Origin of the sequence: Marinimicrobium alkaliphilum (assembly GCF_003259155.1) — a bacterium.
GTDB classification, from domain to species: Bacteria; Pseudomonadota; Gammaproteobacteria; order Pseudomonadales; family Cellvibrionaceae; genus Marinimicrobium_A; species Marinimicrobium_A alkaliphilum.
The window spans coordinates 1-57671 of sequence record NZ_QGMQ01000002.1; the positions used below are offsets into that span (position 1 = coordinate 1).

Here is a 57671-nt window from a genome sequence, read left to right on the forward strand (position 1 = left end):
CAAAGTGGTACAGGTCTAGTCGGCTGCATTGGTTTGTTAAATGCTTACTCTACCGTATGAAATTGAACCAATCTACCATCCAGATTTATTCTTAGGTGATAGTGGTCCCCATTGTAAGGAACGGCCATTTTCCCATGCCTTGTAAAATCGCTAGTTGGACTTGATGCTAGGTATATTCCGATTTCGGACTCTACTTGATGAAGCACTTTTTCAATTAGATTTTTAAGATCATTCGCTTTATACGAAAATGGTGTTTTTTGTTTAAAGTCTCCGATTTGATAATCTTTCAAGTGTCGAAGCGCAATATGTATATAGGAATCAATATCCCAATATACTTGATTTTTACCATGCAAAAGAATTGATGGCGAAAAGGCTTCGGAAGCCTCAAATATACCCTCAAGGACTGACTTGTCTTTATCTCCAAGATGCTCTGATATTCCAGCACGACTCAACTCTTTCAGCACCTTGTTGAGTCTCTCCATAGACAAAATACTTTTGACCTCGGAATAGCTTTTTTTGTCAACTTCACTTATCGAGTTACGTCTCTCTTTGACTTTATAGAGGCTTAACCAGATATTTAGGTTAGTTATTAGATCTTCTTCAGTAAATCCGAATTCTTCAAGAACTCTAGAATCAATGCTTCCATTATTGAAGGCCAAGGTTATGCCAATCAGCTGTTCTTTTTCATAATGAGCAAGCTCAACGCCTGAGTTATGTTTCGAGACCAGATGATTTTGATTTAGAACATCAACGTCAATGCCACCACAATCCACTTCAATCTCAATTATGTCAGGAACTTTCTTTTCGCCTGTCTCATAAGTTTCCGAATCCTTCCTGTATGGTAAGAAAGATATAGACTCAATATCTTCGATGTTAATCCCTTGGTATTTCAAATCACCTTTCTTTGCTTCACTGAGCTCTCCCTCAGGGCTATCGATGCGGATCTTTTTCCTAAGAATCTCTTGCTTCGTATGAAAAGACTCCTCTAGAGAATTTAGTGCTTTTCTATCATAGAAAATGACACCTAAAACCGATCCACCAAATTCATGATATGACTGACTTCCTTCCCGTAGTTCGAAAGTCGTCATAAATTGACGTTTCCCGACCATTTCATAAAGATCTTGATAGTGAAATTTCGTACCAGAGACTTCCACACTGGGTAGACCAAGGTCTCTATAGTCGATGATCTTATAATCATTTCTCATGACGAATTTGGGCATTTAACGCCGCTCAGCACGCGCGGGTACGAAATGGAGGCGAAGCCGCAATGTAGTAGCCGTCGCCGTGACTGGCCTGGTTAAGTGTCACTGAACTCTCCGTAGCGCAAAAAATACAAGTTCTCTCCCGTGCCTTGCCGCCACGGAAGAGATCCATTCCGTTCGATCTTCTCTTGAAGCTGGAGGAGGGGTTCGCAGTCGGCAAGCACCTCTGTCAGAACCACGCTCGCACACTCCAAGTGATCATCAGTGGCGTCGTCAGTAAACACCGCATGAAAATGAAGAACACCATCTTCTATTCTGGCGTAAACGAAACGGAGAGTCGGTGGAACTTCTCCTATCAAGGCCTGCTGTATGCTCTTTGCTAGATCCATGCCTACGTGACCACTTAACATTATATTCAACGTCAAAGTGACGTGCTTAAGTACGTCACTTTGACGTATATCCCCAGCCCCGGCTAAAAAAGTCTTTTTATTTCAAATGTTTATCAGGGTTGACGTGTTTAAACGCGTCGGCCATATCGTTCATTGTTGACTTTTGCACGAGGCATCGCAATACCGTATGTACAACCATGGCTCCAGGGAGTTGATTCTATGGCGTCCCCGTTTTTGGATAGCGTAAGAAACGTCATTCGGAGTAAGTATTACAGTATTAAAACAGAACAAACCTATCTCTATTGGATCGTCGCCTATATTCGCTTTCACGGCAACAAACACCCGGACGAGTTGGGTGAGGCGGACATCCGAAACTATCTGACGCATCTGGCAGTGGCGGCTAATGTGGCCGCCAGTACACAGAAGACGGCTCTGAACGCCTTGGTCTTTCTCTATCGGCAGGTGCTCAACCGGGAACTGGGCGATTTCAGCGACTTCTATCGCGCGCGTGCACCGAAATAGTTGCCGACGGTGTTGGTCCGCGAGGGTAAGGGCAAGAAGTCCCGCATCGTTACTTTGTCTCCAGACCTTGTCTCACTGCTGGCGAAGCAGATTGATCTGGTGCGTAGCCTGTTTGAACGAGATTGCTCGGATCGTCAATGGGACGGGGTTTATTTGCCTTATGCGCTAAAGAGTCCTGCAGGCACGCTACCGCCCATAACGCAGCAAGTCGTCAGCGGCATCGGGGGCTGCGTCGGGGCAGGTTTATTGTGGTCTTACTATAACGGCGGGGAAGAGGATTGCAAGCGGGGGGAGGGGGGTGCCACCGGCGCTATTGGCCGGTGGCAGTCTTACAGGTTTTTAGGTAAGTAAGTACTTAGTCTTCATGTAGCTCGCTAAAGTACTCGCTCAGGACGCTTTCATCCACTACGGGCCAGCCATCTTGCCACTGCATTTCAGCAATTTTCAGCTTCTGGCGACCATTGTCGGCGGCTTCATAGGCGTGGAAGACCAGGTAGTCGACGCCGTCAAAGGTGTAGGCGCTGTTGTGGCCTACGCCGTAGTATTCGTCGTTGGGGCCAAGCACCAGAGTGCCGCCTTCCTGGTTCATGTCGACGCCGTCGCGGTCCAGGTAGGGGCCGCGGATATCCTGAGAGCGGCCCACTTTCATGCGGTAGGTGCTGTCTTCGCCGCGGCAGCACAGGCCGATGGAGATGAACAGGTAGTAGTAGTCACCCTTCTGGTAAATAAACGGGCCTTCGATTTCCGCCGGGCCGGCCTGGGCGTCGTCGATCAGAATGGAGCGTTCACGCTTGGCGATGGTGTGCCATTCCTGCGGTTCAGCCAGGTCGATCATATTGTCGTCCAGCTTCACCAGCTTCATGCCGCCCCAAAAGGAGCCAAAGGTCATCCACGGGGTGCCGTCTTCTTCAAAAGCCACGGCCGGGTCGATGGCGTTCCACATATCCCGATAGGGCACGGATTGCACCACAATGCCCTGATCAACCCATTCGTAGTCCGGGTGGTTGGGGTCGAGGGTGGTGTTGGTGGTCACGCCGATGCCGGAGGTGTTGCGGCCAAAGGCGGAGACTGAGTAATACAGGTACCAGGTGCCGTCGCGCTCGACAATGTCCGGCGCCCACAGGTGACCGTTAAATTCCGGGGCCACATCCCGCGCCCAATCCGGTTCGCCCGGGAATACCCGCCCGCCGCGACGCCAATTCTCCAGATCTTCTGACATGTAAAAGGTGATGCCGGGGCCGGTGCTGTACAAGTAGAAGGTGTCACCTTCTTTTGCCATGACCGGGTCGTGGGGGCTGACCTGGTTGTCTGCCTGGGCGCTGCAGGCGCTCATCAGGCTACCCAGGCCAAAAAACGCCAGTACTTTTATTAAAGACTTCATGTGTCGCTCCTACATCATATCGGGGTCGGGAGTGTTCTTTACAAAGGTTATTTCAGGGCATATTGTAATACAATATCACATTTCGTAAAATGCTTTTTTAATGTGCAAACCCTGATAACGACAACAGACACAAGAAGGTACCGACTATGAAACCTGCACTTTCCTCTATTCGCCAATGCGCCGGTGTGGCAGCGGCCGCATTGGGCCTGACGCTGGCGGCCTGCAGCGCGCCGGAGCCGGATGACGCCATCGTCGCGGGCGATCCGTCTACATTGCCGGCGTACAACGTCCCCCTGGTGGAGCACGGTGCTGATCCCTGGATCCACCGCACCGAAGACGGCCATTATTACTTCATCTCGACCGCCCCGGAATTTGACCGCATTGAGTTGATGGAGTCCGACACCCTCAATGGCTTTACGGATGCGGAGCCCAAGGTCATATGGGCGCGCCCGGATGAAGGCCCGATGGGCGGTCATGTCTGGGCGCCGGAGCTTCATCATATCGATGGCGTCTGGTATGTGCACGTGGCGCTGGGCGATGCGGATGCCCCGTTCCGTATCCGTATGCACGTGCTCTCCAACGATAACGCCGATCCGATGACTGATAACTGGGTTGAGGAGGGGCAGATTGAAACCCCCTGGGACGACTTTGCCCTGGATGCCACGACGTTTGTGCATAACGGTACCCAGTATCTGGTGTGGGCGCAGCGCGACCCCGACGGTCGGTACAACTCGGCTCTGTATATGGCAGAGATGCCGACCCCGACCACGATCAGCGATGACGTGATGCTGCTCACCGAGCCGGAATTTGACTGGGAGCATGTGGGCTACCACGTCAACGAGGGCGCGGCGGTGATCAAGCGCCACGGCCGCATCTTCATCACCTATTCTGCCAGCGCCACCGACCACAACTACGCCATGGGCCTGGTGTGGGCCAGTGACGATGCCGACCTGATGGATCCGGCGTCCTGGAAGAAATCCCCTGAACCGGTGTTCTACTCCAATGAATCGCTTGAGCGCTTTGGCCCAGGCCACAACGGCTTCACCCTGGCCGAGGATGGACAAACCGATCTGCTGGTGTACCATGCTCGCAGTTACAGGGAGTTGCAGGGCAGCCCGTTGACTGACCCCAACCGCAACGCCCGGGTGCGGGTGCTGGAGTGGGATGAGCACGGCTTCCCGGTGTTCCATCAGGACCGCGACGACAACTACCACCGCGACTCGAATTACATTCCCCTGCCGGGGCCCCAGACTCAACCGGATACGGACTCGAAAATGAATACCAAGCCTTTTGTGAGCAAAGCGCCTTTTGGCGAGCTGCCCGATGGCCGTGAGGTGACCCAGTTTACCCTCAATAACGGCAACGGCATGGAAGTGAAGCTGATCAACTACGGCGGCATTATCACCCACCTGTACGCCCCGGATCGCGACGGCAATATCGCCGACGTGGTGTTGGGTTACGACGATCTGCAATCCTATGTAGACGATAACCCCTATTTTGGTGCTCTGATTGGCCGCTTTGGCAATCGCATTGCCGGTGGCCGTTTTGAGCTGGATGGCGAGGTGTATCAGCTGGCCACTAACGATGGCGACAACCATTTGCACGGTGGTGAAGAGGGCTTTGACAAGAAGCTGTGGGATGCCAAGCTGGTCTCTGATGAGCGCGGTGTGGGCGTCGAGCTGTTTCTGCTGAGCGAAGACGGTGACCAGGGCTACCCAGGTAACCTGGAAGTGACGGCCACTTATATCCTGACGCCGGACAATGAGGTGCTAACCGAATTCCGCGCCGAGACCGATAAGGCCACCCCGGTCAACCTGACTCAGCATTCCTATTTCAACCTGGCGGGTGAGGGCGACGTGCTCGGGCATCTGCTGCAGATCAATGCCGACCACTACCTGCCGGTGGAAAACCTGATTCCCACCGGGGAGCTGGCGCCGGTGGCCGGCACGCCGTTTGATTTCACCAGTGCCAAGCCGATTGGCCAGGATATTCGCGCCGAGCATCCGCAACTGGAGCGCGTGGGTGGCGGTTTTGACCACAACTACGTGCTTGCCCGTGACGATCAGGACGGCATGTTTCTGGCGGCCCGGGCGCTGGAGCCCAACTCCGGTCGCGTACTCGAGGTGCTGACCGATGAGCCGGGCATTCAGTTCTACTCCGGTAACTTCCTCGATGGCGGTCAGCAGGGCAAGGGCCAGAGCTACGAGCTGTACAACGGCTTCTGCCTGGAGCCCCAGCACTTCCCGGATGCGCCTAATCAGGAGCACTTCCAGTCCACGATTCTGCGCCCGGGCGAGGTGTATGAAATGCGCATGAGCTTCCGCTTCAGCGTGGAGTAAATGCCGCTGGCTGTCGATCTCGGCAGCAGTCAAAAAACCCGGCAGAGTGCGTCTCTGTCGGGTTTTTTTGTGGCCACAACTATTACTTTTTGGTCTGTAAAGTTGTGTTTATAGGCGTATAAGAAATATAACTTCGCTGGACGCCCCGACCAACTGCCAGTAAACTCCTTCTAATAAATTATTATATTACAATATGAGTTTTGGCATGGCCTCCCGGGCCGTGTCGCTCGGACCACATAATTAACGTACTGATAACGAGGGTAATTATGAAAAAGACCAAAACAACCTTGGCCTCGCTGCGCGCGGGGCTGATCGGTTTGGCGGCGGCGGTGGCACTGACTACCGGTTGTGCCACCACCGGGCAGCCCGAGCAGGCAGCGGATGGCGCCGCCGCGGAGAGCACGGTCGAGCGCGGCGTGTTCACCAACCCCCTGTTTCCCAACGGTGCGGATCCCTGGCTGGAGTATTGGGACGGTAACTACTACCTGACCACCACCACCTGGACCTCTGAACTGGTCATGCGCAAATCGCCGACCCTGGCGGGCCTGGCTACGGCGACGCCGGTCAATGTCTGGTCCGATGACCACCCGGACCGCAACGCCAACTTCTGGGCCTTTGAGTTCCATCGCGTCGATGGCCCCAATGGCGTGCGCTGGTATGTGATGTACACCGCCGGGCGCGACGGTACCCTCGACTATCAGCATCTGAACGTGCTTGAAAGTGTGGGCGACGACCCGATGGGTCCCTACAAATACAAAGCCCCGATCATGCCCGATGTCTGGAACATCGATGGCACTTACCTCAAGCATAACGACCGCTTGTACCTGCTCTACTCCCAGTGGCAGGGCGACGAGCAACGCAACATCATCGTTGAGATGGACACCCCTTGGTCCATTAAAGAAGACTCGCCTCACACGGTTGTCACCAAGCCCGAGCTGGACTGGGAAATGAGTGGCCGCAAGGTGACCGAAGCGGCGCAGATCCTTCAGCGCGATGGTCGTACCTTCATGATTTACTCCGCCAGCTACTGCAACACGCCGGACTACAAGCTGGGCATGATGGAGCTGGTCGGTGACGATCCGCTGCTGGCCGAGAGCTGGAAGAAATTCCCCGAGCCGGTGTTTGAGCGCGGCAACGGTGTTTATGGCCCTGGTCACAACGGCTTCTTCCCGTCGCCGGACGGCACGGAAGACTGGCTGATTTACCACGGTAACTCCTCGGTTGAGCACGGTTGCAGCGCCACCCGCTCACTGCGCGCCCAGCGCTTTACCTGGAACGACGACGGCACCCCCGACTTTGGTGAGCCGCTGGCTGAAGGTGTCGAAGTTGACCCGCCCTCAGGCGAAGATGGCCCGCTGGTTACCCGTATCCAGGGTCAGTTCTTCCACCTGGTGAATGCCAGCAGTGGTCTGTGCATGGACATTGCTTCCAACCCGGAGCAGAGCCACGCGATTCAGAACGAGTGCCGTGCCACCAACGGCCAGTGGGTGATCGATCCGGTCAGTGACGGTTACTTCCGTCTGGCCAATGTTCACGACAGCCAGTTCCTGGAGATTGCCAACTGCAGCAGCGCCAACAATGCTCCGGCCCGTCAGGCGGCCTGGCGTAACAATGAATGTCAGGAGTGGAGTTTTGAGCCCGGTCAGGACGGTCATGTGGAAATCGTGAACCGTGCGTCCGGCAAGCCGCTGGCCATCTCCGGCTGTTCCTCGGCGCGTAACCAGCGTGTGTTGCAGCAGGACGGCGAGAGCTTCTGTAAAGACTGGACGCTGCAACCGGTGGGCGATGTGGCCATCATGAGCGAGCAGAGCGGTCGTGCGGTGACTGTGGCCGATTGTTCTACGGAGGACGGCGCCAACGTCCGTCAGGATGCCTGGGAATACGAGGCCTGTCAGACCTGGCAATTCAGCGCGACTGACAGCGGCTACTTCCACCTGAACCCGAGCCATGCCACCGACAAGTGCCTGGCCGTGGACAGCGAATCACCGGTACCGGGTGCCAACCTGGTGAGCACTGACTGTGACAACATCACCAGCCAGTGGAGCCTGGATATTCGTGAGGGCGGCGGTTCGGTGCTGACCAACCGCTACACCAATCAGGTGATGGATCTGGCCCACTGCGGTGTTGCCGACAAAACCAACCTGGCGCAAGGTCCGGACCTGGATACTCGCTGCCAGCGGTTCCACCTGCGCTCGTCCAACTAAGGGCGAGACCGGGCAGGGCGGCCAGTAAGCGACCCTGCGCAATGCGAAAAGCGGGCACCCTGGGTGCCCGCTTTTTTTTGGCAGTAACACACGCAATAACAATAAGTGAGTGACATGTGATGAAGAGTCAATATTGGTTAGCGCTGGCCTGGGTCAGCGTGTTGATAGGCTGCGGCAGCAGTGCTGACGGTCCGGCAACGGGCAATGATCAAGACCCCAGTGATGCGAGTACCAGCAGTGCGTCCAGTGCACCGCCCGCGAGCGCGTCCAACTTACCTTTTGAGGTCACGGCGGAACCGGTTGAAGGCGGCTTTTTCAATCCGCTTTACAGCAACGGTGCCGATCCCTGGCTGGAATACTTTGATGGCAATTATTATCTGACGACCACGACGTGGGGCTCACAGATTGTCATGCGCCGCTCGCCCACCCTGGCGGGACTGGCGGATGCCCGGCCGATTTACATCTGGTCCGACACCACACCGGACCGCGGATTTAATTTCTGGGCGTTTGAGTTTCACCGTCTGCAGGGCCCCGACGGGTATCGTTGGTATCTGATTTACTCCGCCGGTGTTCAAAATGATCTCGACGGTCAGAAACTGCGCGTGCTCGAAAGCGTCGGTGACGATCCCATGGGACCGTATGTGTATAAGGGCACGCCCATGCCGGACACCTGGAACATCGATGGCAGTTATCTGACCTACAACGATGATTTGTATTTGCTGTGGAGTGAATGGATTGGCCCCAATCAGACGGTACGTATTGCGCGCATGGAAAACCCCTGGACGATCACCGGCCCCAGGGTCACCATTTCCACGCCGACCTACACCTGGGAGCGCCAGGGTGATGCCCCGGTGAATGAAGGCCCGGTAATTATCGAGCGCGATGGCCGCACTTTCATGGCGTTTTCTGCCAGCCATTGTCACGGCCCGGAGTATAAACTGGGGGTAATGGAGTTGGTGGGTGACAATCCCGTAGATGCCAGCGCCTGGCACAAGTTTGACGAACCTTTCTTTGAACAGGCCAACGGTGTTTACGGGCCGGCCCATAACGGTTTTTTCACATCCCCGGACGGTACCGAGGACTGGATCGTTTACCACGGCCATCCTAACCCGGCGGGCGGTTGCGACGCCGGCCGGGCGGTGCGTGCGCAGCCCATTGGCTGGACCGATGAGGGACTGCCCTTTTTGGGGGAGCCCACGGGTACCGATATGGCCGTGCCACCGCCGTCGGGAGAGTTTGGCCCCACGACCGGGCGCATTCAGGGCCCGGTGTTTCAGATCGTCAACCACGGATTGGATCAATGCTTGAGCCTCGATGGTGAGGGCCAGGTGGCGCTGGGGGATTGTGCGAGCACACAGAGCGAGTGGGTGCTGGACGCTACCAATGATGGATACTATCGCCTGGGCCACGCTGCCACCGGCACCTTTCTCGGTGGCCCCGATTGCAGCGAGACGTCAGTCGCACTTGGCCCCTGGGTTAATCAGACTTGCCAGCGCTGGCAGTTGTCCCATCAGCGCCTGGCCTGGTATCACCTGATTGATCAGCACACCGGAGAGCCGCTGGTGTTGGGAGGGTGTGACGCTTCGTCGGACGGTGCTTGTCGGGAGTGGCGCGTGCAGCCGGCGCAGTCGGTTGCCCTGCTCAGTGCCAACAGTGCCAAGGCCGTCCAGGCGCAGGAGTGCAGTACGTCTGCTGGCGCCAACATCGAGCAGTGGCAGTGGACCGGCGAAGCCTGCCAGCGTTGGACTTTTTCCCATACCGACAACGGCTATCTGCACCTGAGTGCGGGGCATGCCGATGTGTGTCTGGCCGTCGCCGGTGCCAGTGGTGAGCTGGGAGCCAACAGTCTGCAGGCCGCCTGTACCGGCGAGCACAGCCAGTGGTGGCTGGACCCGCTGGCTGATGGCAGCTTTCGCCTACTGCCTCGTCACGCCCCCGACCGGGTATTGGACCTGGAAAACTGCCGGCTGGAAAACGGCACCAACATCGGTCAGTGGGAATGGCTCGATAACGATTGCCAGCGCTTTGTGTTGCGCGATCCTGGTGATTAACTCCGGAGCGGTAACCCTTTTGTTTCATTGACTTTAGTGGGCCGCTAGCCTACATTGCGCGCCAGATACAGGTGCCTGCTAACCCGACCTTTGGGTGGAGCAGGGTAAACGGGAAGACTGGAAATCCAGCGCTGCCCCCGCAACGGTGATCAAGGTGCTTTGCACCTTGTCAGCCCGATACCGGCCTGTATCGCGAACCTTGATGGAGCGGAGGGCTACCATCCGGCAATTCTTCTCGACCGTGCTGTTTCTGCGGACGCGTCGCTTTGCTTTTTCCTCCCTCGATCATCCCGTTTTCAAAGTATTGAAGGGTTGATTGTCGTGTTTAAAAAAACGTTACTTGCCACTGCTGTTCTGGCGACCAGTGCCTCTGTCGCCGCCCAAACCCCAAGCACCGAATCCCGTTTTGATCCGCTCACGCCTGAGCTGGAAACTTTTGTTGTTGTCGCCTCACGCACGGAAACACCCCAGCGCCAGCTCGGCTCGTCGGTGTCCGTACTGGATCAGGCGGACATTAAAGCCCTCGGTTATCCCGCGTTGGCCGATGTGCTGCGCACCTTGCCGTCGGTGGCGGTCACCAACAGCGGCGGTATGGGTAAAGCCAGCTCCCTGCGTGTGCGCGGCGAAGCCGGTTACCGCACCCTGGTACGGGTCGACGGCGTGGATGTGTCCGACCCCACCGGCACCCAGGCCGGCACCCAGATTCAGCACCTGCTCGCTGCCAATGTCGGCCGGGTGGAGTTGTTGCGTGGGCCGCAGGGCATGATGTACGGCGCCGATGCCGGCGGCGTGCTGGATATTACTACCGACAGCGTGCGCGACGGTGTGCGCGGCGGGCTCGATGCCGAGGCCGGGCGCTATAGCACGCAGGCCTTGTCCGGTTTCGTCGGCGCCGGTGATGCCCGTGGCGATGTGTTTGTCTCCGCCGCCCGTGTAAATTCGGATGGCTTTAACGCCCGCCTTTCAGACGAGAGCGGTGAAGCCGATGGTTACGAAAATACCACCGTACACGCGCGCGGCAGCCTCAATGTGAACGACGCCTGGCGTGCGCAACTGGTGGTGCGTGATACCGACGCTGAAAATGAATACGACAATTGCGGCTGGCCCGATACCACCAACGATTGCATCGGATTTTTCTCCCAGCGCAACGCCCGCGCCAGCGTCAGTCACGACCACGCGCAAGGCCAGAATACTTTGGCTTATTCACAAACCGATGTGGAGCGTACCGACTACGCCGCCGGCGTGGTGGACTATGACACCGAGGGCAAAATTGCCAAGTGGGAGTTGAACGGCAATGTACATTTCTCCCCCAGCGTCGCCTGGGTTTACGGCGTCGAGCAGCGCACCGACGAAGTGCTCGCGCATTCGCGCGATCAGTGGGGCGCCTACCTGGAATACCAGGGCGAGTATCAGAGCCGGTTGTTTGTCACCGCCGGTGTGCGCTACGACGACAACGATGACTTTGGGGATAACACCAGCTACCGGCTCAGCGCCGCCTACCTGATCGCCCAGCCGGGCGAGGGCACGGTCAAACTGAGATCCAGTGTCGGTACCGGCTTTCGCGCTCCGAGCCTGTTCGAAATAGATTACAACCGTCAGCAATTGGCGGCGGATCCCGAGTTGGCGCTGGCCGAACTGGGGCCGGAGGAAAGCCTGGGCGTTGAGTTGGGAATCGAGTACTTCACCGCTGCCGGTCTCAGACTGGAGGCTGTCGCCTTTGAGCAGCGTATCGAGGACGAGATCTACTTTGTCACCCTGGACTTTGATACCTTTGCCGGAGGCTACCGTCAGGGAGATCAGGAGAGCCGTTCGCGCGGTGTCGAGCTGATTGCCCAGGTACCGCTCACCGAAACCCTGTCGCTCAACACCAACTACACCTGGGTGGACACCGAGGCCGACGACGGCAACCCCCGCGCCCGTCAACCCGAGCACCTGGTCAACATCGGCTTGCGCTACACGCCGGTGCCGCGTCTGGGACTGTCCCTGAACTGGCGTCGGGCGCAGGCTCGCTATGAGCGGGGCAACCGCCTGGACGACTATCAGGTGCTGGACGCCAGCGCCCGCTATCAGCTCCAGGATCGCCTGGTGGTGTATGTGCGCGGGGAGAATATTCTGGACGAAGACTATATCGAAGTGCCCGGCTTCAACACCGCCGGAGCCGCAGCCTACGCCGGCGTCGAGCTGCGCTTTTAATCAACGGGGGACACGCTCATGAGCGAGACCGGAAACGAAGATCCCAAGGCCGCCCGCCACAAGGCGGCCATGGAAAAGCAAAAGGCCAAGGTCGATGCCCGCATCGCCGAGGCCGATACCGAACGCGGCATAGCCCTGCTGCTCACCGGCAAAGGCAAGGGCAAATCCAGCTCCGCCTTTGGCATGGTGATGCGCGCCCTGGCTTACGGCCAGAAAGTGGGCGTGATTCAGTTCATCAAAGGCGAGCAATTGTCCGGCGAAGAAATCTACGTGCGCGAACGCTGCCCGGAGGTAACGCTGTACCAGATGGGCACCGGCTTCACCTGGAACACCCAGGACCGCAGCGGCGATATCGCCGCCGCCGAGCGCACCTGGGAACAAGCCACGGCGCTGCTGACAGACGCCGACTACGACCTGGTGGTGCTGGACGAGCTGACCTATATGCTCGCCTACGACTACCTGGACGAGCAGCGGGTACTGGACGCCCTCGTCAACCGCCCGCCGCACCAGAGCGTGGTGGTGACCGGGCGCGGGGGTGGTAGCGCCCTGCAGGCGATCATGGACACCGTGTCCGAGGTCAAGGACGTCAAACACGCCTTTCGCGCCGGCATCAAGGCGCGCAAGGGCGTCGACTACTAGGCGCCGCTCGCCATGGCCACAGTAATGATTCAGGGCACCAGCTCCGACGCCGGCAAAAGCACGCTGGTGGCGGGGCTCGGCCGGCTGCTGGCCCGTCAGGGCCTGTCAGTGGCGCCCTTCAAACCCCAGAATATGGCCCTCAACAGTGCCGTGACCGAAAACGGTGGCGAGATCGGCCGCTCTCAGGCGCTTCAGGCTCAGGCCTGCCAATTGCCGCCGCATACGGATATGAACCCGGTATTGCTCAAGCCCAACAGCGACACCGGCGCCCAGGTGGTCATCAACGGCCACGCCCTGTCGGACATGGACGCTGTTCGCTATCACGACTACAAGCCCAAAGCGCTGGCGGCGGTACTGGCTGCTCATCAGCGTCTGGCCCAGCGTCACCGACTGATTCTGGTCGAGGGGGCGGGCAGCCCGGCGGAGATCAATCTGCGCGCCGGGGATATCGCCAATATGGGGTTTGCCGAGGCGGCGGATTGCCCGGTGGTACTGGTGGCGGATATCGACAAGGGCGGGGTGTTTGCGCAACTGGTGGGTACCCTGGCGTTGCTGTCCGAGTCCGAGCAGGCCCGGGTGGCGGGCTTTGTGATCAACTGTTTTCGCGGCGACCTGGCACTGCTGCAACCGGGGCTGGACTGGCTGGAGCACAAAACCGGCAAGCCAGTGCTGGGAGTGGTGCCTTACCTGCATGGCCTCTACCTGGATGCGGAGGACGCCCTGACCCCCAGCGCCCGGCGCGCGTCGGCGCGCCTGCGTATCGCCGTGCCGGTGTTCTCGCGCATCAGCAACCATACCGATTTTGACGCCCTGCGCCTGAACCCGGCGGTGGAACTGCTCTGGGTGGGGCCGGGCGACGCCTTGCCCGCCTGCGACTGGGTGATCCTGCCGGGCAGCAAAAATGTCCGTCGCGACCTGACCTTACTGCGCGAGCAGGGCTGGGATCGCGACCTGCAGCGCCACCTGCGTTACGGTGGCAAAGTCATGGGCATCTGCGGTGGCTACCAGATGCTGGGTCGGTGCATCAGTGACCCGGACGGGATTGAGGGCGAGCCGGGTAGCACCGAGGGCCTGGGCCTGCTCGATATCGAAACCCGGCTGCGCCCGGGCAAGGATCTTTACCGGGTGCTGGGCGAACTGAATTTGCCCGGCCAGCCCCCGGCGGGGGTGCGCGGCTACGAGATCCACTGTGGCAAGACCTGGGGCGACGGGCTCGAAAGCGAACCCCTGTACCTGTTCCGCCGCGGCGGTGACGGTGCCCTGAGCCCCGATGGCCAGGTGCTGGGCACCTATGTCCACGGCATTTTTGACCACCCTGAAGCCCAGCAGGCACTGCTGCACTGGGCCGGGCTGGATGACAGCCCGGCCATCGATATCGATGAGGTGCGCGAGCAGGCGCTGGAGCGTCTGGCGGATACCCTGGCCCAGAGTCTGGACCCGGCGTGGCTGGCGCAGCTGGCGGCCCTGGCCCGGGAAGACATGGTCGAGGCGGCCCTGTGATCGGGGTAGCCCGTCAGCGTCGGCGCTACATGCGCCACTGCGCTCTGGCCCTGACCCTGGCGCTGGGTGCCAGCTTTGTCGGGGCGCTGCTGTTTGGCTCGGTGCGCCTGCCGCCGGGGGATGTCCTGCGGGCCCTGGTCGGGATTGAGCTGCCCGGCTACCGGGGTGAAATTATCGCCGCCATCCGTCTGCCCCGGGCACTGCTGGCGGCCTGCGTGGGCGCCATACTCGCCATCTGCGGTGCCTTCCTGCAGGGGCTGTTTCGCAATCCGCTGGCGGATCCCTCATTGATTGGCGTCACCGCCGGGGCCTCGGTCGGCGCCAGTGTCATGATTGTTCTGGGTGCCAGTGTGGGCACGGCTCTGGGTGGCCTGGGCGGCATCTCGCTGGTGTCCCTGGGGGCTTTTGTCGGCGGTCTGATCACCGTCTGGCTGGTGTACCGGGTGGCCACCGGGGTCAATGGTACCTCGGTGGCCACCATGCTGTTGATGGGCATCGCGGTGTCGGCGCTGTCGGCCAGTGCCACCGGGTTACTGGAATACTTCGCCGACAATGAAATGCTGCGCCGCATGAGTCTCTGGCGCATGGGCGGGCTGGACGGTGCCAGTTATCCCCGGGTGTGGCTCGCCGGCTGCTTGCTGGTCGTGCTATTACTGGCAGTGCCGGCCCTGGGGCGGGCGCTCAATACCCTGTTGCTGGGTGAATCCCAGGCGCGCCACCTGGGCATCGATGTAGAGCGCCTGAAAACCCGCCTGATTGTTCTGGTGGCCGCCGGTGTGGGCACGGCCGTGGCCCTGTCGGGCAGTATCGCCTTTGTCGGGCTGGTGGTGCCGCACATGATCCGCCTCTGGGTGGGGCCCGATCACCGTCGCCTGTTGCCGCTTTCGGCGTTGGGCGGAGCGGTACTGCTGTTGCTGGCGGACACCTTCGCGCGCACCGCATTGGCGCCCGCGGAATTGCCCGTGGGGCTGGTCACCGCGCTCCTGGGAGCCCCCTTCTTCATCCACCTGCTGCGCCGTCGGCGCGACGTCAGTTGATCGGGGGCGCTATGACATTGCTGAACGGCGACAAGCTGACCCTGTGCATCGACGACCGCCCCCTGGTGCGGGCCGTGTCCCTGGCGGTTCGCCCGGGCGAGGTACTGGCCATTATCGGCCCCAACGGCGCCGGCAAAACCACGCTCTTGCGGGCCCTCAGCGGTGACCTGACACCGACTGAGGGGCAGGTGACTTTCAACGGCCGGGCGCTGGCGGACTGGCCCGCGCGCGAGCGCGCTCTGGCTCTGGCGGTGCTCACCCAGGCCAACAGCCTGACCTTCGGTTTTACCGTGGCCGAGGTGGTCAGCCTGGGGCGCACCCCCCACAGCACCGGCGCGGTCGTGGATCACCGGGTCTGCCGCGCGGCCATGAAGGCTCTGGATGTGTTACACCTGGCCGAGCGCGCCTACCCCTCGCTGTCCGGCGGCGAACAGCAGCGGGTGCAACTGGCCCGGGTGATGGCCCAGATCTGGCGCCCGGACGGCGAAGCCGACCGGCTGTTGCTGTTGGACGAGCCGGTCACCTCCCTGGACCTGGGGCACCAGCGCCAGTTGATGCAGGCGGTGCGGGACTTTGCCGACAGCGGCGTGGGGGTAGTGATGGTGGTACACGACATCAGTCTGGCTGCGGCCTACAGTGACCATCTGTTGGCGCTCAAGGATGGCGCCGGTGTGGCCTACGGTCGCCCGGAGCAGGTGGTTACCGAGGCGCAGATCAGCGACCTGTTCGACAGCCCGGTGCGGGTGATTGCCCACCCGGACACCGGTAAGCCGGTAGTACTGGCCAATTGAGGAGACAACTGGAGTCATGCGACAACTGATTTTGGGCGGTGCCCGCAGCGGCAAAAGCCGTCTGGCGGAAACCCGGGCCGAAGCCTGGGCGGCGCACAGGCGTGCGCCGTTGGTCTATGTCGCCACGGCCAGCGCCGGTGACACTGAAATGACCCGGCGCATTGCCCATCACCGCGCGCGCCGGGGCGATGCCTGGCAATTGCTGGAAGAACCCGAGGACCTGGCGGGGGTGATTGAGCGCTACCGCGAACACAACGCCTGCGTGCTGGTGGATTGCCTCACTCTGTGGCTGAGCAACTGCCTGCATGCGGGCAACTGGGACCACCAGCGCGAACGCCTGCTCAACGCCGTGGCCGGACTGGAACAACGGGATTCTCCTCTGGGGCTGATTCTGGTCAGTAACGAAGTGGGCTCCGGCATCGTGCCCCTGGGGCAACTGTCCCGGGACTTTGTCGACGCCAGTGGCTGGCTGCATCAGGCGCTCGCGCCCTTCTGTGAGCAGGTGAGCCTGGTCGTCGCGGGCTTGCCCCTGGAACTTAAACACGGGGAGAAAGCCAGGTGAAAAGCCCGACACTGCATTGGCTCAATGACGTCATCTCGCATCCCTGTCCCCCGTCGCGTTCGGCGGCCGCCGCGCGTCAGGCCCAGTTGACCAAACCGCCGGGCTCGCTCGGGCGTCTGGAGACTCTGGTGGCAGACTTTGCCGGCTGGCAGGGCCGACCGAAACCGGCGCTTGAGCAGGTCCGGGTGTGTGTTTTTGCCGCCGACCATGGTGTGGCGGCTCAGGGCGTGTCCGCTTTTCCTCAGGCGGTGACCACCCAGATGGTGGCCAACTTCTGCGCCGGGGGAGCGGCTGTGAGCGTGCTCGGGCGCCTGTGTCAGGCAGATTTTCGGGTGGTGGATATGGGCTGCCTCAGCGAGCCCGACGCGCACCCGCTATTGATCGATCGGCGCCAGGGGCCGGGTACGGCGGACTTTACCCGTGCCCCCGCGATGACCTCCGAGCAACTGGTTAGGGCTATAGCTGCCGGACGGGAGCAGGTGGTCAGTGGCGACTTCGACCTGTTTATCGGGGGCGAGATGGGTATCGGCAACACCACGGCTGCCTCGGCCATACAAGCCGCGCTCTTGGGCGTCAAACCCGAGCGGGTGGCGGGCCCGGGCACGGGGGTGGATGTTCGCACCATTGAGCACAAACAGCGGATTGTGGCTCAGGCCCTGTCGCGTCATCGGGCCGATATTCGCTCACCGCTGGGGGTGCTGCGCTGCCTGGGCGGTTTTGAAATTGCGGCGTTAGTGGGCGCTTACATTGGCGCTGCCCAACGCGGGGTGCCGGTGCTGGTGGATGGCTATATCAGTACCGCCGCTGCCCTGACGGCCTGCCGGATCAATCCCGGGGTGCGCGCCTGGTTGCTGTTCGGGCACCAGTCGGCCGAGCCGGGTCACCGCCTGATGCTACGCTATATGGAGGCGGAGCCGCTGCTTTCCCTGGGGATGCGTCTGGGGGAGGGCAGTGGTGCGGCCCTGGCGGTACCGCTGATCCAGAGCGCCCTGGCCCTGCACCGGGAGATGGCCACCTTTGCCGAGGCGGGGGTGAGCGATGCCTGAGACCCGCGTCGACCTGCTTCGCCACGGTCAGTGTCAGGGGGGTGAGATTTTTCGCGGCGCTCTGGATGTGGCGCTCACCGATGAGGGGTGGGCCGCCATGGACGCCCAAGTCGCCACGCACGCCCCGGCACCCTGGGAGCGGATTGTCAGTTCGCCTTTGCGGCGGTGCGAGCGCTTTGCCCGGGCGGCCGCCGAGCGCCTGATGCTGCCCCTGAGTCTGGAGCCGGGTCTGCGCGAAATGCACTTTGGCCAGTGGGAGGGACGCGAGTATACCCACCTGTGGAACACGGATCCGCAACTGGCGCGCTGGGGCGAAGATCCGGAGCGTTACACACCGCCGGGGGGCGAGCCCCTGGCGGATTTCGCCGAGCGCGTGAATAAAGCGCTGACCGCGCTGGTGACCCGGCACCCGGGGGAGCATCTGCTGCTGGTTACTCACGGCGGGGTGATTCGTTTGCTGCTCGCTCAAGCACACGAGCAGCCCCGGCGGAGCCTGCGTCAATTTCATGTGCCTTACGCTCATTTCTCGTCACTGGTGTGGACCGATGGCCGGTTGCGCCCTTGGGAGGACGAGGCCCCGTGAGCAGCCGCCCCCCGATCCGACACATGCAGGCACCCCTGTTGGCCCTGGGGCTGTTGACCCGCCTGCCGGTTCAGCGCTGGCTGACCGCGTCACCGGATGCCGCGTCCCAGGGATGGGCGGTGGCCTATTACCCGGCCATCGGGGCCCTGTTGGGCCTGCTGCTCTGGGTGAGTCAGTGGTTACTCACGGATTGGCTGGTGCTCGATCCGCGCCTGGTGGCGGTGCTGCTGCTGGGGCTCTGGGTCGCCCTGACCGGGGCCCTGCATCTGGATGGGCTGGCCGATGTCGTGGATGGGTATTTTGCCGGTCACAAAAGCCCGGACCCGGCCCAGCGCCGGGAGCGGATTCTGGCGGTGATGCGCGAGCCCGGTGTGGGCGCCCTGGCGGTGGTGGCTCTGGTGTTGCTGTTGCTGGCCAAGTGGGTGGCGCTGACCCTGTTGCTGGAGGCGGGCGCCTTGTCTCTGGCCAGTTGGCTATTGCTCCTGGCGCTGCCTCGGGCGCTGCCCCTGGCCTATATGCTCAGCACGAATTACGCCCGTGCCCAGGGCATGGCCAGCCAACTGAAAGCCCATCTGCCGGTGCGAGCCGTGTTGGCGGCGCTGGTGATCTGCGTGCTGGCGACGCTGGGGTTGTGGCCGCTCAAATTGGCGTTGTTGTTGATGGTCATGCTCGCCTTGTTGACCTGGGCCTGGCGCACCCTGTGGCAGCGTCAGATCGGTGGCTTTACCGGCGACTGCCTCGGGGCTCTGGTCGAGCTGGCGGAGTTGTGGCTGCTCCTGCTGTTGGCCGCCACCCTGGGGGCACACTGATGCTGCTGCTCGGGCTGCCGTCGGCCCTCTGGGTGATCGCCGTGCTGGCCGCGGCCTGCCTGTTGGACCGGGTTCTGGGCGAGCCTCGGCGTTGGCACCCATTGGTGGGTTTTGGTCGTCTGGCCGACAGCCTGGCGGCACGTCTCAATACGCGGGACGCGCGCCCCGGCGCGGGGCGTCGGCGTGGTTTGTGGGCTCTGTTTCTGGCGCTGGTGCCGTTCACGGCCCTGGGGTTCTGGCTGCAAAGCGTGCTCTGGACCAGCGGCGGTTGGGGTCGGCTGTTCTGGGCGTTACTGGCCATCGTCGTGCTCTACTGGAGTCTGGGCTGGCGCAGTCTGGTGATGCACCTGGGTGCCATTCAGGCGGCTTTTGCCGGAGAGGATATTGACCGTGCCCGAGACGCCGTCGGCCGGATTGTCAGCCGCGACTGCCGTTCCGCGGACTGGCCCGCGTTGCGCCGGGCGGCCATCGAGTCGGGGCTGGAAAACGCCAGCGATGCGGTGGTGGGGCCGCTGTTCTGGTTCGCTTTGCTGGGTATCCCCGGGGCGCTGCTGTACCGGCTGAGTAATACCCTGGATGCCCTTTGGGGCTACCGCAGTCCGCGCTGGCGCTATTTTGGCTGGGCCGCTGCACGCTGGGATGATGCGCTCAATCTGGTGCCCGCACGACTGACGGCGCTGACTTTCGCCCTCGCGGCCGGAAGTGGGCGGGCCACGGTCCGGGCGCTCAAGGCCTGGCGCACCCAGGCGCGCGTTTGCGCGAGCCCCAATGGCGGCCCGGTGATGTGCGCCGGGGCCGGTGCCCTGAATGTGCGTTTGGGCGGCCCGGCACGCTATCACGGGGAACTGAAAGACAAGCCCTGGTTTGGCGGTACACGTGAGCCGGGCCCGGCGGATCTGGTGCGCGCTATCCGCCTGATCAACCGCAGTCTGGCGCTGGTGCTGTCCATCATTATGGCGGCTCTGCTGCTGGCGTGGAGGCTGGGGTGAAGCGCTCGGGAGAGCCCCCGGCCCATGGCGGTGATCTCGCCTGGGCCAGCCGTACCTTCGGCGTCCCTTTGGACTCATGGCAGGATCTGTCCACGGGTATCAGCCCCTGGTCCTATCCGGCACCGCCGGTACCGGCTCCTATTTGGCAGCGTCTGCCTGAGGGCGACCAGCGTCTGCGCGCGGCGGCATCGGCCTACTATGGGGTGGCCGAGCCGTGGCTGAACGCGCTGCCCGGCAGTCAGTATGCCATCGCGCGCCTGCCCCGGTGGCTGCCCGCCGCCCGGGTGGCGCTGCCGGTTCTGGGCTACAGCGAGCACCGCCGGGCCTGGAGCGCCGCCGGACATCAGGTGGTGGACTACCGCGACGCCGGGCAACTGCTGGCGCTGGTACAGGCCCGGGCGGTGGAGCACCTGGTGGTGATCAACCCGAACAACCCCAGCGCCGAGCGACTGGAGCGCGCCTTTATCGCCCGGCTCCACGACGCCCACGACCGGCGCGGACTGCTGCTGGTGGACGAGGCCTTTGCCGACCTCTACCCGGAAAGCTCGGCCCTGCCGCTGATCGACACCTGCCCGGATCTGTGGGTACTGCGCTCGCTGGGCAAATTTTTCGGCTTGGCCGGGCTGCGCCTGGGCTTTCTCGCGGGGCGGGACGGTCACTGGCCCCTGAGGGAACCATTGGCAACGGAGCTGGCGCCCTGGGGCGTCAGCCACCCGGCCCAGTGGCTGGGCGCGCAGGCTTTGACGGACCGCTCCTGGCAGGCGCAACAGCACCAGCGACTTACGGCGGCAGGGGCGGCTCTGGCGCAGCAGTGGCAGGATTACTTCGCGCAGCCGCCGGGTTTGGGCCGCATCGCGGTTCACAATGCCGGCCTGTTTGTCACCCTGCGTGGACCCCGTGCGCCTCTGTGCGACCTCTATCAACACTTGGGCCGGGCGGGACTCTTGCTGCGCTGGGGTCACGAAGCGCCGAGAGGGGAGGCCTGGTTGCGGGCGGGCCTGCCACCCGACGGAGGCCGGCGATTGGCCGAGGCGCTGGAAAAGCCATCTGCCCGTCACAGGTGACAATGCAAGTGACGGGCTTCGAGTCTGGGGGCGGGGTCCGGGTATACCTTTCCGGGACACGCCGTAAACCCATCCCTGGGGGCTCGGCTGCCGCCGGCCCCTGCGCGCTCCCGGCGCTTCGGGACACTTCCCACTTCCCTGTGGGTCGTCCAGGCGGCAGACGGTCCCGGAAAGGTATACCCGGACCCCGCTTGTGCCAGTCGAAGGGCGTGAAGCCCGAAACGTGAGTGACCCAATGACAGTGGAGAAAAGTATGTGTGATGGTTTTCGGATTTTGCTGCTGATCGGGGTATTGGTCAGTTGGCCGGTGGCGGCCGGTGAGGGGCCGATTGAGGTCACCGACGAGTTGGGGCGCAGCGTGACCCTGAGCCGGCCGGCCCAGCGCATCGTGGCCCTGGCGCCCCACATTGTGGAGAACGTCTACAGTGCCGGTGCCGGCGATCGGTTGGTGGGGGCGGTGAGCTACAGCAACTATCCCCCCGAGGCCGAGCAGCTGCCCCGGGTGGGCAGCTACAAGGCCGCCAGCGTCGAGCAGATTCTGGCGCTGCAACCGGACCTGGTGATGATGTGGGAGTCCGGCAGCAGTCGGGATACCCTGCGCCAGCTGGAGCGCATGGGGATTGCGGTCTATGTGGGTGAACCCAATGAACTGGAGGATGTGGCCGAGGCCATTCGCCATATTGGCGTACTGGCGGGCACCGAGACGGTCGCCGAGCAGTCGGCCGAGCGATACCTTGAGCGGTTGGCGCAATTGCGGGCCACCTATAGCGAGGCCGAAAGCGTGAGCGTGTTTTATCAGGTCTGGAACCAGCCTCTGCAAACCCTGAGCGGTCAGCACCTGATCAGCGATGTCATTCGCCTGTGTGGCGGCCGTAACATCTATGCCGATGCGGCCAGCATTGCGCCCGTGGTGAATATGGAATCCCTGCTGGATCGCAACCCGGCGGTCATCGTTGCCAGCGGCATGGGTGAAGAGCGCCCCCAGTGGCTGGATGAGTGGCGCGACTGGCCGGGCTTGACCGCCGTGCGCCACGACAACCTGTTTTTTGTGCCGCCGGATCTGATTCAGCGGCACACCGCCCGGATTCTCGACGGTGCGGCGCTGTTCTGTGAGCACATCGACACCGCTCGCCAGCGTCTTGCGGCGGCGCCATAGGCTCAACGGCCCGGCCCATCGGGCGCTGCCCCAGATATTTCCCCGGGAGTAAAAAAACGGGAAAGGCACTTGCGCTCTGATTAAATTGTATTATAATAGTATTCAGGTTGAGGCGATGTGGCTCCCAAGCCTGTCTCTGCATTGTCTCAATCGCTGGCTACTCTCTCGCCAGTTGATGGTGTTTTTGTTCTCACCTCCTTAATGTGTGGTTGATGCATTGAGGTCTCTCACTTGGCCCCGCCTCTTTAGGCGGGGTTTTTTTATGCCCCGATTTTTTACGGTGTTTTCGTTTGGGTGTGTCCCGGCATCGCCGGTGCGGGATTACCCTGTGCGTTCAGCCGATTGGGTGCCTCATTGTCGGATTACGCCCTGCGGGCTAATCCGACCTACTGGGCCCGGTGTGCCATTGTCGGTTTGGGATCATTTTTGTCGGATTACGCTCTGCGGGCTAACCCGACCTATCGGTGGCAGCGTGCCATTGTCGGCTTGGGATCATTTTGTCGGATTACGCCCTGTGGGCTAATCCGACCTACTGGGTCTGGTGTGCCATCGTTGGTATGGGATCGTTTTGTCGGATTACGCCCGGTGTGCCATTGTTCGAGTAGGTCGGATTAGCGCAGCGTAATCCGACACCTGAGGCACAGGACTCTCTAAAGTGCGCCTCTTCAGGCACAAAAAAGGCCCACCTCCCGGTGAGCCTTCTGCGCTTTACCGATCAGGCCGGTCTCCCGGCCCTCACTTAAAAGAAGCGGATATAAATAAAGATCGTAATACCGATAATGATCGCGGTGTGGATGTAATCCCACTTGTCGATGCCCGCTTTGATCTCGGCGCGCTGCTCTTTGCTGATCGAACCGTACGTCAGGCCGGCGATCTGCTCCTTGCTTGCGGGGCGAGTGAAGAAGCTGACACCGATGACCAGCATCACGATGACAATAAACAAGGCCGAGCAGTAGTACAGCCAGTTCATGTCCACCAGCGCATACCAGATGCTGCCTTCGGTCAAACCGTCCTGGAAGACGGTGAGCACCAGGCGCAACATGCCCAGGACAAAACCGGCGACCAGCCCGACAAAACCGGCGGTGGGGGTGATGCGGCTGGAGAATACACCCAGCAGGAACACGGCGGCGATACCCGGGGCGATCAGCGACTGCACCAGCTGCAGGTATTCATACAGAACATCCGCAATCATCTGCATCACCGGAATCCACAGGATACCCAGGGCAACAACAGCCACGGTGGCGTAGCGGCCGATTTTTACCAGGTGCTCCTCGCTCGATTGCGGCTTGTACTTCTTATAGAAGTCGATGGTGAACAGGGTCGCTGAAGAGTTAAAGAGCGATGCCAGCGAGCTCATCAATGCTGCGATCAGGCCGCCAATGACAATCCCCTTGACCCCGGATGGAAGCAGTTCATTCACCAGCGTGGCGAAGGCCTGGTCTGCACTTTCCAGGTTGATGGCGCCTTGGGTATGCAGGGCGTAGGCGATCATGCCCGGGAACAGGAAGATGAACACCGGCAGCAACTTCAGGTAACCGGCAAAGATGGTACCGCGCCGGGCTGCCTGGATACCTTTGGCAGACAACACCCGCTGGACGATGTACTGATCCGTACACCAGTACCAGAAACCGATGATAATGGAGCCAAAGACCACGCCCAGCCAGGGGAACTCAGGGTCATCCATCGGTCGCATCAGGCTCATACGGTCGGCGTTGATGCGCTCGAGTTCAGCCATGCCGCCGACTTTGTCCAGCCCGACAAACAGAATGACGAGCGAGCCGATAATCAGAATCGGGGTCTGAATAACGGAGGTCACCAGAATCGCTTTCATGCCGCCGGCCACGGTATACAGGCCGGTGATCAGCACCAGTGACATGGCCGCAATCCAGAAGAAGTCAATGCCGTAAATGGATTCGATCCCGAGCACGGTTTTCAGGACCACGCCCCCGGCGTATACGGTCACCGACACTTTGGTGAGCACGTAGCTGATTAACGAGATGACTGAAAGGAAGGTACGTGATTTGCTGGAGTAACGGCGCTCGAGGAACTCCGGCATGGTGTAGACCTTGGCCCCCCAGTAGAAGGGCGCGAAGACCCAGCCGAGAATAATGATAATCCAGGACTGCAGCTCCCAGTGGGCCATGGCCATGCCCGATTGGGCACCAGCGCCGGATAGCCCGACCAGGTGTTCGGAACCGATATTGGAAGCGAAGATGGATGCCCCGATGACCAGCCAGCCGGCGTTACGGCCCGCAAGGAAGTAGTCGGTGGTATCCTTTTCTTTGGAATAGAAGGCCCAGACGACCACCCCAAGGAGTACGATAAAAAAGATCGAGAGCACTGCCCAGTCAAGAGCACTGAATGGAATCATATTATTGGACCACCCTGGTTATGGCTATTGTAGCGACGATTGAATCGGACGCCGGCCGCGGGTGAGCAGGCTGGCGCATGGTATTAAAGTAATATTATATCACTATAAAGTTGAGGTCGAGAATCCGGTAAAAGAAATATTTCCAGGCGCCATGATTACGCAATCTTATGGTCTCTTGAACTATTATAGTATTAACGGTTTGTGGCGCATTTATTATCGCTATATGAAGCGGGTAACTGCCTGTTTTTAGGATAGAAAAGCCCCTTCTGACAGCTGTTGACGGGGCATCAGTCCATGTTGGGAGAGAGTATTTGTGGGATTATAGGGGGTAAAAAAAGTGTTTGACAATACAATTGTCGTACAATAATATTAAATTGCTTCCTAGCAAAAATAATCAAATGGCCCCGCTAGCTGAAGTCGTACTAATAAAACTAAAGCAGTGGGGTGTAATGCGTAAAATCCCGAGGGGAGTTCCACTACTATGTTCAAGCGTACACTTTTAAGCAGCAGTGTTGCCGCCGTGGTCGCGCTGGCCGCACAACCCACCTTTGCCCAAGACGAGGCAATTCTCGAAGAAGTGATCGTGACGGGTATCCGGGGTAGTCTTAACCGGGCGATCGATATCAAGCGCGACTCAATGTCAGTCGTAGACTCTATCGTGGCCGAAGATATCGGCAAGCTGCCCGACAACAACGTGGTCGAGTCCTTGCAGCGTGTTGCCGGTGTTCAAGTCACCGATCGCGGCACCGGTGAAGTCAACGCCGTACTCATTCGTGGTTTGCCCGATGTCAGTACCACAGTCAATGGTCGCACCATGTTTACCGGCACTGGTCGCGCGTTGGCGCTGGCGGATATCCCTTCGACCCTGGTATCGCGTATTGATGTGAGCAAAAGCCGCTCTGCGGACCAGTATGAGAACGGTATTGCCGGTACTATTGACGTGCGCACCTTCCGTCCTTTCGATTTTGATGGTTCCCGCGTATCTCTGGCGGGACGCGCCATTCACCAGGAGCGTGCGGAAACCACCGATCCCGTTCTCAGCGCACTGTTCAGCAACCGCTGGGAAACCAACGCGGGTGAGTTTGGTGCTCTCCTTAATGTCTCCACTGCCAAGACCCGCTACCGCGATCAGACCATGAATGCCGGGGCGGCGATGCCGTTCTTTACCGAAAATCCTGCATCGGGTTTTGCTCCCCTGGAAATCATCCGCCCTGATACTGGCGGTGGGACTGTTTGGGAGCCGGGCCTCGATCGCGGCCTGCCCACGGCACCGGGCTCAACCCTGGTCGTGGCCGGCGAGGAAGTGCCCTACTACTTGGCTCGCGATGCACTTATCATCAATGACTTTACCGGTGAGCGTGAGCGCCACGGGGCTAATCTCTCTCTCCAGTTTGCACCTAACGATCGCACTGAGTACACCTTTGAGGCCTTCTACAACGGTTTCCGTAACGAGAGCTTCAACAATATGTACTTCTCGTTTGTTGACTGGTGGGGCAGCCTCGGCGGATTGGTCGACGATCGCGATGAGTTTGACAGTATTAGCGATACCTTCAACCTGTATCCGGGCACCAACATTATCCGCGATCGTACCATTCGTGACGGGTTCAACTTTACCAGTGGTGACTATAGCCGCGGGAAGACCGACAGCTACCTGTTTGCATTGGGCGGTAAGTGGGAGCTTACTGATAACCTGAATATCGAATCTGAGATCGTTTACCAGCAGAGTGATTTCGAAACCCAGTTCTTCGCCATGCGTGGGGAGTCCGTGCGGCCAGAAATTCGGGCAAACTTCGATGGTCGGCCAGGTATCGAATTCTTTGAGTACGATGGTACGCCCAAGGATCTCACTGATCCGAGCGAGTACGCGATGGGCCCGATCTGGAATAACGCGGGTGAAGACTCCGGTGAGGCGATGACCTTTACCGTTGATGGTGAGTACTGGACCGATATCGAGTTCCTGCCTCGCGTTGCCTTTGGTTTCCGTTGGGATGATCGTAATACCGCGACCAGACTTCGCGAACAGGCCTCAAACCGCGGTTGTGAAGCGGCCGTCAATGACCCGGATCGGGAGACCAGTGCCGATATCGCTCTGTGTGACTTTGCGTCCTACGACGACGGTCTGCACCATATCAACAGCGACTTCATGAAAGGTCGGGCAACGGCACCGCGCAGCTGGGTTGTGGCCAGCGGGCCCTACCTGCGGGATAACCGGGACTCGTTCCTGAATCTTTACGATATGCCTACAGATGTGGCTATGCGTCAGACCTTTGAGGTCGATGAGCGCAACGCAGCCCTTTACGCGACGGCGGACTTTGAAACGCATGTGGCCGGTCGTCTGCTGGATGGTCAGGTTGGCTTGCGCTATGTCGATGTTGAGACCGACAACGTCTTTTTCGATCAGGCGGGCAATCCTACGACTGAATCCACCACCACCAACAGCGAAATGTTGCCCAGCTTGATGTTGCGTTATCACATCAACGATGAGTGGTTGTTGCGTGCAGCTTACAGCGAAACCTTGCGCATGCCCGGGTTTAACGACCTGAACCCCAATATCACTTACAACGATGATTTGAGTAATGTTGGCTACGGTACGGCAAACAGTGGTAACGCCAATCTGGCGCCGACGACGTCTCAGAACCTGGACTTGTCACTCGAGTGGTACTTTGGCGATGCCAGCTACGCTTACCTGACGTTGTTCCAGCGCAGTGTTGATGGTTTGGTGATTCCTTTCCGCGAGCGGATTCAGCCGGATGCGGATGACATCCCTGACGGTTTCCTGGTCGATACCTTTGTCTGGTCTCGTCCGGATAACGCCTCCGATGGTACGCTGCAAGGGGTTGAGTTGGGCTTCACTTACTTCCCGGAAAACCTGCCCGAGCAGCTGGACGGTCTGGGTGTAATCACCAGTGCGACCTTCCTGGATTCCGAGCAGACCATTCCGGTGTTTGATGAAACCGGCCAGCCCGATGGTGAAATGCAGGTACCCTTCTTTGGTGTATCCGATTTCTCCTACAGTATAACGGCGGCCTACGAGCGTCCGACGTTCGATGTGCGTCTGTCTTACGTCTGGCGTGATACCGCGCTCAACCGCAACGAAGCGGCGCTGTTTGCCAATCCGCTGCGTATCTATCGCCAGCCGGAAGAGAGCCTGGACTTCCAGTTCAGCTACAACGTCACTGACGAGTTGACCGTGACCTTTGACGCCACAAACCTGACTGAGCAGTTCACTCAGGAGCGTTACGGCGACAGCGCGTACTTCTCCCACGTGAACACCTTGTTCAGCCGCACCTTCGCTCTGGGCGCCCGTTACAGCTTCTAAGTAACGAACGACCAAGCGATTCGATCAAGGGGTGGCCTCTATGGGCCACCCCTTTTTTAATAACGATAAATTGATGGAGCATTTCTTATGCAACGGGCAGCTTTATCTTTTGCGCTCCTGGCGCTACTGGGCCTGCAGGGCTGTGGTAGCAGCAGTGGCGATCGCGACACACCCGATCCCCAGCCACCGGTAGATGATACGCCGCCACCCACGTTTCCCGCGCCAACACTCGGTGTGGATGTTGAGTGGTTGCAAGATGCGGAAACCGGCTTTAACGACCTGGGTGTGCACGACCCCTCAGTGGAAATTGGTGAGGACGGCGCTTTTTATGTGGTGGGCTCACACCTGGACACCGCGCGCTCTGAGGACCTGATTCACTGGGAGCGGGTCACCCTGATGACCTGGGACGAGTACGAAGTCATTGCCGCCGATGGTATCGATTGGAGCGGTGGTCACGTGGGTTCCTGGGCGTCGGACTTTGCCTTATTGAATGATGGCAACTACTACTTTTACTATAACCATTGCGCCCGCCCGGCAGACGGCGAATGTTTGGAGCCGCGCTCCTATCTCGGGGTGGCCAAATCCGAGTCGGGCATTCTCGGGCCCTATCAGGATCTGGGGCTGTTTTTGCGCTCCGGGCACTACGCTGATGAGAACGTTCCCGAGTACAGCGTCATCGATGAGCCCTACAACGGCTTTACTCATCCGAATGTCATTGATCCGCACACCTTCTATGACAATGACGGCAAACTCTGGATGGTCTACGGCTCCTACGCCGGCGGCATCTATATTCTCGAAATGGATGAAACCACCGGCATGGCCAATCCTGGGCAGGGCTACGGCACGCACCTGACGGGCGGCGACTTCAGTGCGATCGAGGGCACTTACATGCTCTACAGTCCGCATACCGAGTACTATTACCTGTTCATGTCTTTTGGCGGGTACGAGTCGCAGGACGGATACAACATGCGTATCGCGCGCTCGCGTCAGCCGGATGGCCCCTTTGAGGATTACAGTGGCCAGGATATTCAGCCGGCGCGCGGCGGCTGGGGAGCCATCGAACCCTACGGTGTCAAGATCATGGGCGGCTTCGAGTTTACCAGTGACCCGGGCGACCCTTACCCGAGCCGTGGCTATCTTGCCCCCGGACACAACTCGGCTTACTTCGACGAAGAGACAGAACAGTACTACCTGATTACCCACACCCGTTTCCCCAATCGGGGCCAGGCGCACTCAATCCGTGTGCACGAAATGTTCGTCACCGAAGATGGCTGGTTGGCGGCTTCGCCCCACCGGTATGTGCCCATCGAGGGTGACAATATCGTGGACGGTGAAAAGCTGCCCGGGGATTATCAGCTCATCGGTCATGACAAAGACATCAATCGCGAGGCCAAGCTTGCCGAGTATGCCACGTTGCACGCCGATGGCAGTATCACGGGCGAACGTGAAGGCAGCTACAGTCTTGAGGTGGACGAACGGAACCGGGTCACGCTCACGCTGGCAGGGCGCACCTATGAAGGTGTGGCCCGCTGGCAGTGGGATAACCGTCTGAGGGAGCTGGTGCCAGTGGTCACGGCGTTCGGACCTGACGGCGATGCACTCTGGTTGTCGCGCCTGCCCGACCGCAGTCATGCCGATGTGGTGGCAGCTATCGAAGAAGGCCTGGAGCTGCCGGACACCTTCAAAGGTACCGCACTTTCCCTGCCTACGCGGGGCACGCGCGGGGCGCAGGTCGTCTGGACATCGGACAATCCGTCGGTCATCAACCCTGACGGTTCCGTGACCCGACCCAATGTGGGCCAGGGTGATGAGACCGTGCGTCTGACGGCGACCATCACTCTGGGTGACGTCGAGCTGGTCCGCGATTTTGAAGTGACGGTGCAGGCGCGGGTACCCTATAACCTGACAGCGCACTACACCTTTGACGGCGACCTCGCCGATGTGCTGACGCAATGGCCAGACGCGCAGACGACCGGCGACCGTATTTTTAACAGCGGGCAGGGCAGCGCCAGCTTCACCGACGGTGAGCAGGGCGAGGCGCTGGTGTTCGATGGCAGTGAGGGCGTGCGTTTGCCCGATGGCCTGATCGACAGTTACGAATACACGGTGTCGCTCTGGGTCAGGCCGACGGCGATCACCCCGTTTACGGCGCTGTTCTTTGGCACAGTGGACGAGCAGAACGAAACAGGCACGCCGGTTTCCGAGCGCTGGGTCAGCCTGTTGCCGCGCAGCTGGGACGACAACACCATGGTCTGGAGCAATAACTCAGGCGCCTGGTTTGACGGCAGCGCCGAGGAGCAGATTCCGGTCGACACCTGGACCCATCTGGCCTTTGCGGTGGAGCGTGGCCGGGTGACTTTGTACATTGACGGCGAATCGGCATTCGAAGGCGCAGGGGTGGCCGACTTCTTTACGGAATCCGTCGGCCAGTTTGCGCTCGGCGTCAACTATTGGGACACGCCTTTTGAGGGCGTGGTCGATGAGTTGAAAGTCTATGAAGCGGCGTTGACGGGTGGAGAGATTGTCGCGCTGGATGTCGAACGCTGGCCGGAGGAAGCGCTGCTCGATTCTGCTCATGAGCTTCTGACGCTCAGTGGCTTGGCCGCGGTTCAGGAGGATTTTCACCTGCCCGTTACCGGCCCCTATGCCTCGGCGATCTCGTGGGTCAGTTCCGATCCGACTGTGATTGCGGTTGAAGGCGATCGTGCGCAGGTGACCCGTCCGGGCGCAACCGCTGCGGATGCCGACGTGACGCTGACAGCGACCATTACACTGGGTGGCGAGCAGCGCAGCAAAACTTTTGAGGCGCGGGTGCTGTCACTGGCACCGCCGGAGCCCGTGGCCAGTTTCCGTTTTGACGGCAATCTGGACGACAGCACCGGCAATTTCAATGCGGGCCAGGTGACCGGTAATCGCATCGATAACAGTGGTGGCACTCTCGGTTTTGCCGAGGGGCGGAGTGGCCAGGCGTTGCAACTGGATGGCAGCAGTGGCGTGCGCTTGCCTGATGGTCTGATCGAGGGCGACCTGTACGCGGTTTCTTTCTGGTTGCGGCCAGAGGCGATCAGTCAGTTCACCACCGCCTTCTTCGGTGCCGTGGCCCAGAATAGCTGGATCAGTCTTGTGCCTCAGGGCCCGGGCGCGGGCAACACCATGCTCTGGTCCGGGGAGGCCTGGTACGATGCCGCGGCTGACCGGCGTATTGGTGTGGGGGAGTGGACCCATGTAGCGTTCAGTTACAACGGCGGTGGCATTACCCTCTACCTGGACGGTGAACTGGCGTATGCGGGTGACAACTTCCCGAATGTGTTCGCCGGCAGTGGCGGCTACTTCGCACTGGGGGTAAACCACTGGGATACCCCCTTCCAGGGGCTGGTGGATGAACTGCTGATTTTTGACCAGCCGCTGTCGGGTTCGGATGTGGAGGCGTTGGCCTCGGCGCCGTAACCCTCCGTATTGGCGCCTTGTTCGAGGTTGGGTGCCTCAGTGTCGGATTACGCCCCTTCGGGGCTAATCCGACCTACTCGAACGATGGCACGCTGTCCCCTGTAGGTCGGATTAGCCCCGAAGGGGCGTAATCCGACAAAACCGCAGTGCCCCCAAACAAACCACCACTTTCCACGTAGGTCGGATTAGGCGCAGCCGTAATCCGACACCTGAGGCACCTTCTCCCTTGTTCCCCTCTTCTTTCTTTTTGTATCACTTATGGCTCATTAATCATCTTTTCTGGCGATATATTACGAGCGGGATAATGCCGACCCGACCCCGGTTATGCTGTCTGCGGCGTTAAGGAATGTAAAGATCATATATTAATACTTATTGATGGATGTTTTTAACCCCGCTGAACATGTAGTCATTGTGTCGACAACCGATCTTAACCCCGCGAATCACGTAATTTAACGATTTCAGTATCGACGTCCCCCGGTTTGACTCTCGCACTTATCGAAATTAGCATCTGCATTTATATTACAAAATGCACCTAAAAGTGTATGTTTTGTGATCAATCCGGTCGGATTTGATCTGCAAGGCGGCAGACGCAGAGGATGTCGCATGACTAATAACCGTTCAATAAATGACCTGTCTGGCAGTCTCCGAAATGAGTTCGGCCGTGCTGCCAGCAACCAAAATAGGGTTTTAGCATGATGTTTAGAAAGAATTTGCTCAGTACTTCCATTGCCTTGACCGCCGTACTCGGCGCGAACCAGGTTGTGGCCCAGCAGCAGGAGGGCGCGATTCTCGAAGAGGTTGTCGTTACCGGCATTCGCAGCACCCTGAACCAGGCCATCGATATCAAACGCGATTCCATGCAGGTGATGGAGTCAATTGTGGCTGAGGATATTGGTAAGCTGCCCGACAACAACGTCGTGGAGTCCCTGCAGCGGGTCGCCGGCGTTCAGGTGACTGACCGCGGTGCCGGTGAAACCAATTCCGTACTGGTGCGCGGTCTGCCCGATGTCAGCACCACGATCAATGGCCGTACCGTATTTACCTCAGCGGGCCGCTCGGTCGCCCTCGCGGATATTCCCTCGACCCTGGTATCTCGCATCGATGTGAGTAAGAGCCGCTCTGCACGTCACTACGAGAATGGTATTGCCGGCCAGATTGACGTGCGTACTTTCCGCCCCTTCGACTTTGACGGCCAGCGGGTATCGCTCGCCGGACGCTTTGTGCACCAGGAGCAGGCCGGTGAAACCGATCCGATTTTCAGCGCCCTGTTCAGCGATCGCTGGATTACCAATGCGGGTGAGTTTGGCGCCCTGATCAATGTCTCTCATGCGAAAACCAGCTACCGTGACCAGACCATCACCGTCGGCGCTCAAGTGCCCTTCATGTCGGAGAATCCGGTAGGGCCTTACGGGGCGTTGGAGCGGATTTTCCCCGACAACGACGCGGTTGATGAATCACCCATTTGGGAGCCGGGGCTGGATCGCGGTCTGCCCACTGCTCCGGGCTCAACTCTGCCCATTAACGGCGAGCCGGCAGAATACTATCTGTCTCGCGACGCCTACATCATGAGTGACTTTACCGGTGAGCGCGAGCGCCCCGGCGCCAACATTGCGTTGCAGTTTGCCCCCGATGACCGCTCGGAATACACCTTCGAAGCCTTTTACAGCGGTTATCGCAATAACAGCTTCAACGCGCTGCACTTCAGCTTTGTGGATGCCTGGTGGGATCTGGCGGGTATCGCCGACGACATCACCGATACCTTCGAGTTGTACGAAGACAGCAACGTGATCCGCTCGCGCACCGTGCGCGACAACTTCTCTTTTGTCAGCGGTGACTACACCGACGAGAAAACCGACAGCTACCTGTTTGCGCTTGGTGGTGAGTGGGACCTTACGGACAACTTCACGCTCAACTCCGAACTGGTGTATCAGGAAAGTGACTTTGAGTCTGAGTTTTTTGCCATGCGCACCGAGACCCCGCGCTACGAAACCAGCGTGGACTTTGACGGTGCCGGTGGCATCAGCTTTGCGAACAACCCGGCAACCGACGTAGATGAAAGCGACCTGACCGACCCGAGTCAATTCGCGATGGCTGCGGTATATGACAACGCAGCGCGCGAGTCGGGCTCCGCCTTCACCTTTACTACCGACGGCGAGCTGTGGACCGAAAATCCGTTCTTCCATACCGTCAACTTTGGTATCCGCTGGGATGAGCGCGACGCGACAGTGCACAGCCGCGAGCAAGTCGCCGACGGCCTGTGCACGGACTTCGCCGCCAATGCCGATGACTGCGCTTTCGCGGATATCGAGGGGTTGCATCACATCAACAGCGGCTTTATGTCAGGCGTTGCTGACGTTCCTCGTTCCTGGGTCACCGCTGACGCCTCCTATCTGGCAGACAACCGTGAGCACTTCCTGGGCGTTTATGATCTGGATGTAAACGACCCGATGCTGCGTGAGTTCCGTATCGATGAGCGCAACGCGGCGGCTTACGTGACCACCAACTTTGAGTTCACTCTCGGTGATCGCATGCTCGACGGTGAGCTGGGTCTGCGCTATGTCGATGTCCAAACCGACACCGCATTCGATGACCAGGAAACCGGCGACGTGGTTTTTGGTACCACGGAAACCTCCGAGTTGTTGCCCAGCGCCATGTTCCGCTACCACCTGAGCGATGAACTGATGTTGCGTCTGGCCTACAGCGAAACCTTGCGTATGCCGGCCTTTGGGGATCTGAATCCGACCATCCGGTACTTCGATGACATCTCTGGTGTGGGTTATGGCACGGCCGCCGGTGGCAACCCGGACCTGCAACCCACCACTTCCGAAAATATTGACCTGTCTTTGGAGTGGTACTTTGGCAATGCGAGCTATGCCTACGCGACTCTGTTCGAGCGCCGGGTAGACGGCTTGGTCATTCCTTTCCGCAACAGCATCCAGGCGGATATCGATGGGCAATCGGCTGACACCTACATCGTGTCTCAGCCGGAGAACGCTTCAAACGGTAAGCTTCAGGGTCTGGAACTGGGCTTCACTTACTTCCCGGAAAACCTTCCCGGCGCTTGGGATGGTCTGGGTGTGATCACCAGTGCCACTTTCCTGGACTCTGAACAGGATATCCCGGTATTGGATGATGCGGGTGAGCAGGTCGACACCGATACCTCACCGTTCTTTGGTGTGTCTGACTCGTCTTACAGCATCACGGCGGCCTACGAGCGTCCGCGCTTTGACGCGCGTCTCTCTTACATCTGGCGTGACGATGCCCTCAATCGCTACGAGGCAGCCCAGTTCGCCAACCCGCTGAGCATCTATCGTGGCGCTGAAGAGAGTCTGGACATGCAGTTGAGCTACAGTGTTACCGATGATCTGGTGGTGACTTTTGATGCCACCAACCTCACCGAATCCACGACCCGCGAGCGTTATGGCAACAGCCCGCTGCATAGCCACAACACCTTCCTGTACAGCCGTACCTTTGCACTGGGGGCTCGTTACAGCTTCTAAACGGGAAGGATTGGGTGCCTCATGTGTCGGATTACGCCCTTCGGGCTAATCCGACACATGAGAGCAATGGCACCCTTTCGGGTGTTGTGCCTTAATTGTCGGATTACGCCCTTTCGGGCTAATCCGACCTACGGGAACTAATGGTACGCTGTTTCGAGTAGGTCGGATTAGGCGAAGCCGTAATCCGACACTTGAGGCACCCAACGCCAACAATCGCTCTGATCCAACCAATCAACCCTCCATTCCCGCTCTATCCCCGCACCGCTAGGCGCACGATTAATTATTATTGTATGATTGGCGCAGTTACCACACATGGACTCACCAAACAGCGAGATGACGCTATGCCCGTGCTAGAACGCAACTCCAACCTCTCCCAGCGGATGACCCAGGAGCTGGGTAGGGAAATTGTCTGTGGGAATTTCAAGCCCGGCGATAGCCTGCCCACCGAGGCTGAGCTGTGTGAACAGTTCGGTGTCAGCCGCACCGCTGTGCGCGAGGCGGTCAAAATGCTCTCGGCCAAGGGGCTGATTTCCAGTCGTCCGCGCCAGGGTATTCGGACCTTGCCCGAGGAGGAGTGGAACATCTTCGACTCCGATCTGTTGCGCTGGTCACTGGAGAGCACGCCGTCATTGCGGGTATTGCGTGAGTTTTTGCAGATGCGCCTTGCGATCGAGCCCGAGGCCGCCTCGCTGGCGGCACGCTACGCCGATCAGGGCCGGATCGATGCCATCGGCGCGGCGCTCGACAGGATGCGCTCGGCTGAAACCAAACCGGAAGAGGGGCTGCAGGCGGATATTGCCTTCCACGTCAGTATTCTCTACGCCAGCAAGAACCGTTTCTTTATCCGTATGCGCGACTTTATCGAGACGGCGCTGAACGAGAGTATTCGCCACACCAACGTCGCCAAGGCGGACCACGAGGCGATTATCGACGATCACGCCAAAGTGTATATGGCCATCAAGAACCGCAACCCCGAACGGGCCAAGGCGGCCATGTTGTTGCTGATTGATGAGGCACTCACCTTTATCGAACAGGAGATCGAGGAGCAGGGCAGCGGCAAAGCCCACCCGATGTAGTCTGTCAGGCTTGTCTCCGGGGCGCCTACTGCCGTCCTGATGACAGGCAATTGCCCCAAAATGTGCTAAGATGCGCGCAACTTGCACCAAACAGGGCCCCAGCCGATGCATTGTCCCTTCTGCAGTGCCGAAGATACCAAAGTGATTGATTCGCGCCTGGTCGCCGAGGGCGACCAGATTCGGCGTCGGCGCGAATGCCTTTCCTGTCACGAGCGTTTTACCACCTATGAAGTGGCCGAGCTGGTCATGCCGCGCATCATCAAACAGGACGGTACTCGCGAGCCTTTCGATGAGGGTAAATTGCGCGCCGGACTGCAGCGTGCTCTCGAAAAGCGGCCGGTGAGTGTCGAGTCTATCGAGACCGCTATCAACCAGATCAAGCACTTTCTCCAGGCCACTGGCGAGCGCGAGGTCAAGTCCATGACGTTGGGCGAAAAAGTGATGGATGAGCTGCGCAAGCTCGACGAAGTGGCCTATGTGCGCTTTGCTTCCGTATACCGTCGGTTCAAGGATCTGAACGAATTCCGCCAGGAGATCGATCGCCTGGAACGGCACCCGGACGACACAACCAGCTGACACTATGGCGTTAACCTCCACTGACAGACACTTTATGGCCCGGGCGCTGACACTGGCCGCGCGCGGGCACTACACCACCATGCCCAATCCCCGGGTGGGGTGCGTGCTGGTGCGTGAGCGAACCGACGCCGAACCTGAGTTGCTGGCCGAAGGCTGGCATATAAAGGCCGGACTGGGTCACGCCGAAGTCAATGCCCTGACCGCCGCCGGCGAGCAGGCGCGCGGCGCCACGGCCTACGTCACCCTGGAGCCCTGCAGCCACACCGGGAAAACCGGCCCCTGCAGTCAGGCCCTGATCGACGCCGGGGTGGGGCGTGTGGTTTACGCCATGGAGGACCCCAACCCGCAAGTGGCCGGGCGTGGTCTGGAGCGGCTGCGGGAAGCCGGTGTGCGGGTTGACGGTCCACTCCTGGAAGAGGAAGCCCGGGCGCTCAACCCCGGCTTTATCAAGCGTATGGCCCAGGGCTTGCCGCTGGTGCGCTGCAAACTGGCCATGAGCCTGGATGGGCGCACCGCCATGGCCAGCGGCGAAAGCAAATGGATTACCCGCCCCTGCGCCCGGCGCGACGTTCAGCGTCTGCGCGCCGGCGCCTGTGCCATTATTAGTGGTATCGATACTGTCCTGCAGGATCGGGCCGCGCTCACGGTACGCCCGGCCGAGTTGGATCTGGATAACGCTGAGACTATCGCAGAACGCCAGCCTTTGCGGGTGATTCTGGATTCCCGTCAGCGCCTGCCCGCACAGTGTGAGCTGCTGGCCAGTCCGGGCCCGGTGCTGGTAGTTCACAATGGCAGCAAGGCACCCAATCCGGACTGGCCTGCCCATGTGGAGTCACTGGCGCTGCCAGGCAAGGACGACCGGGTCGACCTCTACGCGCTCCTGCGCGAGCTGGGGCGGCGCGAGTGTAACGAGGTGCTGATTGAGTGCGGGGCAACCCTGGCGGGGAGCTTTATGCGCCTGGGGCTGATCGATGAGTTGGTGGTCTATATGGCTGCCAAACTCCTGGGCAGCCGGGCCCGGCCGCTGCTGGAACTGCCCTTGGACACCATGGCCGCTCAGCTGCCGCTGATGATTCGCGACATCCGGGCAATCGGGGACGACTGGCGCATTACCGCCGTGCCCGACAAAGAATACTGACGGAGCTGTAGCTTATGTTTACCGGAATCATTGAAGCCCTGGGCGAGGTGGTTGCCCTGGAGCCACGCAATGGCGATCTGCGCCTGCGGGTGCGCACCGGCAGCCTGGATCTGGCGGATGTTCAACTGGGCGATTCCATCGCTACCAACGGCGTCTGCCTGACCGCGGTCGAACTGCCTGGTGACGGTTTCTGGGCCGACGTCTCGCGCGAGACCCTGGACAACACCACACTCACCGGCTGGGCCGTGGGTCAGCCGGTGAACCTGGAGAAAGCGCTCACCCCCCAGACCCGTCTGGGCGGCCATATCGTCAGCGGCCACGTGGACGGCATCGGCGAGGTGGTGGGGCGCCACCGGGATGCGCGCTCGGAGCGTTTTCGCTTGCGGGCACCCGCCGAGCTGGCCCGCTATATTGCCCATAAGGGCTCCATTACTGTCGATGGCACCAGCCTCACGGTCAACAAGGTCGAGGGCGCCGAGTTTGAACTCAATATTGTGCCCCACACGCTGCAGTGGACCATTATGGAAAGCTACCGCCCCGGCACCCGGGTCAACCTGGAGGTGGATCTGATCGCGCGCTACCTGGAACGGCTGCTGCTGGGCGACAAGGCCGCCGACCCGGATGCCGGCGGTATCACCCTGGAATTTTTGACACAGCACGGCTATAACCGGGCCTGAGGCCCGCATTAGAGCCTGGAGACGCAAACCCATGCAATTGAACACCGTCGAAGAGCTGATTGACGATCTGCGCCAAGGCAAGATGATCATCCTGATGGATGATGAGGACCGGGAAAACGAAGGCGACCTGGTGATGGTGGCCGAGCAGGTGCGCCCGGAAGATATCAATTTTATGGCCACCCATGCCCGGGGCCTGATCTGCCTGACGCTGGCGCCGGAGCGCTGCAAACAGCTGGATTTGCCACTCATGGTAAGTGACAACCGCACCCAGCATATCACCAACTTTACCGTGTCGATCGAGGCCGCCGAAGGCGTCACCACCGGTATTTCGGCTGCCGACCGGGCGCGCACCGTGCGCGCCGCCGTGGCGCCCGAAGCCAAGCCGGCGGACCTGGTCCAGCCCGGTCATATCTTCCCGCTCATGTCCCAGCCCGGCGGTGTGATGAGCCGCGCCGGGCACACCGAGGCCGGCTGCGATCTGGCGCGCCTGGCCGGGTACGAGCCCGCGGCAGTCATCGTCGAGGTGATGAACCCGGACGGCTCCATGGCCCGGCGCCCGGACCTGGAAAAATTCGCCGAGCAGCACGATCTGAAAATCGGTACCATTGCAGACCTGATTCACTACCGGGCGATCAAGGAAAAGACCGTCGAGTGTATCAACACCCGCCGGGTCGAGACCCTGTTCGGCGAGTTTGAGCTGCACACCTACCGGGATCTGGCTCGGGGCGACCTGCACTTTGCCATGACCAAGGGCGATATCCGCCCCGAGGACCCGACGTTGGTGCGGGTGCATGTGATGGACATCGCCCGCGACGTCCTGGCGGTCAAGCGCCCTTCGGATGCCGGCAACAGGCCCTGGACCTATCATGAGGCCCTGCAGCGGGTCAGCGATGAGGGCCGGGGCGTGGTTCTGCTGATCTGTCACGATGAGCAGACTGAAGAGGTCGAGGACAGCATCGACTGGCTGCTCTCGGGCAAACAGCGCGGCCGCAGCAGCGAAGTGCTGTACAAGCAGGTGGGCACTGGCTCGCAGATCCTGCGCGACCTGGGGGTCGGCAAAATGCGGGTCATGTCCCTGCCCATGCGCTTTTCCGCCCTGTCGGGCTTTGATCTGGAAGTGGTCGAATACGTCAGCCCGGAGTAACCCGGCCAGAACATTAACGCTAGCACTAGAGACACAACTATGAGCACTATCAAGGTTATCGAAGGCGACTTTTCCGCCAGTAAAGGCAAGTACGCCCTGATCGTCAGCCGGTGGAACAGTTTTGTGGTGGAGAGCCTGAAAGAGGGCGCCCTGGACACCCTGCGCCGCCACGGGATCAAAGACAGCGACGTCACCATCTATTACGCCCCGGGCGCGTTTGAATTTCCGCTGGTGGCCCAAAAAGTCGCCGCCAAAGGCCAGTACGATGCGATTATCGCGCTGGGCGCCGTGATTCGCGGTGGCACCCCGCACTTTGACTATGTGGCGGGCGAGTGCACCAAGGGCCTGGCCCAGGTGTCCCTCAATGCTGGCGTACCCATCACTTTTGGGGTGCTCACCGTCGACAGTATCGAGCAGGCCATTGAGCGCTCTGGCACCAAAGCCGGTAACAAAGGCGTTGAAGCGGCAGCGACAGCGCTGGAAATGGTTTCCTTGCTGGGTAAAGTGTAATGACGCAAGTAGAACGCAGTGTCACCCCCGCCGCCCGGCGCATGGCTCGCCACTACGCCATGCAGGGGCTGTATCAATGGCGCATGGCAGAGTCCAGTATCAACGCCATCGAGGCGGAGTTTCGCACCGATAACGACATGGGCAAGGTCGACGTCACCTATTTCCAGGAACTCTTGCACGGCGTGCCCCAGCACCTGACCGAGGTTGAGGACCTGTTTACCCCGTTCCTGCAGGAGCGCACTGGCGACGAGCTGGACCCGATCACCCAGGCGCTGTTGCGTATGGCGGCCTACGAGCTCAAGTTTCGCATTGATGTACCGTACAAAGTGGTGATCAACGAAGCCGTGTCACTGGCGAAAAAATTCGGCGCGGCCGACAGTCACAAGTTCATCAACGGCGTGCTCGACAAAGCCGCGGAAGTGGCCCGTCCGGCGGAAAAGCGCATCACCCGCTAACGGCTGCCCATGCACGAATTTGAACTGATTCGCCGCTTTTTCCAGCGTCCCGAGGCCCCCGAAGGTCCCGGTGTTGTGCTGGGGATCGGCGATGATTGCGCGCTTTTGCAGCCCGCTCAGGGTCAGCAGTTGGCGCTCTCGGTGGATACCCTGGTGGCGGATGTACACTTTCCCGCCGATGCCGATCCGGCCGAGATTGCCCAGCGCGCCCTGCGGGTCAACCTGAGCGATCTGGCCGCCATGGGGGCCAGCCCGCGCTGGTTTACCCTGGCGCTGACCCTGCCTGAGGCCGACGAGCACTGGCTGCGTGCCTTTGGGGCCGGGTTGTTTGTCGCCGCCGACGCCTATGGCTGTACCCTGGTTGGCGGCGACACCACCGCCGGACCTTTGAGTATCACCGTACAGGTGATGGGGGAGGTGGCACCGGCCCGCGCACTGCGCCGGGACGGTGCCGGTATCGGCGATTATGTGCTGGTCACCCACTGCCTGGGCGATGGCGCCGGGGGCTTGGCCGCCGTGCGGGGCGAACTCGATTTGCCCGAGGCCGAGCTGGCGTATCTGCGGGCGCGCTACTACCGCCCCGAGCCGCGCCTGGCGGAGGCCCAGCGGTTATTGGGCCTGGCCAGTGCGGCACTGGATATTTCTGACGGCCTGGTGGCGGATTTGGGGCATATCTGTGCCGCCAGTGATGTCGCCGCCCAGATCGACGTCGAGACGCTGCCCTTGTCGCCGGCGCTGCTGGCACTGGATGACCGCGCGCGGGTCAGAGACTGGGCCCTCACCGGCGGTGATGACTACGAACTCTGTTTTACCGTGCCCGAGGCGCGGATGCCCGAGGTGGGTCTGATGATCGCCCGGGGCGAACTCAATGCCACGGTGGTGGGGCAATTGGTGACCGGTACCGGGGTGCACTGCCTGCTCGACGGCGAGCCCTACACACTCGAAGACACAGGTTATAAGCACTTCTGATGACAAAAACAGCGATTAACCCCACGTTCAGCGAAATGCTGCGCAACCCCGACCACTTCTTCGCCTTCGGCTTTGGCAGCGGCCTGGCGCCCAAGGCGCCGGGCACCTTTGGGACCCTGGCGGCGATTCCGATTTTCTGGCTGATTCAGGACCTGACCCCGGCCCTCTACCTGATCTGGCTCGGGGTGACCTTTGCCCTCGGGGTCTACTGGTGCGACCGCAGCTCCAAGGCGCTGGGTGTCCACGACCACGGCGGCATTGTCTGGGATGAAATGGTGGGCTACTGGCTGACCATGTTTCTGGCGCCAGCCGGGTTGCTGTGGATGCTGATCGGTTTTGTCCTGTTCCGGTTTTTCGATATCGTCAAACCCTGGCCCATCGGCTGGCTCGATAAACGGGTCGGCGGTGGCTTCGGCATCATGATTGACGATGTCCTGGCCGGGATTTATGCCCTGATTGTGCTGCAATTGCTGGCGCTGTGGTTCTAACAGAGAGTGAGTGACGCGTGAGCATACGCTTTATCGAATCCTGCAAACTGCCGACCCCCTGGGGCATGTTTACCATGCACGGCTTTGCCGACGACGGCCTGGACAAAGAGCATGTGGTGCTGACCATGGGCGATTTGCACAGCGACGAGCCGCTGCTGGCGCGGGTGCACTCGGAGTGCCTGACCGGAGACGCCCTGTTCAGCTTGCGCTGCGACTGCGGACCGCAACTGCAGGCGGCCATGCACAAGGTAGCCCTGGCCGGGCGCGGGGCGATTTTTTACCTGCGCCAGGAAGGACGCGGCATCGGTTTGCTCAATAAAATCCGCGCTTATCACCTGCAGGACTGTGGCGCCGACACCGTCGAGGCCAACGAGCGTCTGGGTTTTGGCGCCGATATGCGCGATTACAGTATTCTCAAACCCATGCTTGAACATCTGGGGGTTTCGCGTCTGAACCTGCTCACCAATAATCCGCGTAAGGTCAAAGCTTTGCAGGCGATGGGCATCGAGGTGGTGGAGCGTATTCCCCACCGCACCGGGCGCAACCCGCACAATGCCCAGTACCTGGAAACCAAGCGCGGCAAGCTGGGACACCTGTTTGACGACTGGGAAGACGACCATCCCCACCACACCTGATTCACGAACACGGAACCTGACACCATGAGTTTACGCATTGCCATCAACGGTGCCTCCGGTCGCATGGGCAAAGCCCTGATCGAGGCGGTCAACGCCAATGACAACACCACCCTGAGCGCGGCCATTGAGCGGCCCGACTCCAGTCTGATCGGTGCCGATGCCGGCGAGCTGGCGGGTATCGGCAAGCTGGGGGTGACCTTGGTGGGCGATATCGAATCCGTCGCCGATCAGTTTGATGTGCTGATTGATTTCAGCGCTCCGGCCGCGACCCTGAGAAACCTGGCGGTGTGCGAACAACACCAGAAAGGCATTGTGATCGGCACCACCGGTTTTGATTCGCAGGAAAAAGCCGAACTTGACGCCTACCAGGATAAAATTCCCCTGTGCCTGGCGGCCAACTACAGCACCGGCGTCAATGTTTGCCTGAAGTTGTTGGAAATGGCGGCAAAAGCCCTGGGTGATGACTACGACGTGGAAATTTATGAAGCCCATCATCGTCACAAGGTCGATGCCCCCTCGGGCACGGCGCTGCGCATGGGCGAAGTGGTGGCCGAGGCTCTGGGCCGGGATTTGGGTAAGGATGCCGTTTACGGCCGCGAGGGTCAGACCGGTGCCCGGGATCAGAACACCATCGGCTTTGCCACTGTGCGTGGCGGCGATGTGGTGGGCGATCACACGGTGATGTTTATGGCCGATGGCGAACGGGTGGAAATCACCCACAAAGCGTCGAGCCGGCAATCCTTTGCCCGGGGCGCGGTGCGTGCAGCGCAATGGATCGCCGCGCAGCCGGCAGGCTTTTACGATATGCAGGACGTGCTCAAACTGCGCTGATGGCTAGGGCTGAGTCCAGTGAGGCTCGGCCCAGCTCAGCAGGTCGTTGGTGAGCGTATCGGCAGCCTTGCCAAAAGCGTTCACCACGGCCGGCAGGTCACTGCCAGCGCTGGCTTCGCGGATTTCAAAGCGGCGGCTGGCGAGCACTTCCTGGCGCCCCGTATCCACCAGTAACGCCTCCAGAATAATCACCGCCTCAGCCCGACCTTCCCGATACTCGGTGTGAAAACCGCGCAGCTCACTCACCAGCTCCAGCCCGGTATTGACCCGGCTGCTCTCGGACACCACGGCGTGCAGGCCGCCGCCCCGGCGCAGGCCGTCGATCAGGTGGTCGCGCAGTAACAGCGGGATGGCGTCGCTCCAGCGAACCCCCGAGTAGGCTTGAAACTGATGCGGGTCGGGCATCACCAGAATCCGGCTGCCGCTCAGAGTGCGATTGGCCTGGGGTGTTTCCACCCGCAGGCTCAGGTCGCGTTCCGGGGCGCGACTGTCGACGCTGCTGGCGGGCAGGGTATAGGTATCCTGGGGTTCATGGCTCGGAAAAGGCGAACACGCGGCGAGACTGGCGATCAGGGCCGCGCCCAGGGCCCAGCGGGCGAATGGGGGGATCATGGTGAATACTCCTTAAGCGAATCGCGTCCGAAGAGTACATCGGAAGGGCTTTCTTCCAGGCGTTGGCTGAGGCGCTGGAGCGACGCCAGGGTCTGACGCAACTCCTTGATGGCGGGGGTGATGTCGTTGATGCCGCGCACGCTTTGTTCAAAGCCACCACGGTTGTCTTCAATCAGGGACTCGAGCATGACTGCTGTACGGTTGATGCTGTCGAGCGCCTCCCGGCCCTGATCGTCAATCAGGCCACTCACCTGAACGGTCAGTTCGCCCACGGCCTCCATCAGCTCGCTGAATTGGTTCAGGCCTCGGGTCAGCTCCCCGCGCTCACTTGCCAGGGTATCGCTGGTGAGTTTGAGGTTGGCAAGAATCTCCGTGATGCTCTCGGCGTTTTCTTCGGACAGGATGCGGTTGACGTTCTCCAGGAGTTGCGCCAGGTTGTCGATGAGGCCTTCGCCGTTGGACATCAGGGAACTCAGGGGCGAGGCGTCGGCGTTAATCACGGGTGGGTTTTCGCGGTCGCCGGGTAGCGCCGGGCTGTCGGGCTCGCCGCCGCGTAACTGAATACTCATATTGCCGGTGATGTTGGTCAGTTCCATGCTGGCCCGGGTGTCTTCACGCACAGGCGTGTCGCTGAAGACTCGAATGTCGGCTAATACGCGCCGGTGATCGTCCCGGTCCAGCTCCAGGCTGAGGACATCGCCCACACGGATCCCGCTGTAGAGCACGGCGTTGCCCACGGCGAGGCCGGTGACTGCCTGATCGAAACTGATCCGGTAGTACGCGTATTCCCGATCGGCGCTGGATTGGCTGAGCCAGAGTGCAAAGAGCAGCGCAGCGCCAGCGGCGATCAAGGTGAACAGGCCGATAAGCACGTGGTGCGCACGCGGTTCCATAATCAGTGTCCTCTGGTTGTCTGGCGGCGGGCGGCGGTTTGAGCCGCGCGGCCTCGAGGGCCGTGAAAGTAGTCGTGAATCCAGGGGTCGTCGAATTCGGCGACGCGCTCCAGGGTGTCGGCGACCTGGACCCGCTGTTGTGCCAGGACGGCGATTCGGTCACAGCTAGTATACAGCGTATCCAGATCGTGGGTGACCAGGAACACGGTCAAATCCAGGGCGTCGCGCAGGGTCACGATCAGCCGGTCGAAATCGGCGGCACCGATCGGGTCGAGCCCGGCGGTGGGCTCATCGAGAAACAGCAGGTCGGGGTCGAGTGCCAAGGCCCGCGCGAGTGCACCGCGCTTGATCATGCCACCGGACAGCTCGGCCGGGTAATTCAGGGCTGCCTCGGGTGGTAGCCCAACCATGGCGAGCTTGACCCGCGCCAGGTGCTCAGCGTGCTCGCGCTTGAGTCCGGCCTGTTCGATCAGGGGCACGGCGACATTCTCTTGCAGCGTGAGCGAACTGAACAGCGCCCCGTGCTGGAACAGCACACCGAAGTTACAGGCGAGCATTGCCGGGTCAGGGTTGGGCGGCGGCTTGGCGGCGGAGCTCACCACCTCGATACGGCCTTCTGCGGGCACATTGAGGCCAATGAGGGTGCGCATCAACACCGATTTGCCGGTGCCCGAGCCGCCCACAACACCGAGGATTTCGCCCCGGTAAATATCCAGGTCGAGGTTCTCATGGACGCTGTGGCTGCCAAAGCGATTGCACAAGCCGCGTACGCTGATAAAAGCCGTTTGTGTATCACTCACCAGTCCATCTCCATAAAGAACAGTGCCGCAATCGCATTGAGCAGGATTACCATAAAGATGGATTGCACCACGCTTGAGGTCGTGTGTTCCCCGACCGATTCTGCGCTGCCGGTAACTTTGAAACCTTCGACACAGCCGATGACAGCAATGACAAACGCAAACACCGGCGCCTTACTGATACCCACAAAAAAGTGCTCCACGGAAATGTCGCGCTCGATGATACGCACAAATTGCAGGGGTGTAATATCCAGCGTCAGTGCGCACACCAGCATGCCGCCGAGAATCCCGCTGACCATCCCGACAAAGGTGAGAATGGGCAGAGTTATGATCATGGCGATGACACGGGGCAGCACCAGCAGCTCAATAGGGTTAAGACCCAGCGCGCGTATTGCGTCAATTTCTTCGTTGGCTTTCATCGAGCCCAGCTGGGCGGCAAAGGCGCTGGCAGTGCGCCCTGCGAGCAGGATCGCGGCCAGTAGTACCCCAAACTCACGCAGGAATGAATAGGCCACCAGGTCGACGGTATAGATGGTTGCCCCAAATTCCCGCAACACCGTGGCTCCGAGAAAAGCCACCACGGCCCCCACCAGAAACGTCAGAAGGGCGACGATAGGCATGGCGTCGAGGCCGGTTTGCTTGATCTGCACGGCCAGCGCCGTGATACGCCAACGTTGGGGGCGGAATATGACGCTGGCGAGGGTGGTGAGTGTCAGGCCGACAAATCCGGCCAGGGTGGCTTGCTGGCGCCAGATACTTTCAGCGCGTTTGCCAACATCTTCCAGAAACTCGACCGCCATGTTGGGCGTGCGTGGGCGTGCATCGAGGTCCTGACGCTGGGCTTCAGCCACGGTCTCGAGCAGCGCGCGGCGCGAAGCGGAAAGATCCGGTGCCGTTGTGCTCAGGTCGCGGCAGCGTTCGTTGCCGATTAAATCCACCAGTAATGATGCGCCCGCCGTGTCGAGTTCTCCAAGCTCACGCCAGTCAAGGGAACGATTGTCCGCCAGTTGGCCTTCGGCGATGACCAGCCTGCGTAGTGCCTCATAATGAGCCAACGTCCAATCGCCGCACAGGACAATTCTATCGGCTTCGGTTTTGATCTGGCCTTGGACGTGGGTCCCCGACGGGGTCATGGTTTTACCTTTTTTGTTCAAACGATCGTATATTACTGAATGTCCTAGCAGTATACACCATTGAATTTGCATTCATATTTTGGCGCTTGTTTCCTTTTATTCGCCCTAAACGGTTGCGTTGTTGTGCTGAACCGCATTTTTCTGACAAAAAAAGAATTTTTGTTGCAGGAGTTATGATCCTCGCTTTTTTTTAGCCCGTATTGGCGTATGAAGTCTTCACGCAAGACCTAACAATCACGGAGCTGAATGTCATGAATAGTCTATTAAAAACATTAGGAGTGTTTTCACTAACACTCGGGCTTGCCGCTTGCGGCAGCAGTAGCTCAACCCCTTTGGAAACGCCGAGTCCCGATCCGGATCCTACGCCCAGCGTCGGTAGCGTTGTTGACGTTGCGATGGAAGCTGACGGTTTTGACACCTTGGTTCTCGCCCTGGAAACCACCGGGCTGGATACCGTACTGGATGATCCCGACGGTAGCTTTACCGTTTTTGCACCCACCGATGAAGCTTTCGCGTATCTTGGCGACGAAGCGATTGCCGCCCTCCTGGACGATCCCGAAACACTGTCCGACATTCTTCTTTACCACGTCATTTCCGGTAACGAAATTGATGAGGACGGTGCGGTTGCCGCTGCCGGTAATACGGTAGAAATGGCAAACGGTCAATTCACCGGTCTGTCACTGTCCGATGAAGGTTTGTTGGTCAATGTCTCATTGGTGGTCACCACCAATATCATGGCCGACAACGGTATTATCCACGTCATCGACGCTGTGTTGATGCCGCCCGCCGAACGGGGTGAGCCGACGCAGAACATTGCCGAGATTGCATCAGGCAACGATGATCTTTCTACGTTGGTCACCGCACTCGAAACCGCAGGCCTGGTCGGCGCACTGGCAGACGAAGACGCTGACCTGACCGTGTTTGCGCCCACCAATGCCGCTTTCGATGCGGTGGGTGAAGAGCTGCTGGCTGCGATTCTGGCCGATGAAGATGCGCTCGAAGCGATCCTGCTGCAACACGTGGTTGCTGACGCTCAACTTTCGTCAGTCGACGCCTATGCCGCTAACGGTACCAGTGTTGTCACCATGAGTGGTGCCGAAGTGCCGGTGTCAATCAGCGGGCGTACCCTGCGTATCGGCGGTGCCGCTGTCACCATTGCCGATATCTATGCCACTAACGGTGTTGTTCATGTCATTGATGCCGTGATCGTGGGTGATGTTGATCTGCCCGAGACGGGCATGTCCTTGACGGACGTTGCCGCCGACAATGACAACTTCAGCACTTTGGTGACCGCCCTTGAGCTCACCGGTTTGGACATCGTGCTCGATGACCTGAGCGCAGAGTTCACGGTGTTTGCGCCGACCAATGCGGCGTTTGATGCGCTCGAAGACGGCGTACTTGAAGGCCTTCTGGAACAGCCCGAAGCCCTGGCCGAGATTCTGTTGTACCACGTATTCGGTGGCGATACCGTATTGGCGGATGCCGCAATCAGCATTGCCAGCTCAGGCGACAACATCATCACCATGGCCAATGCCAATGAAGACGAAGCGGCATTGTCGCTGAGCGGTGAGTACCTGTACGTGAACCTCTCGCGGGTTATTACCCCGAACGTGACGGCTGATAACGGCGTGATTCACGCGGTCGACAAAGTCATGATGCCCCCGGCCATGCGCGGCGAACCGACGCAGACCATTGCACAAATCGCGCAAGACAGCGACGATTTCACCACCCTGGTCGAGGCACTGGATGCGGCCAACCTGGTGGGCGCTCTGAACGATGAGAGCGCGTCCTTTACGGTGTTTGCACCCACTGACGCGGCGTTCGCAGCCATTGATTCAGAGGTGTTGGAGGCCATTCTGGCTGATCCGGCTGTTCTCGAAGCCCTGCTGGGTCAACATGTAATCGAGGAAGCTCAAGTGAATTCGATTGCAGCCTATGCGGCCAACGGTACCAACGTAACAACCATGAGTGGTGCCGAGATTCCGGTCAGCATCAGTGGTGGTAACCTGCACATTGGTGGTGCGACCGTAACCATGGTCGACCTCTATGCAACCAATGGCATTATCCACGTGATTGACGCTGTTATCGTGGGCGATCTTGAGCTACCCGAGCCGGCAGAGCCCCAGGTTTCCCTGGCCGATCTGGTTGCCGGTGATGAGCGCTTCACCACGCTGCTGGCTGCACTTGACGCCACCGGACTGGACGAAACCTTAGCTAACCTGGAAGCAGAGTTCACCGTGTTTGCGCCCACCAATGACGCCTTCGACGCGCTTGAAGACGGCGTTCTGGATGGCCTTCTGGCCGATCCCGAAGCGCTCGAAGCGGTGCTTCTGTACCACGTATTTGGTGACAATACCGTACTGTCTGAGGCAGCCGTCGCTATTGCGGACTCAGAGGAAAACGTGATCGAGATGGCGAGTGGTGGTAACGCCGCACTGTCGCTGAGTGGTGAAGCGCTCTACATCAACCTGTCCCAGGTTATTGATGCGGACCTGACGGCTGATAATGGCGTCGCCCATGCGATCGACAAAGTGATGATGCCTCAGGAGATGCCCGAAGAAGCACCTACCATGAACATCGTTGAAACGGCGATTGATGCCGGTATCTTTGAAACGCTGGTAAGCGCATTGGTCGACACCAACCTGGATGGCGCTTTGGCTGATGAAGACGAAACCTACACGGTGTTTGCGCCGACTGATGATGCTTTTGCTGCGCTGCCGGATGGCACGTTGGAAAGTTTGAGCGAAGAACAGCTGACCCAGATCCTGCTCAATCATGTTATTAGCGGTGCAGCGGTCGACTCAGTAACGGCCTTCAGCCTGAATGGCGGCGCTGCCACCACTATGGCCACTGACGGTTCAGTCTCCATCGCGATTGTTGATGGCGAACTTCAGATCGGTGGTGCAACAGTTAGCATGTTTGATATCTACACCACTAACGGTATCATTCATGTCATTGACTCTGTCATCTTGGACTAAGCGCCTAGGCAGTAGTGACAGAAATGGCGACCCTTAGGGGAAGCAAGGCCCGGCAAATGCCGGGCCTTTTTTTTGGCTGATATTACAAGGAGATTTGCCTCAGGTGTCGGATTACGCCTGCGGCTAATCCGACCTACTGGAAGCAGGGTGCCATTGTTTGGGGGGGTGGGCTTTTGTCGGATTACGCTGCGCTAATCCGACCTACTGGCAGCAGGGTGCCATTGTTTGGGGTGGTTGGGCTTTTGTCGGATTACGCCTGCGGCTAATCCGACCTACTGGAAGCAGGGTGCCATTGTTTGGGGTGGTTGGGCTTTTGTCGGATTACGCCTGCGGCTAATCCGACCTACTGGCAGCAGGGTGCCATTGTTTGGGGGGGTGGGCTTTTGTCGGATTACGCTGCGCTAATCCGACCTACTGGAAGCAGGGTGCCATTGTTTGGGGTGGTTGGGCTTTTGTCGGATTACGCCTGCGGCTAATCCGACCTACTGGAAGCAGGGTGCCATTGTTTGAGTAGGTCGGATTAGCGCAGCGTAATCCGACACCTGAGGCACCGAACTGATTTAAAACGGTGATCTCAAAACCTGAAACGCCATCCTGACATTGGTGCCTCATTCGGCAATAACGATGCGATCGCGCCCCTGGGCTTTGGCTGCATATAACGCCTCATCGGCGCGATTGAACCAGGTCTTTTCACTCTCTCCCGGGCGCAGGATGGCCGCGCCGAACGACGCGGTTATTTTACCGGCGGGTCCTTCGAGCGAGTTGCGTACTACACCCAATAGGTGCTCCAGTGCCGCTCGCAACCGTTCTTCATTCACGTCCGGCAACATCAGCACAAACTCCTCGCCGCCGAAGCGGAACAGTTGATCTGTGCGCCGGATATTGCTTTTCAGTAAACCGACAAAGTCTCGCAGGACCATATCCCCGGTGCTGTGACCGTGTAAGTCATTTACGCGCTTGAAGTGATCAAGGTCAATCAGCACCAGGCCGGTGCTCATGTCTGAATGTTCCTCGCCCATAATGGCGGTCACGGCTTCGTCCAGAGAGCGGCGGTTTCTTACCCCGGTCAGCGGGTCCATCGAAGCCAGTGTTTCCAGCTGTGCCCGCTGGCTTTCATTGCGTCGGGCAAACACGTAGGCGCAGGCACTGACCACCAAAGCCGTGGTGGAAAAGGTCAGCATCTGTTGTGTGTCGGTATAGGCATCGCCAAAGAGTGCCAGCGTTGTCAGCGATCCGAGGGTCAGTAGCACCGCAACGGCGGCAGAGGTCAGGAAAAAGCAGGTAATGAATGCCGGAAACAGCCAGAACAGGGTGGCGTCCCCTACCACGAGGGCCACGGTTGTTCCCCCCACACAGTTGGTGATGCCAATGACAAGCCCGGGGCCGCGCGTGTTTCCGGTGCGCCACGCGTAAACCACTGAGCCGACGATTAGCGTGACGATGATGCTGTCTGCAAACCCCACCAGCCAGTCGCCTCGAACAAAGCGCCAAAGCGCGAAGGGGGTAATACCGAGCGTAGCGCAGGTGGCCATCAAGGTCATGATGGATAGGCGAAAGTCATTTTTGAGGCGTTCGTACATCAATACACCCTGAGTCCGGCCCAAATAGCGCTGATTTGTTTTGCAATTATGTGCGCTACTTGAGCATAGCCGCGCTGTCAGTCCCGAATCAAGTGCATAAATCCCATTTTGGGTGCAAAAGGACGAATGGGCAGGTCGAACGGTTTTGGGCGGTGATCGATGAGACCTCGACTATACTGTCGGTTGTTACTGACGTTTGATGTGATCGGAGGGGGCTGTGGGCGGAGATTATCAATTGGCTTTTGCGGGCGTTTACGTGGTCTTGGTGACGCTGCTGATTCAGATGCTGGTAGCCAGCACGACCAAGGCGGCGCGCCCAGGGGCCGTGCCGGGTAAGCTGGACCCGGGCCTGTCCCACGACTCTTTCGTGTTTCGGGCACACCGGACCTTTATGAACTCGCTCGAGAATCTGCCCCTGTTTATCGGCACTGTGGTGTTGGCGGTGTGGGTGGGTACCGATCCTTGGTGGACCGGCTTTCTGGTGTGGCTTTACGCTCTGGGTCGGATCGGTCATATGGTGCTGTATTACACGCTGGCAACTGAGCGGAACCCCAGTCCGCGCAGCTATTTTTTCGGCCTGGCCCTGCTGGCCAATATCGCGCTGCTGGGGGTGATTTGGGTGCTGTAATGTACCCGGTGAGCTTTGGTGAGTTAGAGGGGGATTGATCATGAAACGTGTGCTGTTCGCGGTAATTGCTATGCTGCCGCTTGTGAGCGGCTGTGGGCAAGGGGCAGTTTCCGAGTCGGACCCTGAGCCCGGTGCCTATGTGTTTGAGAATGTGAATGTTGTGCCCATGGATGAAGAGCGGGTGCTTGAGAACCGCTCGGTGGTGGTGCGCGACGGGCGTATTGAGGCTTTGCTGGCGCCGGGGGAACCGCTTCCGGCAAACGCCGTGCGCATTCCGGCTGAGGGGCGCTACCTGATGCCGGGCATGGCTGAGATGCACGGCCACGTCCCCGGCGACGATAACCCTCGGTATGCGCAAGATGTGCTGTTTCTGTACATTTCCAATGGCGTGACCCTGGTTCGGGGTATGGCGGGCCACCCTTACCATATTGATGTGCGTGAGCGTTTGGCCGCGGGTGAGCTGGAGGGGCCGACCCTCTACACCGCCAGCCCCTGGACCGGGCAGCACAATGCCGGATCCGAGTCACAAGCGCGTGCAGCGGTGCGTCAGTTTCACGAACAGGGCTTCGATTTGATGAAAATTGGCGGCCCGTCACCCATCAATTACCGTCATTTGGCGGATGAGGCCAATCAGGTGGGGTTGCCCTTCGGTGGCCACATTCCCACTGGGGTCTCCCTGGAGCACGCTCTGGCGGTAGGCCAGGTATCGGTTGACCACTTGGACCGGTACGTCGAGTTTCTGGTAGCTGAAGATGCGGATCTGAGCGGTCGCGCTGGGGGCTTTTTTGGCAGCGGCCTGATTGATCTGGTTGACCGGGAGCGAATCCCGGCGGTGGTCGATCTGACTGTGGAATCCGGGGTCTGGAATGTTCCCACGCTCAGCCTGGTCGAGCACCTGGCCTCGGATGAAGCGCCAGAGGCCATGGCCGAGTGGCCGGAGATGCGCTATTTGCCGCCCAGGGTGATTGAAGGTTGGGTGCGGGCCAAGCACGACTACCAGGCGCGCGAGGACTTTCAGCCCGAGGCTGCGCAGGCGTTGGTTGAGCTGCGTAGAGAGTTACTTAAAGCCCTGCATGACGGCGGTGCCCGCATTGCTTTTGGCTCTGACGCGCCCCAGTTTTTTAATGTCCCCGGCTTCTCCATGCACCACGAAGCCGAGATGATGGTGGCGGCCGGGCTCTCCCCCTATGACGTGCTGGTGACCGGTACCCGGCGCGCGGCGGAATATTTTGCCCTGGATGATGCTGGACAGGTACAGCCCGGCTACCGGGCCGACCTGATATTGTTGGATCGCAATCCGCTTGAGGCTATTGAGCATCTGCGCGAGCCCGCTGGCGTCATGGTGCGGGGTCGTTGGTACCCGCAAGACGAGATAGCGCAGCGGTTGGCTGAAATAGCCGGCCGTCACGAGTGACCCGGTGGATAAAAACGATTTCCATTGGACAGCGGTAGGCGGCTGACGTAGAATTCGCGGTTAGATTGTACATGGCCAAAGCCGCGCCGACGGTCGCCGCAGGTGGTGAGGCAAACCACGGAATCAGAGCGAGATGAAGCTGGCGTTTCATCTCGCTTTTTTGCAACCCGTGCAAGCAGCCAGCGACCGGGCTTTTCACGACTCCGCAGCCCTAACATACGTCGATTTTCGCACCAATACGTCTGTGCGGCTGCCGCTTTGAGCCTGTGAAAAGGGTTTTTCGGCGCTTATATTGCCACCATCGCGTTAGGAGGTTGACTTGACTACTGGGGCTCCCACTCCCGCTTTGCTCGTCCTGGAGGACGGCAGCATATTCCGCGGCACCGCTATCGGTGCTGAGGGCCTTTCCGTTGGCGAGGTGGTGTTCAACACCTCCATGACCGGCTATCAGGAGATTCTCACCGATCCCTCCTACGCCCGTCAGATCGTCACCCTCACTTATCCCCATATCGGCAATACCGGCACCAACAGCGAAGACGAAGAGTGCGCCAGTGTCTGGGCGGCGGGTCTTGTGATTCGCGACCTGCCCCTGTTGGCGAGCAGTTTCCGCAACGAGCAGACCCTGTCCGACTACCTGCGTGAGCGCAAGGTCGTCGGTATCGCGGATATCGATACCCGTCGCCTGACCCGGATTTTGCGCGACAAGGGTGCCCAGAACGGCTGCATCATGGCGGGCGATATCGACGAGGCCAAGGCCCTCGAACAGGCCAAAGCCTTCGCCGGTCTCAAGGGCATGGATCTGGCCAAGGAAGTCAGTGTCAGCAAGGCCTACCCCTGGAGCGAGGGGACCTGGCAACTGGGCCAGGGTCACACCCAGCCCCAGGGCGACAAGCCCTACAAAGTGGTGGCCTACGACTACGGCATCAAGCGCAACATCCTGCGCATGCTCGCCGATCGCCACTGCGACCTGACCGTGGTGCCGGCCCAGACCCCCGCCAGCGACGTGCTGGCCATGAAACCGGACGGGGTGTTCCTGTCCAACGGCCCGGGCGACCCGGAGCCCTGCACCTACGCCATTGAGGCGATCCAGCAGCTCCTGGAAACCGACATTCCGGTGTTTGGCATCTGCCTCGGCCACCAACTGCTGGCCCTGGCCTCGGGCGCAAAAACCGGAAAAATGAAATTCGGCCACCACGGTGGCAACCACCCGGTGCAGGACCTCGACAGCAAGCGGGTGATGATCACCGCCCAGAACCACGGTTTTGCCGTCGACGAGACCTCGCTGCCCGCCAACCTGAAGGCGACCCACAAGTCGCTCTTTGACGGCTCGCTGCAGGGCATCCACCGCACCGACAAACCGGCGTTCAGCTTTCAGGGTCACCCGGAGGCCAGCCCCGGCCCCCACGATGCGGACACCCTGTTCGACCACTTTATTGAACTGATGCAGGCTCGCAAGCAGGCCTAAGCGATAGACAGATGGGGTTTGACGGCGGGTTGCCGGTTGGCCCTGCCAGACCGTCGCCCGCAGGGAAGCGGGCGTCGAGCCTACAAGGAAGTATTCACGGCGTGTCTGGCAGGGCCAACCGGCAACCCGGACCCCCGAAAAGCCCATAAACCGGAGCACACATGCCAAAACGTACCGACATTAACAGCATTCTGATCCTCGGCGCCGGTCCCATCGTGATCGGTCAGGCCTGCGAGTTTGACTACTCTGGCGCCCAGGCCTGCAAGGCCCTGCGCGAAGAGGGCTACCGGGTAATCCTGGTGAACTCCAATCCGGCCACCATCATGACCGACCCGGCCATGGCCGACGCCACCTACATCGAGCCCATCGAGTGGCGCACTGTTGAAAAAATCATCGAGCAGGAGCGCCCGGATGTGGTATTGCCCACCATGGGGGGGCAGACCGCACTCAACTGCGCTCTGGATCTGGCCAAGCACGGCGTGCTGGAAAAATACGGCGTTGAGCTGATCGGGGCCAATGAGGCCGCCATCAACATGGCGGAAGACCGGGACCTGTTCGACAAGGCCATGAAGCGCATCGGGCTCGAGTGTGCCAAAGCCAAGATCGTGCACACCATGGACGAAGCGTTGGAAGTGCCCAAGGAATTCGGTTTTCCCTGCATTATCCGCCCGTCTTTCACCATGGGTGGCTCCGGTGGCGGTATCGCCTACAACTGGGAAGAGTTTGAAGAGATCTGTGCCCGCGGTCTGGACCTGTCGCCCACCAATGAGCTGCTGATCGACGAATCTCTGCTGGGCTGGAAAGAATACGAAATGGAGGTGGTGCGCGACAAAAATGACAACTGCATCATCGTCTGCGCCATCGAAAACTTTGATCCCATGGGGGTTCACACCGGTGACTCGATCACCGTCGCCCCGGCCCAGACCCTGACCGACAAGGAATACCAGATCATGCGTAACGCCTCGATCGCGGTGTTGCGGGAGATCGGGGTAGAAACTGGCGGCTCCAACGTCCAGTTTGCGGTCAATCCGGAAGACGGTCGCCTGGTGGTGATTGAGATGAACCCCCGGGTATCGCGTTCCTCGGCCCTGGCGTCCAAGGCCACGGGTTTCCCGATCGCCAAGGTGGCGGCCAAGCTGGCTGTGGGTTATACCCTCGACGAATTGCAAAACGAAATTACCGGCGGTGCCACCCCGGCGTCGTTTGAGCCAAGCATTGACTACGTGGTCACCAAGATACCGCGCTTTACCTTTGAAAAATTTGGCGAGGCCGATGCCCGCCTGACCACCCAGATGAAATCTGTGGGCGAGGTAATGGCGATCGGTCGCACCTTCCAGGAATCCCTGCAGAAAGCCCTGCGCGGCCTGGAAGTAGGCTCCGCCGGGTTTGAATCCAAAGTGGACCTGGCCAGCGACGAGGCCCTGGCCCGGGTGCGGCTGGATTTGACCACCCCCGGTGCCGAACGTATCTGGTATGTCGGTGACGCCTTCCGCCTGGGCATGACCGTCGATGAGGTGTTTGAAGCCTCGGCCATCGATCCCTGGTTCCTGGTGCAGATCAAAGAGTTGATGGACATCGAAGCGTCTCTGCGTGGCCAGGACCTGAAAGCTCTGGATGCTGACGCTTTCTTCAAGCTCAAGCGCAAGGGCTTCTCGGACAAGCGCCTGGCGCTGCTGTTGGGCGTGAGCGAAGCCTCGGTGCGTCGCCAGCGCCACAAGCTGAACGTGCGCCCGGTGTACAAACGGGTGGATACCTGTGCGGCGGAATTCTCGACCTCCACTGCCTATATGTACTCAACCTATGAGGAAGAGTGTGAGGCCAACCCCAGTGACAAGGACAAGATTCTGGTCATCGGCGGCGGCCCCAACCGTATCGGTCAGGGCATCGAGTTTGACTACTGTTGCGTACATGCGGCACTGGCCATGCGCGAAGACGGTTACGAAACCATCATGGTCAACTGTAACCCGGAAACTGTGTCCACGGACTTTGATACCTCCGACCGGTTGTTCTTTGAGCCAATCACGCTCGAAGACGTGCTCGAGATTGTCTACAAGGAAAAACCCAAGGGTGTGATCCTGCAGTTTGGTGGCCAGACCCCGCTCAAGCTGGCGCGCGCCCTGGAGGCCGATGGCGTGCCCATTATCGGCACCAGCCCGGATGCCATCGACCGTGCTGAAGACCGCGAGCGCTTCCAGCAGATGATCGAAAAACTCGATTTGCTGCAACCGCCCAATGCCATTGTCCGCTCACTCGAAGAAGCGCTGCTGCTGGCTGAGCGTGTCGGCTATCCGTTGGTGGTGCGCCCGTCTTATGTACTGGGCGGCCGCGCGATGGAAATCGTCTACAAAGAAGAAGAGTTGCGCACCTACATGAACTCGGCAGTGGAAGTCTCCGAGGATGCACCGGTGCTGCTGGATCGTTTCCTGAGTGCCGCCATTGAAGTCGACATTGATGCCGTCTGTGACGGTGAGCAGGTGGTGATTGGCGGGATCATGCAGCACATCGAACAGTGCGGCGTGCACTCGGGCGACTCGGCCTGTTCGTTGCCGCCTTACTCACTTCCCGCGGATGTGCAGGA

General features: G+C 59.8%; 43 protein-coding genes and 1 riboswitch (1 of these 44 running past the window's edge). Of the genes, 35 read left to right on the forward strand and 8 right to left on the reverse strand.

All coding sequences use genetic code 11. From position 1 onward, the window contains the following. Positions 1 to 44 precede the first annotated feature (44 nt). Entirely contained in the window at positions 45 to 1220 is a 1176-nt protein-coding gene (locus DKW72_RS03420) for a hypothetical protein (RefSeq protein ID WP_111640939.1), read from the reverse strand. A gap of 590 nt (positions 1221 to 1810) precedes the next feature. Between DKW72_RS03420 and DKW72_RS03430 the strand changes: the two genes are divergently transcribed. Next, complete coding sequence (locus DKW72_RS03430; protein WP_111640941.1) at positions 1811 to 2113, forward strand: site-specific integrase; 303 nt, start codon at positions 1811 to 1813, stop codon at positions 2111 to 2113. 355 nt (positions 2114 to 2468) lie between these two features. Here DKW72_RS03430 and DKW72_RS03440 read toward each other — a convergent pair whose 3' ends face one another. Further along, positions 2469 to 3494, reverse strand: coding sequence for an arabinan endo-1,5-alpha-L-arabinosidase (locus tag DKW72_RS03440; RefSeq protein ID WP_111640943.1), 1026 nt, complete (start codon positions 3492 to 3494; stop codon positions 2469 to 2471). 146 nt (positions 3495 to 3640) lie between these two features. Between DKW72_RS03440 and DKW72_RS16555 the strand changes: the two genes are divergently transcribed. The 15 genes from DKW72_RS16555 (at position 3641) to DKW72_RS03520 (ending at position 22457) form a co-directional block, all read left to right on the forward strand. After that, positions 3641 to 5833: a galactose-1-epimerase gene (locus tag DKW72_RS16555; RefSeq protein WP_232522301.1), complete on the forward strand. Its 2193-nt coding sequence runs from the start codon at positions 3641 to 3643 to the stop codon at positions 5831 to 5833. A 266-nt stretch (positions 5834 to 6099) separates the two neighbouring features. Further along, on the forward strand, positions 6100 to 8037 hold the full coding sequence (locus DKW72_RS03455) for a family 43 glycosylhydrolase (RefSeq protein ID WP_111640944.1): 1938 nt from the start codon (positions 6100 to 6102) through the stop codon (positions 8035 to 8037). 119 nt (positions 8038 to 8156) lie between these two features. Continuing rightward, a complete protein-coding gene (locus DKW72_RS03460) occupies positions 8157 to 10088 on the forward strand; it encodes a family 43 glycosylhydrolase (protein ID WP_111640945.1) in 1932 nt (643 codons plus the stop codon). Between the two features lie 52 nt (positions 10089 to 10140). Continuing rightward, a riboswitch (cobalamin riboswitch) is annotated at positions 10141 to 10291 on the forward strand. A 118-nt stretch (positions 10292 to 10409) separates the two neighbouring features. Then, positions 10410 to 12281 (forward strand): TonB-dependent receptor plug domain-containing protein, encoded by a 1872-nt coding sequence (locus DKW72_RS03465; RefSeq protein WP_111641326.1) that lies wholly within the window; start codon positions 10410 to 10412, stop codon positions 12279 to 12281. A gap of 18 nt (positions 12282 to 12299) precedes the next feature. Next, positions 12300 to 12920, forward strand: a complete 621-nt coding sequence (gene cobO / locus DKW72_RS03470; protein ID WP_111640946.1) for a cob(I)yrinic acid a,c-diamide adenosyltransferase — start codon at positions 12300 to 12302, stop codon at positions 12918 to 12920. Positions 12921 to 12932: 12 nt separating this feature from the next. Then, positions 12933 to 14420, forward strand: coding sequence for a cobyric acid synthase (locus DKW72_RS03475; RefSeq protein ID WP_111640947.1), 1488 nt, complete (start codon positions 12933 to 12935; stop codon positions 14418 to 14420). Then, positions 14417 to 15457: a FecCD family ABC transporter permease gene (locus DKW72_RS03480; protein ID WP_232522302.1), complete on the forward strand. Its 1041-nt coding sequence runs from the start codon at positions 14417 to 14419 to the stop codon at positions 15455 to 15457. Before DKW72_RS03475 ends, DKW72_RS03480 begins: the two co-directional genes overlap by 4 nt. A gap of 11 nt (positions 15458 to 15468) precedes the next feature. Beyond that, positions 15469 to 16248, forward strand: coding sequence for a heme ABC transporter ATP-binding protein (locus DKW72_RS03485; RefSeq protein WP_111640948.1), 780 nt, complete (start codon positions 15469 to 15471; stop codon positions 16246 to 16248). Positions 16249 to 16264: 16 nt separating this feature from the next. Continuing rightward, positions 16265 to 16810, forward strand: coding sequence for a bifunctional adenosylcobinamide kinase/adenosylcobinamide-phosphate guanylyltransferase (gene cobU / locus DKW72_RS03490; RefSeq protein ID WP_111640949.1), 546 nt, complete (start codon positions 16265 to 16267; stop codon positions 16808 to 16810). Further along, a complete protein-coding gene (cobT, locus tag DKW72_RS03495) occupies positions 16807 to 17856 on the forward strand; it encodes a nicotinate-nucleotide--dimethylbenzimidazole phosphoribosyltransferase (protein ID WP_232522303.1) in 1050 nt (349 codons plus the stop codon). Before cobU ends, cobT begins: the two co-directional genes overlap by 4 nt. After that, positions 17849 to 18439: a histidine phosphatase family protein gene (locus tag DKW72_RS03500; protein WP_111640950.1), complete on the forward strand. Its 591-nt coding sequence runs from the start codon at positions 17849 to 17851 to the stop codon at positions 18437 to 18439. Before cobT ends, DKW72_RS03500 begins: the two co-directional genes overlap by 8 nt. Beyond that, positions 18436 to 19248 (forward strand): adenosylcobinamide-GDP ribazoletransferase, encoded by an 813-nt coding sequence (locus DKW72_RS03505; protein WP_157960382.1) that lies wholly within the window; start codon positions 18436 to 18438, stop codon positions 19246 to 19248. Before DKW72_RS03500 ends, DKW72_RS03505 begins: the two co-directional genes overlap by 4 nt. Continuing rightward, positions 19206 to 20237 (forward strand): adenosylcobinamide-phosphate synthase CbiB, encoded by a 1032-nt coding sequence (gene cbiB / locus DKW72_RS03510; protein ID WP_198411208.1) that lies wholly within the window; start codon positions 19206 to 19208, stop codon positions 20235 to 20237. The genes DKW72_RS03505 and cbiB overlap by 43 nt, the downstream gene beginning before the upstream one ends. Beyond that, the gene (locus DKW72_RS03515) at positions 20234 to 21301 is read left to right on the forward strand and encodes a threonine-phosphate decarboxylase (protein ID WP_157960383.1); all 1068 of its coding nucleotides are present in this window, start codon (positions 20234 to 20236) and stop codon (positions 21299 to 21301) included. Before cbiB ends, DKW72_RS03515 begins: the two co-directional genes overlap by 4 nt. A gap of 253 nt (positions 21302 to 21554) precedes the next feature. Then, the gene (locus DKW72_RS03520) at positions 21555 to 22457 is read left to right on the forward strand and encodes a cobalamin-binding protein (RefSeq protein ID WP_111640954.1); all 903 of its coding nucleotides are present in this window, start codon (positions 21555 to 21557) and stop codon (positions 22455 to 22457) included. Between the two features lie 739 nt (positions 22458 to 23196). On the opposite strand, the gene DKW72_RS03525 is transcribed toward DKW72_RS03520, so the two are convergent. Then, positions 23197 to 24828, reverse strand: a complete 1632-nt coding sequence (locus DKW72_RS03525) for a sodium:solute symporter (protein ID WP_111640955.1) — start codon at positions 24826 to 24828, stop codon at positions 23197 to 23199. 481 nt (positions 24829 to 25309) lie between these two features. Between DKW72_RS03525 and DKW72_RS03530 the strand changes: the two genes are divergently transcribed. The 14 genes from DKW72_RS03530 to dapB all read left to right on the forward strand — a co-directional run bounded on the left by DKW72_RS03530 (position 25310) and on the right by dapB (position 43593). Further along, positions 25310 to 28147 (forward strand): TonB-dependent receptor, encoded by a 2838-nt coding sequence (locus DKW72_RS03530; protein WP_111640956.1) that lies wholly within the window; start codon positions 25310 to 25312, stop codon positions 28145 to 28147. A gap of 87 nt (positions 28148 to 28234) precedes the next feature. Continuing rightward, positions 28235 to 31594, forward strand: a complete 3360-nt coding sequence (locus DKW72_RS03535) for a LamG-like jellyroll fold domain-containing protein (protein WP_111640957.1) — start codon at positions 28235 to 28237, stop codon at positions 31592 to 31594. Between the two features lie 692 nt (positions 31595 to 32286). After that, complete coding sequence (locus DKW72_RS03540) at positions 32287 to 35094, forward strand: TonB-dependent receptor (RefSeq protein WP_232522304.1); 2808 nt, start codon at positions 32287 to 32289, stop codon at positions 35092 to 35094. Between the two features lie 341 nt (positions 35095 to 35435). Next, positions 35436 to 36170, forward strand: a complete 735-nt coding sequence (locus DKW72_RS03545; protein WP_111640958.1) for a FadR/GntR family transcriptional regulator — start codon at positions 35436 to 35438, stop codon at positions 36168 to 36170. A gap of 105 nt (positions 36171 to 36275) precedes the next feature. Beyond that, complete coding sequence (gene nrdR, locus DKW72_RS03550) at positions 36276 to 36746, forward strand: transcriptional regulator NrdR (RefSeq protein ID WP_111640959.1); 471 nt, start codon at positions 36276 to 36278, stop codon at positions 36744 to 36746. A gap of 4 nt (positions 36747 to 36750) precedes the next feature. Then, positions 36751 to 37884, forward strand: coding sequence for a bifunctional diaminohydroxyphosphoribosylaminopyrimidine deaminase/5-amino-6-(5-phosphoribosylamino)uracil reductase RibD (ribD, locus tag DKW72_RS03555; RefSeq protein WP_111640960.1), 1134 nt, complete (start codon positions 36751 to 36753; stop codon positions 37882 to 37884). 14 nt (positions 37885 to 37898) lie between these two features. Beyond that, positions 37899 to 38561: a riboflavin synthase gene (locus DKW72_RS03560; RefSeq protein ID WP_111640961.1), complete on the forward strand. Its 663-nt coding sequence runs from the start codon at positions 37899 to 37901 to the stop codon at positions 38559 to 38561. 31 nt (positions 38562 to 38592) lie between these two features. Further along, positions 38593 to 39705, forward strand: a complete 1113-nt coding sequence (ribBA, locus tag DKW72_RS03565; protein WP_111640962.1) for a bifunctional 3,4-dihydroxy-2-butanone-4-phosphate synthase/GTP cyclohydrolase II — start codon at positions 38593 to 38595, stop codon at positions 39703 to 39705. Positions 39706 to 39744: 39 nt separating this feature from the next. Further along, positions 39745 to 40215: a 6,7-dimethyl-8-ribityllumazine synthase gene (ribH, locus tag DKW72_RS03570; RefSeq protein ID WP_111640963.1), complete on the forward strand. Its 471-nt coding sequence runs from the start codon at positions 39745 to 39747 to the stop codon at positions 40213 to 40215. Beyond that, entirely contained in the window at positions 40215 to 40670 is a 456-nt protein-coding gene (gene nusB, locus DKW72_RS03575) for a transcription antitermination factor NusB (protein ID WP_111640964.1), read from the forward strand. Before ribH ends, nusB begins: the two co-directional genes overlap by 1 nt. Positions 40671 to 40673: 3 nt before the next feature. Next, on the forward strand, positions 40674 to 41639 hold the full coding sequence (gene thiL / locus DKW72_RS03580; protein ID WP_111640965.1) for a thiamine-phosphate kinase: 966 nt from the start codon (positions 40674 to 40676) through the stop codon (positions 41637 to 41639). Further along, on the forward strand, positions 41639 to 42127 hold the full coding sequence (locus tag DKW72_RS03585; protein WP_111640966.1) for a phosphatidylglycerophosphatase A family protein: 489 nt from the start codon (positions 41639 to 41641) through the stop codon (positions 42125 to 42127). The genes thiL and DKW72_RS03585 overlap by 1 nt, the downstream gene beginning before the upstream one ends. A gap of 17 nt (positions 42128 to 42144) precedes the next feature. Then, positions 42145 to 42762 (forward strand): GTP cyclohydrolase II, encoded by a 618-nt coding sequence (gene ribA, locus DKW72_RS03590; RefSeq protein ID WP_111640967.1) that lies wholly within the window; start codon positions 42145 to 42147, stop codon positions 42760 to 42762. Positions 42763 to 42786: 24 nt separating this feature from the next. Further along, on the forward strand, positions 42787 to 43593 hold the full coding sequence (gene dapB / locus DKW72_RS03595) for a 4-hydroxy-tetrahydrodipicolinate reductase (RefSeq protein WP_111640968.1): 807 nt from the start codon (positions 42787 to 42789) through the stop codon (positions 43591 to 43593). A gap of 3 nt (positions 43594 to 43596) precedes the next feature. Here the strand turns inward: dapB and DKW72_RS03600 are convergent, their stop codons facing one another. Genes DKW72_RS03600 through DKW72_RS03615 form a run of 4 tightly spaced genes read right to left on the reverse strand, consistent with a single transcriptional unit; the run spans position 43597 to position 47028 of the window. Beyond that, positions 43597 to 44205 (reverse strand): ABC-type transport auxiliary lipoprotein family protein, encoded by a 609-nt coding sequence (locus DKW72_RS03600; protein ID WP_111640969.1) that lies wholly within the window; start codon positions 44203 to 44205, stop codon positions 43597 to 43599. Further along, positions 44202 to 45098 carry an MlaD family protein gene (locus tag DKW72_RS03605; RefSeq protein WP_111640970.1) on the reverse strand — a complete coding sequence of 299 codons (897 nt, stop codon included), beginning with the start codon at positions 45096 to 45098 and terminating at the stop codon, positions 44202 to 44204. The genes DKW72_RS03600 and DKW72_RS03605 overlap by 4 nt, the downstream gene beginning before the upstream one ends. Positions 45099 to 45100: 2 nt before the next feature. Continuing rightward, entirely contained in the window at positions 45101 to 45898 is a 798-nt protein-coding gene (locus DKW72_RS03610; protein WP_269777874.1) for an ABC transporter ATP-binding protein, read from the reverse strand. Further along, on the reverse strand, positions 45895 to 47028 hold the full coding sequence (locus DKW72_RS03615; protein WP_111640972.1) for an MlaE family ABC transporter permease: 1134 nt from the start codon (positions 47026 to 47028) through the stop codon (positions 45895 to 45897). Before DKW72_RS03615 ends, DKW72_RS03610 begins: the two co-directional genes overlap by 4 nt. Positions 47029 to 47306: 278 nt before the next feature. On the opposite strand from DKW72_RS03615, the gene DKW72_RS03620 reads away from it, so the two are divergent. Beyond that, positions 47307 to 50006, forward strand: coding sequence for a fasciclin domain-containing protein (locus tag DKW72_RS03620; protein WP_232522305.1), 2700 nt, complete (start codon positions 47307 to 47309; stop codon positions 50004 to 50006). A gap of 608 nt (positions 50007 to 50614) precedes the next feature. Here the strand turns inward: DKW72_RS03620 and DKW72_RS03625 are convergent. Further along, complete coding sequence (locus DKW72_RS03625; protein WP_111640974.1) at positions 50615 to 51586, reverse strand: GGDEF domain-containing protein; 972 nt, start codon at positions 51584 to 51586, stop codon at positions 50615 to 50617. A 217-nt stretch (positions 51587 to 51803) separates the two neighbouring features. Here DKW72_RS03625 and DKW72_RS03630 point away from each other — a divergent pair, with 217 nt between their 5' ends. The 4 genes from DKW72_RS03630 to carB form a co-directional block, all read left to right on the forward strand. After that, positions 51804 to 52214 (forward strand): MAPEG family protein, encoded by a 411-nt coding sequence (locus DKW72_RS03630; RefSeq protein WP_111640975.1) that lies wholly within the window; start codon positions 51804 to 51806, stop codon positions 52212 to 52214. A gap of 40 nt (positions 52215 to 52254) precedes the next feature. Continuing rightward, entirely contained in the window at positions 52255 to 53628 is a 1374-nt protein-coding gene (locus tag DKW72_RS03635) for an amidohydrolase family protein (RefSeq protein ID WP_111640976.1), read from the forward strand. A gap of 319 nt (positions 53629 to 53947) precedes the next feature. Then, a complete protein-coding gene (carA, locus tag DKW72_RS03640; protein ID WP_111640977.1) occupies positions 53948 to 55093 on the forward strand; it encodes a glutamine-hydrolyzing carbamoyl-phosphate synthase small subunit in 1146 nt (381 codons plus the stop codon). 161 nt (positions 55094 to 55254) lie between these two features. Beyond that, positions 55255 to 57671 carry the 5' portion of a carbamoyl-phosphate synthase large subunit gene (gene carB, locus DKW72_RS03645; RefSeq protein WP_111640978.1) on the forward strand. It continues 805 nt past the right edge of the window, so the window shows 2417 of its 3222 coding nt (coding positions 1-2417); the start codon lies at positions 55255 to 55257; the stop codon falls past the right edge of the window.

What these genes read in the sequence shown, in the direction of transcription:
- DKW72_RS03420 (WP_111640939.1), bottom strand. Translation starts at nt 1,220, where the DNA reads ATGCCCAAATTCGTCATGAGAAATGATTATAAGATCATCGACTATAGA.
- DKW72_RS03430 (WP_111640941.1), top strand. Translation starts at nt 1,811, where the DNA reads ATGGCGTCCCCGTTTTTGGATAGCGTAAGAAACGTCATTCGGAGTAAG.
- DKW72_RS03440 (WP_111640943.1), bottom strand. Translation starts at nt 3,494, where the DNA reads ATGAAGTCTTTAATAAAAGTACTGGCGTTTTTTGGCCTGGGTAGCCTG.
- DKW72_RS16555 (WP_232522301.1), top strand. Translation starts at nt 3,641, where the DNA reads ATGAAACCTGCACTTTCCTCTATTCGCCAATGCGCCGGTGTGGCAGCG.
- DKW72_RS03455 (WP_111640944.1), top strand. Translation starts at nt 6,100, where the DNA reads ATGAAAAAGACCAAAACAACCTTGGCCTCGCTGCGCGCGGGGCTGATC.
- DKW72_RS03460 (WP_111640945.1), top strand. Translation starts at nt 8,157, where the DNA reads ATGAAGAGTCAATATTGGTTAGCGCTGGCCTGGGTCAGCGTGTTGATA.
- cobO (WP_111640946.1), top strand. Translation starts at nt 12,300, where the DNA reads ATGAGCGAGACCGGAAACGAAGATCCCAAGGCCGCCCGCCACAAGGCG.
- DKW72_RS03475 (WP_111640947.1), top strand. Translation starts at nt 12,933, where the DNA reads ATGGCCACAGTAATGATTCAGGGCACCAGCTCCGACGCCGGCAAAAGC.
- DKW72_RS03485 (WP_111640948.1), top strand. Translation starts at nt 15,469, where the DNA reads ATGACATTGCTGAACGGCGACAAGCTGACCCTGTGCATCGACGACCGC.
- cobU (WP_111640949.1), top strand. Translation starts at nt 16,265, where the DNA reads ATGCGACAACTGATTTTGGGCGGTGCCCGCAGCGGCAAAAGCCGTCTG.
- DKW72_RS03500 (WP_111640950.1), top strand. Translation starts at nt 17,849, where the DNA reads ATGCCTGAGACCCGCGTCGACCTGCTTCGCCACGGTCAGTGTCAGGGG.
- DKW72_RS03520 (WP_111640954.1), top strand. Translation starts at nt 21,555, where the DNA reads ATGTGTGATGGTTTTCGGATTTTGCTGCTGATCGGGGTATTGGTCAGT.
- DKW72_RS03525 (WP_111640955.1), bottom strand. Translation starts at nt 24,828, where the DNA reads ATGATTCCATTCAGTGCTCTTGACTGGGCAGTGCTCTCGATCTTTTTT.
- DKW72_RS03530 (WP_111640956.1), top strand. Translation starts at nt 25,310, where the DNA reads ATGTTCAAGCGTACACTTTTAAGCAGCAGTGTTGCCGCCGTGGTCGCG.
- DKW72_RS03535 (WP_111640957.1), top strand. Translation starts at nt 28,235, where the DNA reads ATGCAACGGGCAGCTTTATCTTTTGCGCTCCTGGCGCTACTGGGCCTG.
- DKW72_RS03540 (WP_232522304.1), top strand. Translation starts at nt 32,287, where the DNA reads ATGATGTTTAGAAAGAATTTGCTCAGTACTTCCATTGCCTTGACCGCC.
- DKW72_RS03545 (WP_111640958.1), top strand. Translation starts at nt 35,436, where the DNA reads ATGCCCGTGCTAGAACGCAACTCCAACCTCTCCCAGCGGATGACCCAG.
- nrdR (WP_111640959.1), top strand. Translation starts at nt 36,276, where the DNA reads ATGCATTGTCCCTTCTGCAGTGCCGAAGATACCAAAGTGATTGATTCG.
- ribD (WP_111640960.1), top strand. Translation starts at nt 36,751, where the DNA reads ATGGCGTTAACCTCCACTGACAGACACTTTATGGCCCGGGCGCTGACA.
- DKW72_RS03560 (WP_111640961.1), top strand. Translation starts at nt 37,899, where the DNA reads ATGTTTACCGGAATCATTGAAGCCCTGGGCGAGGTGGTTGCCCTGGAG.
- ribBA (WP_111640962.1), top strand. Translation starts at nt 38,593, where the DNA reads ATGCAATTGAACACCGTCGAAGAGCTGATTGACGATCTGCGCCAAGGC.
- ribH (WP_111640963.1), top strand. Translation starts at nt 39,745, where the DNA reads ATGAGCACTATCAAGGTTATCGAAGGCGACTTTTCCGCCAGTAAAGGC.
- nusB (WP_111640964.1), top strand. Translation starts at nt 40,215, where the DNA reads ATGACGCAAGTAGAACGCAGTGTCACCCCCGCCGCCCGGCGCATGGCT.
- DKW72_RS03585 (WP_111640966.1), top strand. Translation starts at nt 41,639, where the DNA reads ATGACAAAAACAGCGATTAACCCCACGTTCAGCGAAATGCTGCGCAAC.
- dapB (WP_111640968.1), top strand. Translation starts at nt 42,787, where the DNA reads ATGAGTTTACGCATTGCCATCAACGGTGCCTCCGGTCGCATGGGCAAA.
- DKW72_RS03600 (WP_111640969.1), bottom strand. Translation starts at nt 44,205, where the DNA reads ATGATCCCCCCATTCGCCCGCTGGGCCCTGGGCGCGGCCCTGATCGCC.
- DKW72_RS03605 (WP_111640970.1), bottom strand. Translation starts at nt 45,098, where the DNA reads ATGGAACCGCGTGCGCACCACGTGCTTATCGGCCTGTTCACCTTGATC.
- DKW72_RS03615 (WP_111640972.1), bottom strand. Translation starts at nt 47,028, where the DNA reads ATGACCCCGTCGGGGACCCACGTCCAAGGCCAGATCAAAACCGAAGCC.
- DKW72_RS03625 (WP_111640974.1), bottom strand. Translation starts at nt 51,586, where the DNA reads ATGTACGAACGCCTCAAAAATGACTTTCGCCTATCCATCATGACCTTG.
- DKW72_RS03635 (WP_111640976.1), top strand. Translation starts at nt 52,255, where the DNA reads ATGAAACGTGTGCTGTTCGCGGTAATTGCTATGCTGCCGCTTGTGAGC.